This window comes from Sulfitobacter sp. 1A15258 (assembly GCF_043557045.1).
GTDB lineage: Bacteria > Pseudomonadota > Alphaproteobacteria > Rhodobacterales > Rhodobacteraceae > Sulfitobacter > Sulfitobacter faviae.
This window is the reverse complement of sequence record NZ_JBIFFK010000002.1, coordinates 448244-503380: the sequence shown is the minus strand read 5'-3', so window position 1 is coordinate 503380 and position 55137 is coordinate 448244. Positions and strand designations below refer to the sequence as shown.

61 protein-coding genes and 3 pseudogenes (2 of these 64 only partly in view) are annotated in these 55137 nt (G+C 58.4%); 23 read left to right on the top strand and 41 right to left on the bottom strand.

Annotation, left to right across the window (positions count from 1 at the left end; translation table 11 throughout):
- Positions 1–174, bottom strand: partial view of an ABC transporter ATP-binding protein gene (locus ACGYK9_RS06650; RefSeq protein ID WP_067261317.1) — the beginning only. Its footprint begins 912 nt before the window's first position; only the first 174 of its 1086 coding nucleotides appear in the window; it begins with the start codon at positions 172–174; its stop codon lies off the left edge, out of view.
- A gap of 61 nt (positions 175–235) precedes the next feature.
- Positions 236–1297, bottom strand: a complete 1062-nt coding sequence (locus tag ACGYK9_RS06645) for an extracellular solute-binding protein (protein WP_394413273.1) — start codon at positions 1295–1297, stop codon at positions 236–238.
- Positions 1298–1745: 448 nt separating this feature from the next.
- Between ACGYK9_RS06645 and ACGYK9_RS06640 the strand changes: the two genes are divergently transcribed.
- Entirely contained in the window at positions 1746–3725 is a 1980-nt protein-coding gene (locus ACGYK9_RS06640; RefSeq protein ID WP_394413270.1) for a TonB-dependent receptor domain-containing protein, read from the top strand.
- An 84-nt stretch (positions 3726–3809) separates the two neighbouring features.
- Here the strand turns inward: ACGYK9_RS06640 and ACGYK9_RS06635 are convergent, their stop codons facing one another.
- Positions 3810–4097: a DUF2218 domain-containing protein gene (locus ACGYK9_RS06635; protein WP_394413268.1), complete on the bottom strand. Its 288-nt coding sequence runs from the start codon at positions 4095–4097 to the stop codon at positions 3810–3812.
- Between the two features lie 104 nt (positions 4098–4201).
- Here ACGYK9_RS06635 and ACGYK9_RS06630 point away from each other — a divergent pair, with 104 nt between their 5' ends.
- Genes ACGYK9_RS06630 through ACGYK9_RS06615 form a run of 4 tightly spaced genes read left to right on the top strand, consistent with a single transcriptional unit; the run spans position 4202 to position 7727 of the window.
- The gene (locus tag ACGYK9_RS06630) at positions 4202–5092 is read left to right on the top strand and encodes a siderophore ABC transporter substrate-binding protein (protein ID WP_394413265.1); all 891 of its coding nucleotides are present in this window, start codon (positions 4202–4204) and stop codon (positions 5090–5092) included.
- 4 nt (positions 5093–5096) lie between these two features.
- On the top strand, positions 5097–6044 hold the full coding sequence (locus ACGYK9_RS06625) for an ABC transporter permease (protein ID WP_394413262.1): 948 nt from the start codon (positions 5097–5099) through the stop codon (positions 6042–6044).
- The gene (locus ACGYK9_RS06620) at positions 6034–6978 is read left to right on the top strand and encodes an iron chelate uptake ABC transporter family permease subunit (protein WP_394413259.1); all 945 of its coding nucleotides are present in this window, start codon (positions 6034–6036) and stop codon (positions 6976–6978) included. The genes ACGYK9_RS06625 and ACGYK9_RS06620 overlap by 11 nt, the downstream gene beginning before the upstream one ends.
- Entirely contained in the window at positions 6975–7727 is a 753-nt protein-coding gene (locus ACGYK9_RS06615) for an ABC transporter ATP-binding protein (protein WP_394413256.1), read from the top strand. The genes ACGYK9_RS06620 and ACGYK9_RS06615 overlap by 4 nt, the downstream gene beginning before the upstream one ends.
- A gap of 364 nt (positions 7728–8091) precedes the next feature.
- Here the strand turns inward: ACGYK9_RS06615 and ACGYK9_RS06610 are convergent, their stop codons facing one another.
- From ACGYK9_RS06610 to ACGYK9_RS06600, 3 genes are all read right to left on the bottom strand, one after another.
- Positions 8092–10344 carry an AAA family ATPase gene (locus ACGYK9_RS06610; RefSeq protein ID WP_394413253.1) on the bottom strand — a complete coding sequence of 751 codons (2253 nt, stop codon included), beginning with the start codon at positions 10342–10344 and terminating at the stop codon, positions 8092–8094.
- Between the two features lie 74 nt (positions 10345–10418).
- The gene (locus tag ACGYK9_RS06605) at positions 10419–11375 is read right to left on the bottom strand and encodes a hypothetical protein (RefSeq protein ID WP_276155029.1); all 957 of its coding nucleotides are present in this window, start codon (positions 11373–11375) and stop codon (positions 10419–10421) included.
- Positions 11376–11511: 136 nt separating this feature from the next.
- Positions 11512–11967 (bottom strand): hypothetical protein, encoded by a 456-nt coding sequence (locus ACGYK9_RS06600; RefSeq protein ID WP_276155028.1) that lies wholly within the window; start codon positions 11965–11967, stop codon positions 11512–11514.
- A 109-nt stretch (positions 11968–12076) separates the two neighbouring features.
- On the opposite strand from ACGYK9_RS06600, the gene ACGYK9_RS06595 reads away from it, so the two are divergent.
- The 4 genes and pseudogenes from ACGYK9_RS06595 to ACGYK9_RS06580 all read left to right on the top strand — a co-directional run bounded on the left by ACGYK9_RS06595 (position 12077) and on the right by ACGYK9_RS06580 (position 14694).
- Complete coding sequence (locus ACGYK9_RS06595) at positions 12077–12253, top strand: ribbon-helix-helix protein, CopG family (RefSeq protein ID WP_346348373.1); 177 nt, start codon at positions 12077–12079, stop codon at positions 12251–12253.
- A gap of 209 nt (positions 12254–12462) precedes the next feature.
- A pseudogene (locus tag ACGYK9_RS06590) lies at positions 12463–12960 on the top strand (transposase); the annotation flags it as partial.
- Positions 12961–12980: 20 nt separating this feature from the next.
- A complete protein-coding gene (locus tag ACGYK9_RS06585; RefSeq protein ID WP_276155027.1) occupies positions 12981–13163 on the top strand; it encodes a transposase in 183 nt (60 codons plus the stop codon).
- Between the two features lie 352 nt (positions 13164–13515).
- On the top strand, positions 13516–14694 hold the full coding sequence (locus tag ACGYK9_RS06580) for an ABC transporter substrate-binding protein (RefSeq protein ID WP_276155026.1): 1179 nt from the start codon (positions 13516–13518) through the stop codon (positions 14692–14694).
- A gap of 41 nt (positions 14695–14735) precedes the next feature.
- Here ACGYK9_RS06580 and ACGYK9_RS06575 read toward each other — a convergent pair whose 3' ends face one another.
- The 10 genes from ACGYK9_RS06575 to ACGYK9_RS06530 all read right to left on the bottom strand — a co-directional run bounded on the left by ACGYK9_RS06575 (position 14736) and on the right by ACGYK9_RS06530 (position 23761).
- Positions 14736–15218, bottom strand: coding sequence for a TIGR02444 family protein (locus ACGYK9_RS06575; RefSeq protein WP_276155025.1), 483 nt, complete (start codon positions 15216–15218; stop codon positions 14736–14738).
- Positions 15215–15799 (bottom strand): UbiX family flavin prenyltransferase, encoded by a 585-nt coding sequence (locus tag ACGYK9_RS06570; RefSeq protein ID WP_276155024.1) that lies wholly within the window; start codon positions 15797–15799, stop codon positions 15215–15217. Before ACGYK9_RS06570 ends, ACGYK9_RS06575 begins: the two co-directional genes overlap by 4 nt.
- Positions 15796–17130, bottom strand: coding sequence for a UbiD family decarboxylase (locus ACGYK9_RS06565; protein WP_276155023.1), 1335 nt, complete (start codon positions 17128–17130; stop codon positions 15796–15798). Before ACGYK9_RS06565 ends, ACGYK9_RS06570 begins: the two co-directional genes overlap by 4 nt.
- An 18-nt stretch (positions 17131–17148) precedes the next feature.
- Complete coding sequence (locus ACGYK9_RS06560; protein WP_394413245.1) at positions 17149–18546, bottom strand: aldehyde dehydrogenase family protein; 1398 nt, start codon at positions 18544–18546, stop codon at positions 17149–17151.
- A gap of 128 nt (positions 18547–18674) precedes the next feature.
- Positions 18675–19715 (bottom strand): helix-turn-helix transcriptional regulator, encoded by a 1041-nt coding sequence (locus ACGYK9_RS06555; protein ID WP_394422449.1) that lies wholly within the window; start codon positions 19713–19715, stop codon positions 18675–18677.
- Positions 19716–19788: 73 nt separating this feature from the next.
- Positions 19789–20172: a RidA family protein gene (locus tag ACGYK9_RS06550; protein ID WP_276155020.1), complete on the bottom strand. Its 384-nt coding sequence runs from the start codon at positions 20170–20172 to the stop codon at positions 19789–19791.
- A 39-nt stretch (positions 20173–20211) separates the two neighbouring features.
- Positions 20212–21540, bottom strand: a complete 1329-nt coding sequence (locus ACGYK9_RS06545; protein WP_276155019.1) for an NAD(P)/FAD-dependent oxidoreductase — start codon at positions 21538–21540, stop codon at positions 20212–20214.
- 207 nt (positions 21541–21747) lie between these two features.
- Complete coding sequence (locus ACGYK9_RS06540; RefSeq protein WP_067268112.1) at positions 21748–22251, bottom strand: hypothetical protein; 504 nt, start codon at positions 22249–22251, stop codon at positions 21748–21750.
- Between the two features lie 181 nt (positions 22252–22432).
- Entirely contained in the window at positions 22433–23140 is a 708-nt protein-coding gene (locus ACGYK9_RS06535; RefSeq protein ID WP_276155018.1) for a hypothetical protein, read from the bottom strand.
- A gap of 237 nt (positions 23141–23377) precedes the next feature.
- Positions 23378–23761 carry a helix-turn-helix domain-containing protein gene (locus tag ACGYK9_RS06530; RefSeq protein ID WP_276155017.1) on the bottom strand — a complete coding sequence of 128 codons (384 nt, stop codon included), beginning with the start codon at positions 23759–23761 and terminating at the stop codon, positions 23378–23380.
- A 170-nt stretch (positions 23762–23931) separates the two neighbouring features.
- On the opposite strand from ACGYK9_RS06530, the gene ACGYK9_RS06525 reads away from it, so the two are divergent.
- The 4 genes and pseudogenes from ACGYK9_RS06525 to ACGYK9_RS06510 all read left to right on the top strand — a co-directional run bounded on the left by ACGYK9_RS06525 (position 23932) and on the right by ACGYK9_RS06510 (position 25186).
- Positions 23932–24504 carry an NAD(P)H-dependent oxidoreductase gene (locus ACGYK9_RS06525; protein WP_276155016.1) on the top strand — a complete coding sequence of 191 codons (573 nt, stop codon included), beginning with the start codon at positions 23932–23934 and terminating at the stop codon, positions 24502–24504.
- Positions 24491–24613, top strand: coding sequence for a hypothetical protein (locus ACGYK9_RS06520; protein ID WP_276155015.1), 123 nt, complete (start codon positions 24491–24493; stop codon positions 24611–24613). Before ACGYK9_RS06525 ends, ACGYK9_RS06520 begins: the two co-directional genes overlap by 14 nt.
- A 15-nt stretch (positions 24614–24628) precedes the next feature.
- Positions 24629–24721 (top strand): annotated as a pseudogene (locus ACGYK9_RS06515) (glutathione S-transferase); the annotation flags it as partial.
- A 72-nt stretch (positions 24722–24793) separates the two neighbouring features.
- On the top strand, positions 24794–25186 hold the full coding sequence (locus ACGYK9_RS06510) for a glutathione binding-like protein (RefSeq protein ID WP_346348374.1): 393 nt from the start codon (positions 24794–24796) through the stop codon (positions 25184–25186).
- A 149-nt stretch (positions 25187–25335) separates the two neighbouring features.
- Here ACGYK9_RS06510 and ACGYK9_RS06505 read toward each other — a convergent pair whose 3' ends face one another.
- From ACGYK9_RS06505 to ACGYK9_RS06475, 7 genes are all read right to left on the bottom strand, one after another.
- Positions 25336–25968, bottom strand: coding sequence for a tyrosine-type recombinase/integrase (locus tag ACGYK9_RS06505; RefSeq protein WP_394413231.1), 633 nt, complete (start codon positions 25966–25968; stop codon positions 25336–25338).
- A 261-nt stretch (positions 25969–26229) separates the two neighbouring features.
- The gene (locus tag ACGYK9_RS06500; protein ID WP_394413228.1) at positions 26230–27576 is read right to left on the bottom strand and encodes a dihydrolipoyl dehydrogenase family protein; all 1347 of its coding nucleotides are present in this window, start codon (positions 27574–27576) and stop codon (positions 26230–26232) included.
- 45 nt (positions 27577–27621) lie between these two features.
- Entirely contained in the window at positions 27622–27984 is a 363-nt protein-coding gene (locus tag ACGYK9_RS06495) for a hypothetical protein (RefSeq protein WP_394378778.1), read from the bottom strand.
- 4 nt (positions 27985–27988) lie between these two features.
- Positions 27989–29401: a mercury(II) reductase gene (merA, locus tag ACGYK9_RS06490; protein ID WP_394386297.1), complete on the bottom strand. Its 1413-nt coding sequence runs from the start codon at positions 29399–29401 to the stop codon at positions 27989–27991.
- A gap of 12 nt (positions 29402–29413) precedes the next feature.
- Positions 29414–29641: a mercury resistance system transport protein MerF gene (gene merF / locus ACGYK9_RS06485; RefSeq protein WP_292025023.1), complete on the bottom strand. Its 228-nt coding sequence runs from the start codon at positions 29639–29641 to the stop codon at positions 29414–29416.
- On the bottom strand, positions 29638–29934 hold the full coding sequence (locus tag ACGYK9_RS06480; RefSeq protein ID WP_394386295.1) for a heavy-metal-associated domain-containing protein: 297 nt from the start codon (positions 29932–29934) through the stop codon (positions 29638–29640). The genes merF and ACGYK9_RS06480 overlap by 4 nt, the downstream gene beginning before the upstream one ends.
- A 14-nt stretch (positions 29935–29948) precedes the next feature.
- Complete coding sequence (locus tag ACGYK9_RS06475) at positions 29949–30344, bottom strand: mercuric transporter MerT family protein (protein WP_292025026.1); 396 nt, start codon at positions 30342–30344, stop codon at positions 29949–29951.
- Positions 30345–30420: 76 nt separating this feature from the next.
- Here ACGYK9_RS06475 and ACGYK9_RS06470 point away from each other — a divergent pair, with 76 nt between their 5' ends.
- Positions 30421–30855 (top strand): helix-turn-helix domain-containing protein, encoded by a 435-nt coding sequence (locus tag ACGYK9_RS06470; RefSeq protein ID WP_394386293.1) that lies wholly within the window; start codon positions 30421–30423, stop codon positions 30853–30855.
- 572 nt (positions 30856–31427) lie between these two features.
- On the opposite strand, the gene ACGYK9_RS06465 is transcribed toward ACGYK9_RS06470, so the two are convergent.
- The 3 genes from ACGYK9_RS06465 to ACGYK9_RS06455 are packed head-to-tail and all read right to left on the bottom strand — an operon-like array spanning position 31428 to position 34304.
- A complete protein-coding gene (locus tag ACGYK9_RS06465) occupies positions 31428–31994 on the bottom strand; it encodes an AAA family ATPase (protein WP_276154897.1) in 567 nt (188 codons plus the stop codon).
- Positions 31991–33538, bottom strand: a complete 1548-nt coding sequence (locus ACGYK9_RS06460; protein ID WP_276154898.1) for a GNAT family N-acetyltransferase — start codon at positions 33536–33538, stop codon at positions 31991–31993. Before ACGYK9_RS06460 ends, ACGYK9_RS06465 begins: the two co-directional genes overlap by 4 nt.
- Positions 33513–34304: a helix-turn-helix domain-containing protein gene (locus ACGYK9_RS06455; RefSeq protein WP_276154899.1), complete on the bottom strand. Its 792-nt coding sequence runs from the start codon at positions 34302–34304 to the stop codon at positions 33513–33515. The genes ACGYK9_RS06460 and ACGYK9_RS06455 overlap by 26 nt, the downstream gene beginning before the upstream one ends.
- Before the next feature lie 336 nt (positions 34305–34640).
- On the opposite strand from ACGYK9_RS06455, the gene ACGYK9_RS06450 reads away from it, so the two are divergent.
- Entirely contained in the window at positions 34641–35492 is an 852-nt protein-coding gene (locus ACGYK9_RS06450) for a hypothetical protein (protein WP_276154900.1), read from the top strand.
- Positions 35493–35724: 232 nt separating this feature from the next.
- On the opposite strand, the gene ACGYK9_RS06445 is transcribed toward ACGYK9_RS06450, so the two are convergent.
- The 14 genes from ACGYK9_RS06445 to ACGYK9_RS06380 form a co-directional block, all read right to left on the bottom strand.
- Complete coding sequence (locus ACGYK9_RS06445; protein ID WP_276154901.1) at positions 35725–36150, bottom strand: NUDIX hydrolase; 426 nt, start codon at positions 36148–36150, stop codon at positions 35725–35727.
- 266 nt (positions 36151–36416) lie between these two features.
- Positions 36417–37208, bottom strand: a complete 792-nt coding sequence (locus tag ACGYK9_RS06440) for an enoyl-CoA hydratase/isomerase family protein (RefSeq protein ID WP_276154902.1) — start codon at positions 37206–37208, stop codon at positions 36417–36419.
- A gap of 33 nt (positions 37209–37241) precedes the next feature.
- Positions 37242–38399: an acyl-CoA dehydrogenase family protein gene (locus ACGYK9_RS06435; RefSeq protein ID WP_276154903.1), complete on the bottom strand. Its 1158-nt coding sequence runs from the start codon at positions 38397–38399 to the stop codon at positions 37242–37244.
- Positions 38396–39505: a CaiB/BaiF CoA-transferase family protein gene (locus ACGYK9_RS06430; protein ID WP_276154904.1), complete on the bottom strand. Its 1110-nt coding sequence runs from the start codon at positions 39503–39505 to the stop codon at positions 38396–38398. The genes ACGYK9_RS06435 and ACGYK9_RS06430 overlap by 4 nt, the downstream gene beginning before the upstream one ends.
- Positions 39506–39574: 69 nt before the next feature.
- Positions 39575–40720, bottom strand: coding sequence for an ABC transporter substrate-binding protein (locus tag ACGYK9_RS06425; protein ID WP_276154905.1), 1146 nt, complete (start codon positions 40718–40720; stop codon positions 39575–39577).
- Positions 40721–40793: 73 nt separating this feature from the next.
- Positions 40794–42623, bottom strand: coding sequence for a long-chain fatty acid--CoA ligase (locus tag ACGYK9_RS06420; protein ID WP_276154906.1), 1830 nt, complete (start codon positions 42621–42623; stop codon positions 40794–40796).
- Positions 42624–42625: 2 nt separating this feature from the next.
- Positions 42626–43399, bottom strand: a complete 774-nt coding sequence (locus ACGYK9_RS06415) for an ABC transporter ATP-binding protein (protein ID WP_276154907.1) — start codon at positions 43397–43399, stop codon at positions 42626–42628.
- Positions 43396–44160 (bottom strand): ABC transporter ATP-binding protein, encoded by a 765-nt coding sequence (locus tag ACGYK9_RS06410; protein WP_276154908.1) that lies wholly within the window; start codon positions 44158–44160, stop codon positions 43396–43398. The genes ACGYK9_RS06415 and ACGYK9_RS06410 overlap by 4 nt, the downstream gene beginning before the upstream one ends.
- The gene (locus ACGYK9_RS06405) at positions 44157–45233 is read right to left on the bottom strand and encodes a branched-chain amino acid ABC transporter permease (protein ID WP_276154909.1); all 1077 of its coding nucleotides are present in this window, start codon (positions 45231–45233) and stop codon (positions 44157–44159) included. The genes ACGYK9_RS06410 and ACGYK9_RS06405 overlap by 4 nt, the downstream gene beginning before the upstream one ends.
- A gap of 4 nt (positions 45234–45237) precedes the next feature.
- Positions 45238–46110: a branched-chain amino acid ABC transporter permease gene (locus ACGYK9_RS06400; protein WP_276154910.1), complete on the bottom strand. Its 873-nt coding sequence runs from the start codon at positions 46108–46110 to the stop codon at positions 45238–45240.
- Positions 46111–46134: 24 nt separating this feature from the next.
- Positions 46135–46962, bottom strand: a complete 828-nt coding sequence (locus tag ACGYK9_RS06395; RefSeq protein ID WP_276154911.1) for an SDR family NAD(P)-dependent oxidoreductase — start codon at positions 46960–46962, stop codon at positions 46135–46137.
- Positions 46963–46970: 8 nt separating this feature from the next.
- On the bottom strand, positions 46971–47378 hold the full coding sequence (locus ACGYK9_RS06390; RefSeq protein WP_276154912.1) for a MaoC family dehydratase: 408 nt from the start codon (positions 47376–47378) through the stop codon (positions 46971–46973).
- Positions 47379–47398: 20 nt separating this feature from the next.
- Positions 47399–47839, bottom strand: coding sequence for a MaoC family dehydratase N-terminal domain-containing protein (locus ACGYK9_RS06385; RefSeq protein WP_276154913.1), 441 nt, complete (start codon positions 47837–47839; stop codon positions 47399–47401).
- Positions 47840–47852: 13 nt separating this feature from the next.
- A complete protein-coding gene (locus tag ACGYK9_RS06380) occupies positions 47853–49037 on the bottom strand; it encodes a lipid-transfer protein (protein ID WP_276154914.1) in 1185 nt (394 codons plus the stop codon).
- Between the two features lie 162 nt (positions 49038–49199).
- Between ACGYK9_RS06380 and ACGYK9_RS06375 the strand changes: the two genes are divergently transcribed.
- The 8 genes and pseudogenes from ACGYK9_RS06375 (at position 49200) to ACGYK9_RS06340 (ending at position 54339) form a co-directional block, all read left to right on the top strand.
- Entirely contained in the window at positions 49200–49814 is a 615-nt protein-coding gene (locus tag ACGYK9_RS06375) for a TetR/AcrR family transcriptional regulator (RefSeq protein WP_276154915.1), read from the top strand.
- A 789-nt stretch (positions 49815–50603) separates the two neighbouring features.
- A pseudogene (locus tag ACGYK9_RS06370) lies at positions 50604–50654 on the top strand (hypothetical protein); the annotation flags it as partial.
- Between the two features lie 225 nt (positions 50655–50879).
- Positions 50880–51347 (top strand): hypothetical protein, encoded by a 468-nt coding sequence (locus tag ACGYK9_RS06365; RefSeq protein ID WP_276154944.1) that lies wholly within the window; start codon positions 50880–50882, stop codon positions 51345–51347.
- Positions 51348–51914: 567 nt separating this feature from the next.
- A complete protein-coding gene (locus ACGYK9_RS06360; protein WP_276154916.1) occupies positions 51915–52133 on the top strand; it encodes a hypothetical protein in 219 nt (72 codons plus the stop codon).
- Positions 52130–53455 carry a hypothetical protein gene (locus ACGYK9_RS06355; protein WP_276154917.1) on the top strand — a complete coding sequence of 442 codons (1326 nt, stop codon included), beginning with the start codon at positions 52130–52132 and terminating at the stop codon, positions 53453–53455. The genes ACGYK9_RS06360 and ACGYK9_RS06355 overlap by 4 nt, the downstream gene beginning before the upstream one ends.
- The gene (locus tag ACGYK9_RS06350; protein ID WP_276154918.1) at positions 53452–53721 is read left to right on the top strand and encodes a hypothetical protein; all 270 of its coding nucleotides are present in this window, start codon (positions 53452–53454) and stop codon (positions 53719–53721) included. The genes ACGYK9_RS06355 and ACGYK9_RS06350 overlap by 4 nt, the downstream gene beginning before the upstream one ends.
- Positions 53715–53912 carry a hypothetical protein gene (locus ACGYK9_RS06345; RefSeq protein WP_276154919.1) on the top strand — a complete coding sequence of 66 codons (198 nt, stop codon included), beginning with the start codon at positions 53715–53717 and terminating at the stop codon, positions 53910–53912. Before ACGYK9_RS06350 ends, ACGYK9_RS06345 begins: the two co-directional genes overlap by 7 nt.
- A complete protein-coding gene (locus tag ACGYK9_RS06340) occupies positions 53887–54339 on the top strand; it encodes a hypothetical protein (RefSeq protein WP_276154920.1) in 453 nt (150 codons plus the stop codon). The genes ACGYK9_RS06345 and ACGYK9_RS06340 overlap by 26 nt, the downstream gene beginning before the upstream one ends.
- Before the next feature lie 317 nt (positions 54340–54656).
- Here ACGYK9_RS06340 and ACGYK9_RS06335 read toward each other — a convergent pair whose 3' ends face one another.
- Positions 54657–55137, bottom strand: partial view of a DUF6538 domain-containing protein gene (locus tag ACGYK9_RS06335; protein WP_346348372.1) — the end only. The gene runs 1505 nt beyond the window's last position; only the last 481 of its 1986 coding nucleotides appear in the window; its start codon lies beyond the right edge, outside the window; the stop codon is at positions 54657–54659.

Below are 55137 nucleotides of genomic sequence, written 5' to 3'. Positions count from 1 at the left end.
AGAAGTAGGGTCAAGAAACCCCGCGATCATCCGCATGATTGTTGTTTTGCCGCAGCCCGAAGGCCCGAGGATGGAGAAGAAACTGCCGGGCGGCACCGTGAAGGAGACGTTGTTAACAGCGGTGGTATCGCCGAACCGCTTAACGAGGTCGACGCATTCCAGATCTGGGGTCATGTGAATTCCGTATAAAGATGCGACACCCCCGAAATGAGGGTGCCGCTCGTAGGGTCAGTTATCAGTTGGCAGCTTGGACGCGGTCCAGCACTTCGCCTTCGATGGTTTCCAGACCGGCGGGCACCGGCGGATACCATTTGATATTGTCGACGGCTTCTTGCGGGAAGCTGTTCTGATACTTGGCTTTCAGGCTGTCTTCGGCAAACTCATCCGCGCCTGCGGAGGCCGTGAAGTTGCCCGCCGCTGCGGTAATCATCGCCGCGACTTCGGGCTGCATGACGAAGTTGATCCACTCATAGGCCACATCGTCGGCCTGCCCTTTGGCGGGCAGAACGAAGGTGTCGATCCAGCCCAGCGCACCCGAGGCCGGGGCCACGAAGGTGATGTCGGCGTTGTCGTCGTTCAGCTTCCAGCCGCCGGTATCCCATGCCATCGACGCGGTCACTTCGCCCGAGCGCAGCAGGTTCATCAACTCATCGCCGCCGCCCCAGTAGGTTTTGACGTTCTCTTTGCATTCGATCAGCTTCTCTTCGACCTTGCCCATGATCTCAGCATATTTCGCCTCGTCATCGTAGGCGGCAAAGGGGTCTTCACCCATGGCGAAGGCGAAACCGATGAGCGTCGGACGCTTCAGGCGGTAGGACACTTTGCCCGCCACTTCGGGCGCGCAGAGGTCGGTATAATCCTTGACCGTGTCGCCCGCTTCGGCGGTGTTCATCACCAGACCGGAGGTGCCCCAGACGTGCGGCACGCCATAGACATCGCCGTTCACGGTGGTGTTGGCCATGGTCGCGTCGAGCATGGAGGGGATGAAAAGCTCTTTGTTCAGCTTGGAGACGTCGATCGGCTTGTAGATGCCGAATTCCATCTGCGGCCCCATGATGCGGTCTTGCGACGGCTGGGCGAGATCGAAACCACCGCCGCCTGTGGCGCGCAGCTTGGCGATCATCTCTTCGTTGTTGGATTTTGTGACTTCGACCGTATGGCCCGTCTCTTCTTCGAATTTCGCGACCACGTCCTCAGGTGCGTAGCCGCCCCATGTCAAAAGGCGCAGCGTGTCGGCTTGGGCCACGGAGCCGAGCCCCGCCAGCATGGTGCCGGCCAGCAGAATGGTTTTTGTCATGGGAAATCCTCTTTCTAGTGTACTCATTGTCGGCAGAATGCGCGCGTTAGACCAGTTGGTCAATTTATACTTCGGCGCATCGCGGCTCCTTGTGGCCTGAGAATGCAAAAGATTTGTGACAGAGGCAGAAAATGCCGTTTGTTTTGGCAGGGTTGCTTTGGGCGGCTGCGGCCATGGGTCGGGTGGCTGACGAAGCCGCCTGTGCTTTTTGGGCCTGCGGGGGCAAGCCCCCTTCGCAGTCATAGCCGCCCGCTCTTCCCCACTTTCTATGGGGAATACGCGGCCCCGCCCGCGTCCTGCACTCCCTCAAATTTACCCAAAAGACACAGGTCATCCCACGCTCAAACCAAGCCCCTTGAGATTCCTGACGGTTTCTATAAGGAATCGCCGCAAAGCCGTCTGAGGGGTCATTTTCTGGTTCCGGGCATTTTGAGTAAAGGGAACTTTAATGAAGCCGACACATGCATTTGCTTGCCTCGCCGCGGGGATGATTCCCGCCGCAGGCCATGCGCAGAGCAATAACGACGAAGCATTCTTGGGCACCATCGTCCTTGAGATGCCAGCCGTTCCGGGGATGGAAGACGATGACATCTCAATTTCCAGCGAAGGGCTGGCGCTGAGCAATCCCGCCGATCTGTCCGAGCTTTTCGTGGCCGAGCCCACCATTGCGGTCGGCAGTTCGATCCCGATGTCGCAAAAGGTCTATGTGAACGGGATCGAGGAGAACAACCTCGCCATTTCTATCGACGGCGCGCGGCAGAACAACAAGGTGTTCCACCACAACACCACCACGCTGATCGATCCCGCGCTGCTGAAAGCCGCCCGCGTCGACCCCGGCGTGGCTCCGGCCGATGCCGGCCCCGGCGCCTTGGGCGGCGCGCTGGCCTATGAGACCAAAGACGCGAGCGACCTGCTGGCCCCGGGTGAGACCTTTGGCGGGCGCTACAAGCTGGAATACGACAGCAACGGCGACATCTTCTCGAACAGCCTGTCGGTCTATGGCCGCGAGGGCGGGTTTGAATACCTCGGCTTTGCAAAGGTCGCCGATGGCGGGCTGCGCGAAGATGGCAATGGGGACGAGATCATCGGCTCGGGCACCGACCTGCTCAGCGGGCTGGGCAAACTGGCCTATGAGGCGCAAAGCGGCGACCGGGTCGAGCTGTCTTACGAACGGGTGGTCGACGATGAAATCCGGCCCTACCGGGCAAACCTCGGTGCCATCGTCGGGGGCCGCCCGCTTCCCGCAGACCGCCCCTATGATCTGGAACGCACCAATATCGTCCTGAGCTACAGCGACACCACGCCGACGGCGATGTGGAACCCCACCGCGCGGCTGGCCTATAGCGGGACCAAACTGGTCAACGACGAGTCCGAGCTTTCGACCAATTCGATCACCAGCGGTGAGACGGTGAGCCTGAGCGGCGAGTTCTCCAACCGTTTCGCGCTGAGCTGGGGTGAGTTGAACGCAGGTCTCGACTTCTACTCCGACGAAGCCGATCTGGACTATCTCGCCCTGTCCTCCGGCGCGCGTGAGGCGGCGACAGAGAAACTCAGCAACATCGGTCTGTTCGCCCAAGCGCGGATGGAGCCCACAAGCAACGCGCGTCTGTCCTTCGGGGCGCGGGCCGATTTTCAGGATTTCGAGGGCACCGATGGTTCCTCGCAGTCTGAATCGGGCCTCTCGGGTAATATCTCGGGCGAATATGACGTCTCGGACGACCTGACGATCAGCGCGGGCTATTCCCACGTCTGGGGCGGTCTGGAACTGGCCGAGAACTATATCCTCAACCCCGCGTGGGACTATAGCTCCGGCATCGAGGAAGTCACTGCCGACAACCTCTACCTCGCCGCGAATTACACCATGGGCGCATGGGTCGTCGACGGCAAGCTGTTCGCCACCAACATCGACAATGCCCGCGCTGCCAGCTATCGCGCTGGCCCGGCCTTCACGGCGGATGTGCAATCGCGCGGCTTTGAACTGGGTCTTGGCACCGCATGGGAAGATGGTTTCTTCCGCGCTGGCTTTGCCCGTATCGACACCGAGATCAATGGCCGGTCTGCCGATTCCTACTACGGCAACTATCTGACCATGCCGATGGGCGATTTCCTGACCTTCCAAGTGGCGCATCGTTTGAACAACGGCGTTCTCTTGGGTGGCGATGTGCAGGTGGCCTTCGACTTTGACGATACCTATGACGCCGCCACAGGCGGCAGCGGGCCGGAGTTGGACGGCTACACGATCGCCAATGTCTTTGCCGAATACACGCCCAAGCGGATGGACAACCTGACCCTGCGCGCCGAGGTGAACAACCTCTTTGATGAGCAATACAGCAGCCGCGCCACCTATGGCCAAGAGTTCGTGGGCGAAGTGGAGCCGCTGACCGAGCCGGGCCGCTCTATCCGCCTCAGCGCCGAGATCGTCTTCTGATCAAAGGCAAAGCTTGGTCGAGCCCCGGTTCGGCCTTTTACCCGGCGCCCATTGCGGCGCCGGGATTTTCTGTGAAGGGGCGGCCTATTCGACCGTCCAAACCATGTTCTTCTCTGCTTCCCGGAAGGCGAAAGTTTCAAGATGCCGGTCGATGACATTATGCAGCGCAGGCACCATCTCGGGATCGTCGAGCGTCGCCGTGACGGTGAGGCCTTTGCTGTCCGCCGTCATATAGGCCGTGCCCATCTCGAAAGCGGCCCAGCCCTTCTCACTGTCGTAAGATGTCTCGATCTTATGGCCGAAATGTTTGCACAGCTGCTGCAAGTATTTCGAGCCGTTCTCGGTCTGGTAAAATCCTGTGGTCGTCGGCATGGCGCTCTCTCCGGATGCATTTTCTGCCTTAGTCCTAAGCCGGACCTTTGGAATGGTAAACACCGGCCCGGTTTCCCCTCCTCCCTGATGAAAGAGTTACCGCTATGATCAAACCCCTTGCCCTTCTGGCCCTGCTTCTCGCCACACCCACGCTGGCCGAGACCGTGACCGTCGACACCGCTCGCGGCCCTGCCGAAGCGCCGCTTACCCCCGCGACAGTCGCGGTTTACGATCTGGCGGCCTTCGACAGCCTCACCGCGCTTGGCGTTGCGCCGCAGGGTTTGGTGCGCCCGGTCTATCTGTCCTATCTTGAAGAGGCGGCAGAAGGGACCGAGGTCATCGGCTCTCTTTTCGAGCCGGATTACGAAGCGCTTTTCGCCCTGAACCCCGACCTGATCATCGCCGGGGGGCGCAGCACCGAACAGGTACCGGAGCTGGCGCGGATCGCGCCCACCTTGGACATGACCATTTGGCAAGACACCATCGGCGAAGGGCTGGCCCGGCTGGAGGCCTACGGCAAGGTTTTCGACAAAGAGGAAGAGGCCGCAGCCCTGACGGCGGCCTTCGAGGACAAACTCGCCCAGACGAAAGACGCGCTGGCGGGCAAAGGCCGCGCACTGATCGTGATGACCAATGGCCCCAAGATCAGCGCCTATGGGGCCGGCGGGCGCTTTGGCTGGCTGCATGAGGCGCTTGGCCTGCCCGAAGCGGTGCAGGATGTCGAGATGGCCAACCACGGTGAGGCGATCAGCTTTGAGTTCATCCGCGAGGCCAACCCCGACATCCTGCTGGTGATCGACCGGATGGCGGCCATCGGTCAGGAAAGCGAAGGCGCGCGGGCCACGCTCGACAACGCATTGGTGCATGAGACGACCGCATGGGAAACCGGCCAAGTCGTGCATCTAAGCGCCGCGCCCATCTACATCGCAGGCGGCGGCATCCAGTCGATGACTCGCACGCTGGATGAGATCAACGCCGCTCTGACGGAGCAGTAAACCCGTGGCGCTTGCCCTTGCCTGTCTCCTCGTGATCCTGTCGGTCGCCTCGCTTTTCGTCGGGGTGATCGACCTGTCTTGGGCGGCGCTCTGGTCTGATCCGGCGGCCTTGGAACTGCTGGTGGTCAGCCGCGCGCCGCGCACCATCGCCGTGGTGATCTCGGGCGGGGCCTTGGCGGTGAGCGGGGCCATCATGCAGATGCTGGTGCGCAACCGTTTCGTCGAACCGATGACCGCGGGCACGGGCCAAGGCGCGGCGCTTGGCATCCTTTTGGTCACCCTCTTCGCGCCGGGGGCCTCCATCTTCGTCAAGATGGTCCTCGCCTCCCTCACCGCCCTTGCGGCGGGCGCGGGGTTTCTGGCCATCGTGCAACGCCTGCCCCCGACCCAGCCCCTGCTGGTGGCGCTGGTGGGGCTGATCTACGGCGGCATCCTTGGGGCGGCGGTCACCTTCATCGCCTATCAGGCGGACCTGCTGCAATATGTCGAGATCTGGATGAACGGTGAGTTCTCCGGCGTGTTGCAGGGCCGGTATGAACTGCTTTGGCTGGTGGCGCTGGTGGCGGCGCTGACCTATCTCGCCGCCGATCAATTCGCGATCATCGGCATGGGCCGCACGGCCAGCATCAACCTTGGCCTGAACTACGGGCAGACGATGGTGCTCGGGCTGCTGGCCATTTCCATCGTCACCGCCCTAACCGTAGTGACAGTGGGTCTGATCCCCTTTGTCGGGCTGGTCGTGCCCAATATCGTGGCCCGGCTGGCAGGCGACAACCTACGGCGGAGCCTGCCGCTCACCGCGATGACCGGCGCGGGCCTCGTGCTGCTGTGCGACATTCTCGGGCGGCTGATCCGCTATCCTTATGAGATCCCCGTGGGCACGGTATTCGGCGTGGTGGGCGCCCTGCTGTTCCTGTGGTTGCTGCATGGGCCGAAACGCCATGTATCCTAAGCGTCTTTGGTGGCTTCTGGCGCTGCTGGGCCTTTGCATCGCGCTCTATCTCGGGCTCGGCGCGCGGGGGAACTGGGGCTTTGTCCTATCGTTTCGCGCCAATAAACTGATCGCCCTGCTGCTGGTCGCCGTCTCGGTCTCGACCGCCACGGTGCTGTTCCAGACCATCACCCGCAATCACATTCTGACCCCTTCGGTCATGGGGTTCGATGCGCTCTATCTGCTGACGCTGACGGTGCTGATCTTCGTGCTCGGCGGCCAGACTTTTACCCAACTGCCCGAAATCGCGCAGTTTCTGGTGAACAGCCTCCTGCTGATGGGGGCCGCACTGGCGCTTTTCGGCACGCTCTTGCGCCGCGGCGGGCATGATCTTTTTCGCATGATCCTGACGGGCATCATCTTTGCCGGGCTGTTCCGGTCGGTCTCAAGCTTTCTGCAACGGGTCATCGACCCCAATGAATTCATGGTCGTGCAGGCCAACGCCTTTGCCCGTTTTGGCCGGGTCGATACCCCGCTTCTCACCCTCACCGCCCTCTTGACCGGCGGCGCGCTGATCGCCGCTTGGCGGATGCGCCACCGGCTCGACGTGCTGTCGCTGGGCGATGAAAGCGCCGTCAACCTCGGCGAAGACCCGAAGCGCGGCATGTTCCAAGTGCTGGTCCTCGTGTCGATCCTTGTCTCGGTCTCGACCGCGCTGGTGGGGCCGATGGCCTTTCTCGGCCTCTTGGTGGTCAGCGTGGCGCGACAGATCACCCCGGTGATGTTTCATAGCGTCATGCTACCCTCGGCGGGACTGGTATCGGCCATCACGCTGGTCGGCGGGCAGATGGTGCTGGAGCGCGCCCTGCGCTCTTCGACCCCGCTTGTCGTCATCGTCGATGTGCTTGGCGGCCTTATCTTTCTAATCCTGCTGCTGCGGAGGAAACCCAGATGATCACCATCCGTGACCTGAACCACGATCGGGACGGCAAGCCGACCCTGCGCGAGATCGATCTTACCTTGCAGAGCGGCGGGATCACGGCGCTGATCGGCCCCAACGGCGCGGGGAAATCGACGCTTCTGTCGCTGATCGCCCGGCTGATCCCGCTTCAGCACGGGCAGATCATGGTCGATGACCTGCAAATCGGCGCCTGCGCGAACGACGCATTGGCCCGACGCTTGGCCATCCTGCCCCAAACCAGCGATGCGGCCCCCCTGCTGACGGTCCGCGAGTTGGTGAGCTTTGGCCGCTACCCCTACCACAAGGGCCGCCCGACCGCAGAGGACCGCGAAAAGGTAGAGGCGGCACTGGCGACCTTCAACCTTGCCCCCCTCGCCGAGCGCCGCCTCGACACGCTGTCAGGCGGTCAACGCCAGCGCGCGCAGGTGGCCATGACCTTCGCGCAGGAGACCGATTATATCCTGCTCGACGAGCCGCTTAACAACCTCGACATCGCGGCCTCGCGCGGCCTGATGCACACATTACAAGACCTCGCCCGCTCCCATGGCCGGACCATCGTGATCGTGCTGCACGATATCAATTACGCCGCCGCCTATGCCGATCAAATCGTGGCGATGAAGGACGGACGGATCACGCATCACGGTGCAGCGCGAGAGGTCGTGACGGATGCGATGCTTTCGGAGGTTTACGGGACTTCGGCCCGGGTGCATCGTATTGGGGATACGGTTGTGGTGGCTGTTTGAGGGGGGGGGGTGTATGGGGCAATTGGCTAAGGTCGCATCCCATTTTTGCGCTACAGGAGAAGAGCGTTCCATCCCCTCCTGAGAACGAGAAAAGCCGCCTACTGAGGCGGCTTTATCTAATTGATCTCTAGGAGAGATTGGCTCCGGCGGTAGGGATCGGAGCTAATTTCAGAGCGGGTCATTCAAGCTATTGCTATTACTCACTTTTCAAACCATCGAAGCATACTCATTCTTATATATGTGCAACCGACTGTGCAACCATTTGTGAAATTTTTCAAGCCGTGGATAAATCGCCCGAAAGCCGGGGTGCGTAGCTACGTCCGTAGCTGTACGGAAGGTTTACAGCCACGTTGACGCGCACCGGTCAACAACCGAATTTCGGCGGTTTTCCTTCGCCGCCGCCCAGAAGCTCTGAAATACGGGCAACTGATAACTCGCGCTCTTCGACCATCGTTTCAGCGATTCTGAGAACATCATCCCGGTGGGTCTCAATAATCTTTCGGGCGATCTGATCTGCAGTTCGCAGTGCGTCGTCTACCTTCGCGGTTGCGACTTGGGGCGTCCCATACCGCAGGGTGACATCAATCGGAATGTGAGCGAGTTGATTACCAAGGCCCCATTCGAAGAAGGCCTGCCCGGCGAGGCGAGTTGCTTCCGCCAGATCTGATGTGGGACCGAGGCCAGCCCCGTGGGATGGGCTTCCCAAGATGACTTGTTCGGCAGCACGCCCAGCCATCAGCGTCGCAATTCGCTGCCAGACAGTTGTTTGACATTCCACGGGGCGCTTAGGGAAATCCACGTATCCACCAACGTTCGTCAACTCGGCTTTTCTTGCTGGCGGCATGTCAAGGTGATGGGCAACAACGATATGTCCAGCCTCGTGGACTGCGGTTCGCCAAAGCACATCCGGATTAAGAGGCGGTGCGATCTCCGATGCAGCCTCCTGCAGGTGCCGATCCTGCAATTCTACAGCCTCTGACCGAGCTAATCCGCGCGCTAGGCGGACCGTCGCCGCAATCTGAGCTCCAGACGCCCCCATCAACTGATCCGCGAGCGGCGCAAGGTCAAACTGGTTTGCGTCCATTCCGCTAGCATTCGCGAGAATGCGGGTGATCGCGGTGCGCTCGGGATGGCCGATCTCTAAATGCATGTCGAAGCGGCCAGGGCGCGTGATTGCTGAATCAATCATCTCTCGATAGTTTGTGGCCCCCATCACTACCACACCGGGCGTGTCGTTGAGCACTGACAGATGTTCGAGCAGCCCGTTGACCACGCCGACGATGTAGTCGCTTCGGCGCCCGGGCGCATCACGGCGCGTGAAGGAATCCAACTCATCAAGGAAGAAGACAGAGGGTGCATTCCGGATTGCCTCGTCCACTTTCTCCGAAAGTGCGCGAAGCATGTCGCCCTGATGGCCATGACGCTGGCAATCGGAGTAGCTTGTTGAGATCAGAGGCACCTCAAGCGACCCTGCCAGTGCCGAGGCAAGCAGCGTCTTGCCGTTGCCCGGGGGGCCAAAAAGGAGGATTGACGCGGATACCTCCGACCACGGCAGGTTTCCGGAGCGCCACGCTCCGACGTCTGCGACCAATCGACTGATTGGGGCGCGTGCGGCGTTGTTCAGCACGACATCTTCAAGGGTTCTTCCGGTAGGTTTCCGGATGCGGGCCGCTGCGTCTGCGAGAGCTTTTGCGACAGTGAGGGTCGTCGGTTCGCGAAACGCACCCTCGATGACTGCGAGCGGCAAAGCGGCAAGAGAAGCGGTATCTGGAAGCAGCGCGTGGAGGTTTTCAGTGGCAACCTCGCCAGTCGTTGAGTGCGTGACCCGGAGGACCTCAATCCAGATTTCGGCTGATAGCGGCGGGAGCTGAAGGTCGCTTTGACACATTGCGCGTCCGGCGGGTGGAAGAGAGGCAGAGCCCTGTGTGAGAACGATGACTTTCATGCTCTTGCGCACCGCAGAAGCAATGCCATTCTCAAAATGCTCTTCTCGCTTTATGGTCTCGCTTCTCGAGCCCGTCAGCGCCTCCTGTTGAACAACGATTTCGAAGCCGCGCCACCGACTATCTAAATGATGATCCAAGTCCGACAGCCACTCCAAGATCCGTTCGATCTCGCGCCGCACGGCTTTGAGATCTTGAAATGATGCGACGGCAAGCTGGGTGAAGGACCGCGACTTCGTAAAGACCTCGATATCTTTGTCGCTTTCGAGCAAGGCCGCGAAGCGCGCTGCATAAAGTAATGAGGCCATGGGGGGCTGGGGCAAAGGGCTGGCGTGATGAGTGTCGAGTTCTTCGGCCCACGGATCAAAGCCCTCCGCAATGGCTTCTGAGATTTCACTGTCGGTCATTCCGCAGGCCGCTGGTTCCGCAGAATAGAGAGCGTCGAAGCGCGACTGGAGCGGTTTGAGCATCGCGTCAAAACTGGGCGGTACGCCAGTACCAACGGCGAGGTCGCAGGTCCCCTCGTCAAAATCAGCTGGTGAGCCGCTGATGACGCGGGTCTCTGCGACACGGTCGCGATGCCAAAGTGCAATGCGACGCAAGAGAGGGCGCATGATCGAGAGAACATGCGGAGAGAGCGCGCTGGCGCGCGGGTTCAATGATGATTGTACCATGAGGGAAGGTTCCAGAAGCGATGGGAGGGAGGGCACCGCGCAGAGCGCGGCTTTGCTAAGGTATCAGCTGGCGGTCAGAATGGAGGCTTGTCTGAGCTTGGATCCCAACCTGCAACGACGGCGTCGAAAAGGTCGGAGATAAAGGCCTCCGCACTTTGGTCATAGATTTCACTGATAGTGCGAAGGTACGGTTCGAAATTTTCAGATGGCACGACCAGATCAGGCCAAGATCCTGAGATGAAGGAGTGCAGGGCTTTTTCGAAGCGCATAGCCTGGTGCCCCGTCGGCACGGGAACATCGCGAATGACGGTACCGCGCGTGACCAATGGGTCGTACTGAACCTGCCGCGTCCGGAATTCCGGATTGCTGCTATACCCCAGTTTGACCACCGAAAATTCCGGAAGGTGCAATCGAAGCAGGTAGATTTTGCTTGGCTTGGATGTCCAGCTCTCACCACAGCCCGCGCAGTCAACGTCGCCGTGTCGCATGTTGGCAAGTGTCACATCTTGCTGGTGGCCGCATGCGTGTTCGTAGCGACGGTAGCTAGGATGCTTGCGCTCCGCTTTGCCGATCAACTGCCAGTCTTGCGCTTCTGCCTCTGCCGCATGCCGTGCTTGCATGCAAACACCGCAACGCAGCTCGTGTCCGCCAGCTGCGGCCTTCTCAACGCGTCCATGCTGGCGACGAACTGTGTGGCCGCAAGGTAATCTGTACCAGCCGTATTTTCGATTTCCTTCCGGATCGGGGCCAAGGAGACGGGCACCATAGTCCATGGCGGTATTTTCCCGATCCATGCGGGTACAGTTCGGGCAGTCTGTACTGCAATCGCAAACGACGTTGTAACGCTTCAAAGTTGTCGATCCGCAAGTCTTGCATCCGAGAACGAGGTGCAGTCGGCTGACAGCCCGACCGACGATGATAAAACCTTTAGCGAGCGCGGCTTCCTGCCAATGGGCATGAATGGGCCCATGGTGAATCCGTCGAAACTCACCGTCAATCGGAAAGGCGTAGGTGGTATTGGTGATAGGCATTCAATTCTCCAATCGGATCCGACACGCACCGAAGGGCGGTGCGTTCGCTCAGTGGGCTGTCAGAAAGGAAGCTGCCGCAGTTTTCCCGCGCGAGACGCAGCAAAATGATTGATGCGGCAACAGATTTCGCTTCGGATCAGCGTAGGCTCATGACGATCAAGTTGGCGCTGTAGGCCTTTAGGAGGCAAAACGCTTCCTCCAGCAGGTCGGTCAGCCCGGGGTCCGCCTTCTTATGCTTCTTCGCCATCGACAGAATGTTTGCCGCATGGAGGTTGACGGAAGTCGCTTTCGGGGTCTGTTCCGGAATGGTCGCAAGCATCCGTGCCGCGGCTGCTTTCAGATCGGGATGAGCCTCTCGCATATCCTGGATGGTGTGGAGCGACTGAACGCAGGTTGCCCATGCCGATGCAGCGGCATTACCAAGCTGCATGCGGTTCGAAGCGTCAGAAGGTACCGCGAAATACTCCCAGTCAGCCCGCAGCGCCTTAAAGAGAAGATCCAGGGTATTCCGGAATTCCGGACGGTCAGGGGTAGTCAGGTCATCGAAGGGTTCAGCCCCTTTCGGTGCCGTGGTAGTGTGTACGTTAGCCATGATGATCTCCTTGTGATCTAATGGTTAGCGTGAGCGGAGGAGTTGCAGCTTCTCCGCTTACGTGCTTCTATGTGATATCAAGAAATCACTCCTGTCAATAGGCAATATCATGAAATCACGCGGACGCCCGAAAGTAGACACTCAGCCGGTAATGGTTAGAATGCCGACGGAACTTATCGAAGCCATAGATGAGGCACGTAGGGTAGAAGTGGATCTGCCGAGCAGGCCTGAGTTAATTAGGCGGATTGTGGAACAATGGGCTGCGCGGCGAAGGTGGGATCAATAGAACCCGTTCTTCATCCTAAGCGCTATCCGTTCATTACTTAAAAAAACCCACCTTTTCGAAGTGCCAAGAAACTCTATTTGAGAGTAGCGAAAAGAGAGGTTTGGCCAAGCCGCTCGACCTCAACCAAGGGCGTATTTTGTTGAAAAACTCTTCCTTGATCGCGGCCTGAACTGCTGATTCAATCCCTTTATTCGGGGGGAGTATTGGCGATGATGGGACCACGACAGGAGGCGCAACCGGCGTTGTTCTACGAGTTCTCGCTGGAGGATCATGTTCCCCAAGATCACCTGCTTCGATCCATTGATCGGTTCGTCGACCTGAGCAGCATCCGCGCCCACCTTGCGGATTTCTACAGCCATACCGGCCGCCCGTCGGTCGATCCCGAGCTGCTGATCCGGATGTTGCTGGTCGGCTATTGCTTCGGCATTCGTTCTGAGCGACGGCTCTGCGAAGAGGTGCATCTGAACCTCGCGTATCGCTGGTTCTGCCGCCTCGATCTGAGCGACCGGGTCCCGGATCACTCGACGTTTTCCAAGAACCGGCATGGGCGTTTTCGCGACAGCGAACTGCTGCGCCACCTGTTTGAGACGACTGTCGCGCGCTGCATCGCCGAAGGTCTGGTCAGCGGCCAGCGAATGGCGATTGACGCCAGCCTGATCGAAGCCGATGCGAACAAGCAGAACTCCACGCCGAAGGAAGACTGGGACGCAACGAATATCAGATTGCGATGAAGCTCAGGAAAAAGGTCGAAATGCTCTTTGCCCACCTCAAACGCATTCTCGGGCTGGGACGACTGCGATTACGCGGCCCATGCGGTGCAAATGACGAATTCCTCCTCGCCGCCACCGCCCAAAACCTCCGCAAACTGGCTAAGATTTTTCCTGCACCGCAGCAAACGCGCAAAGCCTGATAGGAAAGGCGCTCGCGCGCTCTTCAAAGCGCAGCTTTCTGCGAAAGCAACACGCTGTTTTTCCACAGAATCGGCGGAAACCGGACTTTCGCCGCGGCGCGCACAATTTGCCAAAAAACGGGGAAGAAGCCTCCATTAGAAATGCCGAGGTGATGGCTCTGGAATTATCGATCCCAAGGTAACTCTGATCCAAGATGTTAGGCCCTTATTCGCAAATTTGACGACCGTTCAAAGAAGCCAGAGGGCTTACGAAATTAACTGGTGACTTTAGTCTTCCTTATCGGGCTCGATACATTAGCCCTGATCGCCATCTTAACCGATGCCTTATAAGAGACAGTTGGAGGACACTTACATGAAATATGTTGCACCCGCAGTCGTCATCGCCGCGCTCGCGATGCCCGCTCTTGCCGAAGAAGTCAAGATCGGCGTGATGTTGGGCTTTACCGGGCCGGTAGAGTCAATGACGCCGCAAATGGCCGCAGCGGCAGAAATGGCCATGAAAGAGGCAAGCGAAACAGAGCTTTTTCTAAACGGTAGCACGCTTACTCCGGTCCGGGGTGACAGCACTTGCATCGACGCAAGCGCGGCAACCGCAGCTGCGGAACGCCTGGTCACATCAGATCGCGTTAAGGGCATTGTCGGTGCGGCCTGTTCCGGCGTTACTACGGCGATCTTGCAAGGTGTGGCACGTCCCAACGGCATCGCTATGGTGTCACCCGCTTCCACGTCACCGGCCCTGTCGACGGTAGAGGATGACGGATTGTTCTTTCGCACATCGCCTGCTGATACGCGGCAAGGAGAGATCATGTCGGAAATCCTCACGGATCGGGGTGTGAAATCTGTCGCGGTGACCTTTACCAACAATGACTATGGCAAGGGTCTGTCGGATGCTTTCAAGACCGCTTTCGAAGATGCAGGCGGCGAAGTTACAATAACCGCATCGCATGAGGATGGAAAATCAGACTATTCGGGAGAGGTCGGTGCGCTGGCTTCTGCGGGGGGCGAAGTATTGGTTGTCGTGGGCTATATCGACCGGGGTGGCGCGGCGATCACCCAGCAAGCGCTGGACAGCGGTGCCTTCAACCGCTTTCATTTCGCGGACGCCATGATCGGTGACGCGCTGGAAGAACAATTCGGTACTGGTATCGATGGATCCACCGGCCAGTTTTCGGGTACAGACAGCCCGGGCGTCAACATGCTTGTGGAAATGGTCGGTAATGAATTTGACGGCACATCCGCCTATACGCCCGAAACCTATGACGCGGCGGCGTTGATGATTCTGGCGATGCAGGCGGCTGGGTCTACGGATGCATCCGAGTATAAATCGCACTTCTTTGATGTGGCAAACGCACCGGGCGAAAAAATCTATCCCGGGGAATTGGACAAGGCGCTGAAGATCCTGAGCGAAGGCGGCGAGATTGATTATGAAGGCGGCTCGGCGGTCGAACTGATCGGCTCCGGCGAAAGCGCCGGGAACTTCCGCGAGATCGAGATCATCGACGGCAAGGCCGAGACGGTGAAATTTCGCTAAAAGCGACAGTGTGAAAACCCCGGCCTGCCGGGGTTTTCAGTCTAAAGGCAAAGTGCAGCCAATCGGTTCAGCGCATCGCCTTCCATTGCCAGTACGGGCATCAGACGTTGCGCATTTTGGATCATATCGGCGTGAGTGTTCACACCCGCTTCAGTCGCCAGATCCCGTGCCATACGAAAAAGTATCGCCTGTTCGATCTGTTCGGTTTGCACCTCCAGCTCTTTGATCGCTTGTCTGACCGGGTCTTCGGGATTTCCAGGCGGGGGGCGTCGCGCGATCCGCGCGCGGCGCAGGGGTTTCACCACTGTTTCATGCCAATCGACGACAGCATCCAACGCCACAAGGCTTTTGGTGATGCGGCCTCTCTCATGCCCAAGCCAGAAGGCAAAAAGCAATAGATTGACATCGATGCCGGTGCGGTCTTGCAAGTCCAGACAAGCTGTTGCCACGCTGGGCCGGGAGTAGCGGTCTAGCGAGAACTGCCAGAACGGATTGTCCAGTGCCGGATCGTCAAAGAAGCTCATGCCGGCGGTGCGGATTTGCCCAAGCCCGCCCAACGTTGGATCGGCGCGCGGATGCCGAACTGGTCCAGCGTCCGTCCCACGGTGAAGGACACCATGTCGTCCAACGTATCGGGCTTCGCATAGAACGCGGGCACTGGCGGCGCGATAATCGCGCCCATCTCGGCGGCCGCCGTCATGCTGCGCAGATGTCCCAGATGCAGCGGCGTTTCGCGCACCATCAACAGCAACGGGCGACGTTCCTTGAGCGTGACATCCGCCGCACGGGTCAGCAAGGTCGACGTGACGCCGGTCACGATTTCCGACAGCGTCCGCACCGAACAAGGCGTGATCATCATACCGTCTGCCGGAAACGAGCCGCTGGCGATGGTGGCGCCGACATTGCCGATGGCGTGCAACTGATCGCACAGCGGTTCCAAATCGCGGATCCCGATGTCCAGTTCATCACGCAGAGTCAGTTCCGCTGAACGGCTGGCAACCACATGGCTTTCCACCCCCGCCGCGCGCAGCATCTCCAGCGCACGGATGCCATAGATCGCGCCACTGGCCCCGGAAAATCCGACAATAATACGTTTTCCGCTCATGGTTTCAGATATTGCGTGAGATCGATAGCGGCCACCCCCGGTACGGATTTGCGGGCAAATTCCGCTTCGCGGCCCCAAGGCATTGTCGCATCGATAGTCAGGCGGCCCCAGTGGTCTTTCTTCTCGTCACGGTAAAAGCCGGGGAAGTCATGCAGAACCTGTGCGCGGGTGTCGGCGCGTCCGCGTGTCATATAGGCCCACATCACATCATCCAGATTATAGATGTCGACATCGGAATCCACCGCGATCACGACTTTGTTGTAATCCAGATGCGAGCCAAGTGCTGCAAGGATCGCGTGTTTGCCGTGACCTTCATACTGCTTGTCGATCTTGATGATCGAGATCATCACATTCGGCTTGCAGCTGACGTCCAGCACCCCCGGCACCATGCGAGACACATGGCCATAGACCTTGGCCGCAATCACCGCTTCCAGCGGGCGCAGATCTTCGTTCGATCCGCAAAGCAGTCCGTGCAGCACGGCATCACGGCGGCGCTCAACATGGGTGACTTCAAAGACGTGGTTATCACCAACTTCAACATAGAACCCCATGAATTCGCCGAACGGGCCTTCGGGGCGGCGTTCGTTGGGCAAGAACCGGCCCTCGACGACGATGTCCACGCTTGCAGGCACCTCAAGGCCGATTGTTTTGCACTTGCGCATGGCGATTTTTTCGCCCCGGATCTGTGCGGCCATTGCCAATTCGCTGGCGTCGATGGGCAGCGAGGCACAGGCACCCAGAAACAGCTCCGGCGGGCAGGATAGCAGCAGCGCGGCCTCCAATGGCTCGCCCTTTGCCTCGGCCCGCTTCTGGTACTGGGTCAGGTCATGCGGCCCGCCCAGACGCACCCGCAGTTCGTCATCGCTGATCTGCTGGGAGCGGTGAAATGACAGGTTCGGGACGCCGGTGTCCGGATCGTTTGCCAGATAAACGGCCGAGGTAAAATAAGCGCCACCGTCCCTGCCGTGCCACGTCAGCGCAGGCAGATCGCTCAGCTTGCAAGTGATGAATTCGCCATCGACATCCGCCTTGGCTGGCACATAGACTGTCTCGTCCTTGGCACCCAGGCAGGCTTCGGTCAGTTCGATCCACCTTGCGCAGAAGGATTGGCCCGGCGCCGCACCGACCATCCGCAGCAACCTTTCATGGCTGCCATAGATGTTCGACACGACAGGGATGTCAGAGCCGGCAACATCATGGAACATCACCACTTCGTTGCTGCTATCCTGAAGTGCCTTGGTTACGGCGGCCAGTTCGAATTCGGGATTAACCTGCCGTTCCACGTGCTTCAGATCACCGTGTTCTTCAAGGTTCTTGAGTAGATGTTGCATATCGATCCTCCCCCCGGTTCAGGCAGCGGTCTTTTGTGAGCGAATGACAAGCGCCTTCTTGCGCATGAACCGCATGAACCCGCCGGGACCATAACGGCTGCCACCAAGCCCCGATGCGCCGAATGCTGTTTTCTCGGCCTGCGAAACACCGCCCATGGTGTCGAAATCGTTGATCCAGATGCCTCCGGCGTTTAGCTGTTCGCCCACGCGAATGGCCTCGTCTTCGTCACCGATCACGGTGGCGCTGAGGCCATAAATGGTCTCATTGGCAAGGCGCACGGCCTCGGACGTGTCATTGAACCGCATGATTGGCACAATCGGACCAAAGGTTTCGTCCTGCATGATTTTCATCGTGTGATCGACGTCGATCAAAACAGTCGGTTCGCACCACAATCCGCCATTGGAATTGATGATCTTGCCGCCGGTCAGGATTTTGGCCCCCTTGGCAACCGCATCATCCAATTGATCCTGAAGGATTGCGGCCTGTTTGTGGAAAATGACCGGGCCAAGCGGACCGGAATCCGCCGCATCGGTGTTCATTTTCTGCTTTTGCATTTCTTCCACGACGGCCTCGGTCAGTCGGTCTGCAAGGTCAGCATCAACGTAAACCCGTTCAATCGCACAACACAGTTGTCCGCTGTTTTCTACCGCACCGCGCACGATGATCTCGGCGGCGTTGTCCACATCGGCGTTCACAAGAACGATTGCCGCATCGTTGCCCCCCAACTCAAGGAAGGCAGTTTTGAACTGATCCGCGGCACGCTTTTGCACAATCTGGCCCGTGGGCACACTGCCGGTAAATACCAGTGTGTCGGTCAGATCAATCACGTCACCCCCGACCTCGGCACCACCTTCCACAAGAACAAGCACATCGCGCAGGGCGTCCACTTCGGCTATGGCGGTACGGAAGGTGGGGATGAAACGCGGCGTGACCTCGCTTGGCTTGATCATCACGGCAGAACCGGCAAGCAACGCGGTAATGGCGTCAATCATGCACAGGATCAGCGGATAATTCCACGGTGAGATGATCCCCACCAGCACATGCGGCACATATTGCTGCTGGAACCTCAGGCTGGCATCGGACCCGGATTGCCCGGTGATTTGCGCCATTGAATCCGCCGCCGTCGCACAGCGCATCTGCGTGATGCCCTTCAACCCTTCCAACTCGGCAACCGACATATCATAGCGTCCGGTGTCGTCCGTCAGTTTGCCAATGATCTCATCGCGGTGCTTTTCAACGGCGTCACAAAGCGCAAGCATTGCATCGCACCGCGCGGCCAGAGAAAGCTGTACCCAGTTCTCTTGGGCTTTGCGCATTTTGGCTGCAATAGTTTCCAGCTCCTCCCGGCTTTGCGGCTGAACGTCGTAGTCGACCTCGCCAGTGCGGGGATTGGTAACTTCTATTTTCTTGCGCATGTCGGGCACCTCATTGTCATTGAACGTGAACACGGCCGATAATCTCTGGCCGACGATTACGCACAACATAGCAGATCTCCGCCCCAGCTGGCGAAGGCGTTGACTATTGCATTAGGACGTTTGTCTTTTCATTTCGGAAACCCACCGTCTCTTCGGAGTATTTGATGTGCAGATTTTGGCGGGACGCCGAAGTAGGATTTGAACGCCGACGAAAAGCTGGCCTGACGTTCATAGCCCACGGCACGTCCGATTGCCCCAACTGGTTCGTCGCGCCGTTGCAACAGCGCGAGCGCGTGTTCCATGCGGATGTCGGTTCGGTATTTGTGAATGGTCGTCCCGTTCACAAGCCGAAAACCGCTTTTCAGCTTGGTCGTGTTGGTGCCGAATTCCTTGGCCAACCTGGTCAGCGTCAGATGTTCACCAAGGTCCTCGTGCAGCCGGGACCGGAGTTCGGCCATCATGCGAACGTCCGCGGTCGACAAATCCTGCACCGGATTTTCCTTTTCTGTCGCCGCATCTATGCAGTCCACGGATTCTCCTACCAGTTGCAGGACAAGCCCGGTCAGCGTCACCATATCGCGCTGGTTCGTTACCTGGAAGTTGATCATGCGCCGCAAGGTCATGAGACTGTCCGCAGAAAGCGTTGTCTCGATCATCGTGGAGATTCCGGCAGGCGGCGACGTCAGCGCCTGACCCGCCGCGCGGCTGAACGGGAAGTCTGTATATTCAGTCAGGAACGCCGGTGTGACATAAAGCGACATCTTGAGGTGTTCGCCGGGTCCGCTCCAGACGGTATAGTCAACGTCTTCGGTCTGACGACAGCAAAACAGATCACCACTTTGGAAACTGCTTTCCGGATCTTGCTGCCCAATCATACCAACTGCAACCGGCCCTTCAAGCATATAGTGAAATTCAACGAAACCTTCGCCTTTGACCGTCTCGATGCGGGGTTCACGTACATTTGCGCGTGTCGTCACGAATAAAAGCTCCCACCCCAATCGCATGAAATGCCAGCGAAACCTGCTATCTTGATCCTCAATGCCTACGTTTGTGCAATGGCTGTCCATCAAACGGTTGGTCAGCGTTGGCCAACCACTGCCCTCCTGTTCAACGGTCCTGAACACCTGAAGCAGTGAGTTACTGCCATCGCCGAGGATATCCCGAAACAAGCCCGAAGGCTTGGTATCTGGAACGGAAGGGTATTCGCTCGGTGGGATCATCCCATAAGTATTAAGCCCGCTGTCAGCCTTTGGCTATAGATGCGGTCACTTCGATTTCCACCTTTGCACCGGGACGCGGGATCTGGCAGACAATCAGCGTGTTCGTGGGCCGGATGTCACGAAACACTTCTCCCAGAACGGATGCCACCGCGCCCAGATCGGCGCCATCGGTCAGATAAACGCGGGCCTGGACCACATTTCGAATACTGGCACCCGCCTGCACCAGCGTGTCGTCAATCGCACTGAGGGCATTGCGTGCCTGCTCCGCCACATCATCAGGCAGATCACCAGTATCGGGATCGTCACCCAAGGTGCCGGAAACATAGATGCGGTCCACGTCAATTACTGCGCGGGCAAACCCGGCAAAGTCTTCTGCGGGCGCTCCTGAGAAGATACGGTTTTCCATAGGGTCTTGTCCTTTCGGGGCTAAGGGTGTGGCGGCCTGTCAAGTCCAGTCGCGCACAAGATTGCCTGAGGCGGCATGTCCGCTGGCGACGGCCCCGTTAAGCAGGGCCTGATAGAGGTAGTCGCCACAGAAATAGACGCGCTGTGGCGCGCTGTTGCGGCGCTCCCGGAAGGCACGCAGAGCGGTGCAATACCCCGGTTGGAACATCGGCAGCATCCGTTCAATCCATTGGTTGTGACGTTCAATGCAATGCGTTTCCAGTTCCGGGCAGATCGCGGCCATGCGCTCTGCAATCATCTGATCCAACTGACCTGTCCGCCCCTCGTTGCGCGCGCGGGCAACGGCGTCGGGCGAAAGCTGCGCATACAGTTGGGTCTTTTCGCCTGCGGGGGATGCCTGAAACAGGGAGACGCCCCGTGCCGCGTCCCTTGAATAGAACTGCATGGATTCTTCCTTTTTGCAGTCCAAAAGGTAGTGGACCGCCCCGTAAGAGCTATACCGGACCTGAGAGAAAAACCGGCTGTCCTCATCTGCAAGGGACGGCATGACCGCGGGAACCAGATCGCCTGGCAGCGCACAGATGACATAGGCTGCGGTAAGGGTTTCGGTTTCGCCCCCTCTTTGAATCTGGATCTCGCAGGGGTTTCCGGGGGTGATACGCGTGACCCTCGCGTTTGTCTGTATATCAAGGCCGGAGGCAATGGCATCCGGCAGGGCCTGCATATCAGGCTTCAACGACATCACAGATGTTCCAAAAAGATTCGGAATCGTGCTGAGGTAAAATGCGGCCGATACGTCGTCCGGCAGCCAGTTTCGCGCACCGATGAATATCGGGTCCACCAGTCGCGACAGCGCATTTTCTCCGAGGGTTTGAAGAATATAATCTGACAGCGCAATATCGTCCGCCTCGCGCACGCTGGTAGCATCGTCAGGATCCGCTCGGCGGCGCAGTTTCCAGAGCTGAACGGCATGCCTCACCAGCCGGTATCGTTCCTTGAATGTGAGGCCCGGTGTAAACAGGCTTGCTGGCCCGGGCATAAGATGGACGTCCCAGCATGCATCCCGTCCGATGGTCTTGGCGGTCAATTGCCGCGCGTGGGACAGATTATCCGCAAGCCCCAACTCTTCGAGCAAGGCAGAAAACGGTTTGCTACATGAATACAAAAGGCGTGCGCCCCTGTTGAACGCCAGATCGCCCACCTGCTGTGTCCCGACACGCCCACCAACATGGTCTGTTTCCTCAAGGACACAAACGCGATAGCCGCGTTTGGAAAGATCCCGCGCGGCGCTTAGGCCGGCGACACCTGCACCTACGATGACAACACATTTGTCCGGCATTTCAAGATCATCCGCTGAATTCAGAACCATGTCATGATGGCCAAGAAAAAGTCGGCTGCCAACGCTACGGTTTTCACAAATCAGTCCGCTTCTATTCGCTGAAAGAAGTTCTTTGCATGGATGCAGGCTGTTTCGTGCTGCACTGCGGCACGAAACAGCCCTGTTAACGACAGCTTCGGGCCGGCCTAGGCGATCGCACCCCAGTTGCGAAATTGGCTTCGGGCGGTTGGCATGTCGCTAGCTATGCGCCTCCGCCAGATGCCATGCCTCTCGATAAGGATTGAGCCAACCAAGGGGGCGGCCAATCTCTAGTCCCATCTTGCTGTAGTCAGGCAAAAAGCGTCTCATATTGCTATCGTTGCGCTGTTGCCCGCGCTTTCCAGGTGTCGCGAGCCAAAGAGCGTGAGACTCCTTCACGGCGGCGGCGACCTCCGCACTCGGCACGATGAAACAATTTGGTGGGTCGACCAGCGAGCTCCCGAAGTCGAGGAAGGCATAAAGCAGGTTTTCAGACACAATGTCTTCATGCTTCTTGCCCATGTGCCAGCCGCCATCGCTGCCTTTGTCAACGCGCGTCTTGACCTGAATTGCACATAGCTTCTCTCCAATGTCATCGGTGACAATGAGGTCCGCGTTTGGGACCCCGACTGGAGCCAGTGCGGCAATCAAGCCGCGCCGCAGAAACTGACACATGACGTAGTGCTCACCGGCTGCGCCCAGAAGCATAGTTGCGGAAGGCATACGAAAACTCCCCGGGTGTTCTACTCGGCACATTCCTTCAGCCCACGGCCAACCGCAAGACATGGGCATGGCTTACGGAAAGGTGGCAGGCTTTGAATGACCGCTTTGGCTGGCCGCGTTGCAGCACCCAGACCTTGTCTGAAGGTCGGCTTCGGGCCGTTCAAGATCAGGCATAGCAAGGCTATCCGGCTCTGTGCAGATTTACTTTCAAGTCAGCCCATTTCTGGCAGAACTCATCAATCCGGGCCTCGATCTCTTCGCTGGGGTTCAGCACAAAGAATGTCCTTGGACTGTAAGCGGTCGCCCGCACTGCCAAGCCTGGCATCCCGACTTCGCCCAGCCAATAATCGACCTCAGCGTCATGGCCGCCTCGCCGCCGGGTATTGTGATGGTAGATTACGGCGCATCGACCTTTGGCCACCTCCTGCACTTCGGCGAGGGGCATCTGCTTTCCGAACTTCGCCCGCCCCTTTCGCCAATCGGCGTCATCGATGATACCATTATCCGGGTCTGCGAATACGAGATCGCATGTAGATAGTCTTTCCCTCACACGCTTGAACCAAGCGGTGCGCCAGCTGCGGCGTTCACGAGGTGCTATCATACTGCTGTCTACGCTCTCTTCAGAAGAAATCACACCCTCCAGCATCGGCAGTAGCGAGCTGATCGAGCGCGCGTCCCTCGTAATGTTACGAAGATGGCTGAACAGGACCGGGTCCAAGTGTTCGTAGTGTTGTGGTTGATCGAGATAGGTGATGTGCCGCCCATCCCCATTGTGGCTCTCGTTTGGGTACCGGTACCACACCACGCCCAATTTCCGACCCGGGGATAGGGATCTCAGCAGCCCGAGCTTTACAAAGTCTCCAACATCTCCGGCATAGCGGTCTTGCACTTGGAGTAACCTATTCCCTCTTTGTCCACGATTCACCACCAAGTCATTATCGCATTACAGGCCTGTGGGCCACCAACTCACATGGACAGCTGTACAAGATCAGATAAATATTCTCCGTTGAGAGCTTTCGAGGGCGGGTCCAGTTTTGCATGTCCAACGAATGGCCGCTTCGACAGGCCGCACCGCAGCATCGGGCTGGTTCGATCAGCGGCAGCTCTAGGCCGGTCATCATGCCATCTACAGGCCATCACTTTCGGTGGTCAAACTCTTCTGCAGGCCCTCGCTCCACTTGCGCAGTTCGTCCAGGAAACCCAAGGCCGTGCGCCCCAAGTCGGTGATTTCGTAAACCACGGTGATCGGAGCAGTGTCGCAGACTTCGCGCCTAACCAGCCCCTGGTTTTCGAGTTGCCGCAAGCGTTCCGTGATCATCTTCTTGGATGCGCCGCCGATCATCCGGGCGAGGCCGTTGAACCGCACTGGCCCATCTTTGACGTGCCAAAGGATAGAGCCAGTCCATTTCCCTCCGATGATCCGCATGCCACGCTCGATCGCGCAGGGCTCAGTGCAGGCATTTGCCGCGCTCCGTCGGCCAGCACCGTCTATTTCGATCTTCGCATCCATCGTTTTGCGCTCCGCTGACCTATTCCGGCTTAGGTTACAAAAAGTATACTGGTTGTTTTTGCTGCCCACCACGTTCATCTCATCCCGGACCCCGCCTATGTCAAGCGGGCGCAGCAACGATGGAACAGACGACATGAGCAAGATCTACATTCTGAACGGCGCGCAACCCTATGAATTTGCCCCCCGGTGAACTCAACGAAACGCTGGTAGAGCGCGCCAAGGCCACATTTGCGGCGCAGGGACACGAGGTCCGCCTGACTACGGTGGCAGCCGGTTACGATGTGCAGACCGAGGTGGACAGCCACCTCTGGGCGGACGTGGTCGTCCTGCAGTTCCCGGTGAACTGGATGGGCGTGCCGTGGTCGTTCAAGAAATACATGGATGAGGTCTACACGGTCGGCATGGGCGGGCAGCTCAGCAACGGCGACGGGCGTAGCGCTGCCGCACCGAAAGCGAATTACGGCATGGGCGGCAAGCTGGCAGGAACCCGTTACATGATCTCGGCAACGCTGAACGCCCCGGCTGAGGCCTTCGACGACCCGGCAGAGCCGTTCTTCGAGGGCATGTCCCTGGACGACCTCCTGCGCCCGGTCCATCTGAACGCCAAGTTCTTCGGCATGGCGCCGCTGCCGACTTTCGGGGCTTTCGACGTGATGAAGAACCCCGACGTAACCACAGATCTTGCCCGGTTCGACGACCATCTGGCAATGACCTTCGGGGAGTTTGCTAATGACGCGGCCTGACATTGTCCTCTACACCGCCAACACAATGAACGGCTGGAAGCCTTTGATCTTCCTGCACGAAGCGCAGATCGACTATGAGCTGGTGCCGATAGATTTCGGCAAGAAGTAGCAGAAGGCGCCGGATTATCTGCGCCTGAATCCGAACGGGCGCATTCCGACCATCGTGGATCGCGGCGCGGATGACTTCGCCGTGTTCGAGAGCGGCGCGATCCTGTGTTATCTCGCCGAGAAATACGACCGCTTCCTCAGCCACGATCTCAAGGAGCGCTCGGAGACGCTGCAATGGCTTATGTTCCAGATGGGCGGGATCGGCCCGATGATGGGCCAGGCAATGTTCTTCCAGCGGATCGCCAAGCCGAATGGCGACGAGGTGCCCTATGCCGTTAACCGCTACGTGACCGAGAGCCGCCGCCTGCTGGAAGTGCTGGATACGCGGCTTGCCCGGCGCGACTGGCTGGTCGGTGATGCGATGTCCATCGCGGATATCGCGACCTACCCCTGGGCGCGCAGCTACTTCTGGGCCACGGTGAGCGTCGACGGATTGCCGAACCTGCAAGCGTGGTTCGACCGCATTGACGCCATGCCGCGGGTCCAGGAGGCGCTGCCGCAGCCGCGACCGTCGGCTTTCGGTCAGGGCGATTCGGAGGCTGCGGCCGCAGAGAACGCAGCGCGGTTCCGCTGAACAGCTGACGCGCTGTCTCACGGAGAGGTCAAGTCAGCGCGTCATTTCCCTTCTAAGAGCAGTGGTTCGGATCAATGTCCGCTTGATGGTGCTGCGAAGCAGTGTTCTGAAGGTCGGGAATGGGCCGTCTGTGGCGACGGCCCAGCGGTTTAGATTTCGATAGCTTCGGCGATCACCAGCGCATCTTCAAGCTCGACGCCGAGGTACCTGACAGTGCTGTCCATCTTGGCGTGACCCAACAACAGTTGGACCGCCCTTAGGTTGCCTGTTTTCTTGTAAATCTGCGTGACTTTCGTTCGCCGCATCGAGTGCGTGCCATAGGCGCTTGCCTCCAGACCAATGGATGTCACCCAGTCACGCACAATGCGCGCGTACTGGCGGGTAGAGATGTGAAGCCGTTCGTGAAAACGCCCAGGCCAGAGGTATTCGGATCCGACCATCAGCGGCTCCCGCATCCATCTTGCCAGCGATGCACGGGTGCCTTCGGAGATTTCGAAGCGCACAGGTTTCTGGGTCTTGCTCTGAAGAACCGACGCGCGTTCCTTGATTTGGCCGGATGCCATAACATCGACCACCCTCATTTTCACCAGATCGCAGCCGCGCAGCTTGCTGTCGATGGCAAGATTGAAGAGGGCCAGATCACGGTGGTTCTCGGCCAATTCCAGCCGCACCCTGATCGCCCAGACGTGTTTGGGCTTGAGCGGCCTTTTCTGGCCGACGATCCGGCCTTTGTTCAAGGCTGGGCGTAAGGCGCGGATGGCCGGTAAGTTTGATGTTTCCATGATGGATCCTCCGATCCACCACGCCCTCCCACATCGACAACCCGACGTTGACAAGACATCATACCATATGATGCTGCGCCGCATCCGAGGTCGGCTTTGAGCCCAAACTGACCGCGTTGGTCGTAGGAGGCTTCGCAGTGGCAGCATGGGCGTGCTTGTCGTGATCGGGCCCGTAGCGGCCCTTCGCATATGAAGCCGGGAAGGTCTGGTTCCGGGGTGTTACTAACAAGTGGGAGCGCGCAACGGAACGCCGCTGCACTTTTAGAACATTGACCCGATGTCGGACGCCCCCGTCGGGTAGGCGGCGGGCATCGCTTTCACCTGCGCCGCCGTCAGCCCCAGCTTGATCGCCAGCGAGAAGACGTTGATCAGCTCGGCATACTCCGGGCCGAACATGTGGGCTCCGAGGATCTTGCCATCCTTGCCGGTGATGATCTTCGCACCGGCATGTGTTTCACCGATGCGCTTCTGCGAGAACCAGCCCGACGTGTCGGTGAAGCTCACCTCCACATCACCCAACTCTCGCGCCTCTTCCTCAAGCAGGCCGACCCGCGCCAGCTCGGGTATGGTGAACACCACGCTCGGCACTCCGGTGTAGTCGGGTTCAGTCCGCTTGTCCTTCAGCATGTTGGAGGCGGCGATCTTACCTTCGAAGACGGCGACCGGGGTCAGCGGCTTTCCTGGCGAGGCGGCAGCATCTCCGGCGGCATAGATGCGTGGGTTCGATGGAGATTGCAGCCAAGCCGCAACCTTCACGCCACCGTGCTCGGTTTCGATACCGGCAGCCGCAAGGTCAAGATGATCGATGTCCGGCACCCTACCTGCACCGTGAACGACGAGATCGGCTTCGATGGAATGGTTCTGCCCGGCCTTGCGGTAGAGCACGCGGTGCGCCCCATCCGTATCCCCAATCCGCTCCATTTCGGCCTCAGCCATGATCTCAATCCCGGCTTCGCGGCTCCGTTCGAGCAACATCTCTACGAGGTCGGGGTCAAACATCTTCAACTGGCGTGCGCCGCGGTCGAGGATTGTCACCTCAGCTCCCGCCCGCGCAGCGATATGGGCGAATTCGAAGGAGATGTAGCCGCCACCGACAAAGACGATCCGGCGCGGCAGTTCGGCGAGGTTCAGGAAATCGGTGCTGTCGATCAGTCGCTCGGCACCGGAAAATTCCAGCGGCCTCGGCTTTGCGCCCGTAGCAATCAGTGCGCGGCGAAAGGCGATCTCGCCGTGGCCGTCGATCTCGATCCGGTCCTTGGCGGTGAAGCGCGCGCGACCATGTAGCGTTTTCACCCCGGCCTCTGTCAGCCCACTTTCCATGCTCTCGGGCACCGGGTCGGTGAAGCTCTCCTTGTGCTTCATCAGCGATGGCCAATCGATCTTGGTCTCTCCTGCGACGCCCTTGCCTTCGAGCAGCCGCACGGCCTCCACCGCCTCGGCGCCGGCGCGCAGCATCTTCTTCGGGTCGCAGCCACGGAGTGCGCAGGTGCCGCCATAAGGTAGCTCGTCGACGATGGCGACGGACCAACCCGCCTGGCTGCATTTTTTCGCGGCATTGATCCCGGCCATGCCGGCGCCGATGACGATCAGGTCGAGTGTCTCGGTCATATGTGCTCCTCGTTCATGCTTGTCAGTCTGGGGCCGCTCACGCGTTCAACGATAGCGACCCATCAATCGTTCACTCAGCCCCCAGATCGCCATAGTGCCTCCACCCGTCGCAATGCCGAGCCAACGCCAGCCGTCCTCTCCGAGCGGCACCAGCCCCGTGCCATGGCCCAGCACAGGGAGCGTCATCGCCAGCAGGAAGGGCCCGGTGTAGCGGCAATGGACCCGGCCACAACGCCGGGCATTGAACAGGCAGGCACTTCCCATCCACGCCAATGCAAGCAACCAGATCCCCATCTTGGGTCCATCGGGCAGTGGAATCGCCAGCACCATGGCACCTATCGGCAGCCACCAGGCGAGAGCGGCGTCGAGGGTCGAACCGAGGAGGTCGCGTTTCGATCTGCCGCTCATGCCTTCACCCTGCGCAGCAGCTGAGCGCGGCCACGTCCTTCTCGAAGGTCTGGGCCGCAAGCTTCAGCCCTTCCACCGTCGTGAGATAGGGCATGATGGTATCGCCCAACTCGTCGTAGGTGAGCTCGGCTTTCAGCGCCATCGCTGCGGTCTGGATGCTGTCTGCGCCCTCGGGGGCGAGGATCTGCGCCCCCAGCAGGCGTTTGCTTCCTGCCTCGGCCACCAGCTTGATCAGCCCGCGCGTGTCGCGGGCGGCAAGCGCGCGCGGAACGGCGTCGAGCGGCAGGACCGAGGTGAGGACCTCGCGCCCCGCGGCGCGGGCCTGTGCCTCGCTCAGTCCCACGCCCGCCACCTGCGGATCGGAGAACACGACCCAGGGCATCGTGCTGTTGTCGTAGCTGCGTGCCTCTCCCGCCACCGCGTTCCGGGCGGCGAGCTTGGCGCCGTAGGCTGCCATGTAAACGAACTGGTCACGGCCGATGACGTCGCCTGCGGCCCAGACACTGGGGTTGGAAGTGCGCATCTGCGCGTCCACCACGATGCCGCCGCGCGCGTCTGTCTCGATCCCGGCTGCGCCGAGGTTCAAGCCATCACTGTTCGGCACCCGCCCGGTGGCAAGCACCAGTCGCTCGGCGATGAAGTTCTCACCTACGTTGCCGCTCAGACGTAGGCCGTCGCCATCGCGCACCACGCTCTCGTAGCCGGCGACCCGCGCCAAGCGAATACCCTCGGAAGCGAGGTAGCCCTCCAGTGCTTCGGAGATCTCGGGTTCGGCCTCCGGCAACACGCCGCGGCGGCTGACCAGGGTCACCGCGACACCGGCACGGGCGAAGAGCTGCGCAAGCTCCACGCCGATATAGCCAGCACCGAGGACCAACATCGAGGCGGGCAGAACGGTGAGTTCCAGCGCCGACGTGCTGTCGAGGGCGCCGATATCCTCAATGCCGGGGATCGCGGGCACGTGGGGACGCGATCCGGTTGCGATAATGATTTTCGCTGCCGGGAACGCCACCCCGTCTACGGTGAGATTGCCTTGGTCGTCGAACAGGGCGCGACCTTCGATGTAGTCCACGTTCTCGTGCCGAGGCAGCACGTCGGCGTATTTTGCCGCGCGCAACTCCTCCACGAGCGCCTGCTTTTGCGCGACAGTCGCAGTCCAATCAGTCACGCTGGCTTCGGCACTGATGCCGTTGAACCGATTGGCGGCGCGGGCGTGGTGAAGACCCTCCACGGCGCGGATCAGGGCCTTGGAGGGCACGCAGCCCACGTTCACGCAGGTCCCGCCAATCGTCCCATCGCCGACCAGAGCGACACGTGCCCCAGCTTCTGCGGCGGTAATGGCGGCAGAAAATCCGGCCGAACCAGCGCCGATCACAGCGAGATCGTAACCGCCCTTGGGAGTGCAGCAATCTTTCATATCATTCTCTCTTCAATTCGTGCGTTGGCGCCGCCAGAGCGCGAAAATGGTGATGCCGATGAACACTGCCAGCGCCGGCAGGAGCACGAAGTCGAGCCAGCCCAGCAGGGCCGAAAGCCCGACCGCGCCCAGCAGGACCACAAGGACCGGGGTGAAGCAGCACAGCGCCACCAGGACGGTGCCGATCAGCCCGTATTTCAGCAAGCGGTCGTCCTTGGGGTGTTCCTGGCGCTCGCTCACGAGCCGTCTTCCGCGGCCAGTGTTGCGCCATAGCCCACGCCGGTGACGGCGGCGATAAGCCGGGCCGGGCCGGTCACGGCGTCATCATAGTGCAGGACGTAAACGCCATCCTCGGCCTCGCCCTCGAGGAATTCCGCGATCTCTACAGTCTCGACGCGCTTGAGCGCCGTGGCGACGATATAGCTGCACGAGGGGCAGGTTAGACCAGTGACGTGCAGGCGGGTCTCGGCTTCGGCTGCAAAGATCGCGGTCGGCGAGATCCAGAGGATGGCAGCGAGTAACATTTGTCTCATGATGGGCTCCGATATCAGAAGGTTAGGATGCGCGGCGCGACATAGGGAAAGACCAAGGCCAGGAGCACCACGGCCAGCGCACCCCAAAGCAGTCCGCGCATCAGGCCGCGATCCACCGGGCGTGCGCAGACCCCGGTGCCACAGTCCTCAGCAGACACAGGTCGGTAAGCCTTCCAGAATCCATAGCCGAGCGCCGCCAAGGCGAAGGAGAGGGTTACCCACTTGTAGGCGTAGAGCGCTGTGAGTTGGCCGATGAAGACCCCGGTGACGCCAAGGCTAACCAGGACCAGCGGCAGGATGCAGCAAGAGGTCATCGCCAGCGCCCCGAGCACCCCGGCGCCAGTGGCTGTCCATCCGGTCCTGTCAGGCCTATCTTCCGTCTGAGGTTCTGCCCCGTTCGTCTCCACCATCATCTTGTCGCCCTGTTGTCGTTCGATAACTGACAAGATAGGGTCTGTAGTAGCTACAGGATCAAGGAGAAATCTCATGCCTGACGATTACGCCCTCGCGAGCGACCTGAAGCGTTCCGATCTCGCCAAGCTGACAGGCTGTAACCTCGAGACGATCCGCTACTACGAAAATGTCGGCCTGATGCCTGATCCGCCGCGCACCGCGTCAGGTCATCGCCGCTACGGACCGGCGCATGTGGAGCGGCTGCACTTCGTGATGCGCGCACGGGATCTTGGCTTTACCATGGAAGAGATCCGCGGGCTGCTGTCTCTGGTCGATCGCGGCAGTCACACCTGCGCCGAGGTCGAGCGGATGGGGCGCCACCATCTCGAGGTAGTGCGCGACAAGATCCGCGACCTCAAGGCGATCGAGACCGTGCTCGCTCAGACAATCGCACGCTGCACCGGGTCCGACACACCAGATTGCCCCTTGCTCGACGTCCTTAGTGCGGGACAGACCAAGTCAGAGTAATCAGAAAGCTCGGTGGAATAGCTGTCATACACGCGAATTGCAGCGAATGGCCGTTGTCCGCCCGACATTCAGTGGTGATCGCAGACGTGGCGAATAGCGAGCACGTGCGGCGAACGGCAGAAAGGTCCCGCACTGCCGACCTTCAGCCTCCGAAATGCTGCGAGATCGACGAACGACCGGTTTGGTGAAGCTGCATCGCGGCGAGCAGCCAGGGACTGAACGGCAGGTTTGGGCCGGCCGCACCAAGCGCGCCATGCTGCCACTGCGAAGCCTCCAACGGCTTACGCGGTCAGTTTGGGGCTCCTTCCTGCCATTCATTGCTGTTGGAAATGGCACCGGCGTTGAGGTGGCAGGTGAAGGACGGCAATGCGGACTTTCCTGCCGTTCGCTGCCGCTGCTCAGATTGCGCTGCGATTGCGAGGGCCTTTGGAATGAAAAGGCGGAAACCGGACCTTAGCTGCGAGTGCTCAATGTAATTTAGGAATCTTCCAGAGCCGCCGTTCGTCACCCCCAGATTTCATGCAAAATAGAACTCTTACCTGCAAGGAGGCCCACTTTCTGCGAACACTCGATTACTTTAGTCCAGCAAAACTGTTATTGTTCTTTAGAGCCAGAAGATCGGCGGCCAAAGATTGATCGCCATGGCTCAAGGCACAAAAATCTATCTGAAGACTTCTCGCGATGTATCGAGCGTGTTCCCGAGACGCCTCCTGATGATGCGCAAGCGTTTCGACATCCCATGCGGGGCGAGAACGGGAAGTGTCCTCAGATCGATTCTTGAAGATGCGTACTGGATCTGCCTCCAAGTGCAACATCGACGAAACATCAATGGCTTCGAAAACGGTACTTGATATGCGCGCAAGGCCTGAATTGTTATCGATTACAACATGGCCATCCATGACAATCAGATTGGCGTTGGGATCCTTTTCGAGCGCAAACCCTTGAATTAAAAGCCGCTGATTTTCCTCAAGATCAGCATGACGCAGGCTATCGCGAGCATCTGAACCTTTTTCGCGGGCTGCCGCAATGAGCGTGCCACCAGTCAGATGTTGAAATTCCCGCGTTGCAGAGAGCTTTCGAAGAAAGGTGGTCTTACCGACTCCCGAGATCCCAGTTAGTGCCACGACACGCTTTTTCATACGTCGAAAACCAAGTCGGCCCGAGCGATGAGCCCTTCGGCCAGCTCATGCGACAATCTATATATTGACTGCTGAGGATGCCCTTTAATGACGCCCATTGTCTTGAGTTCATCGATGGAAATGGCCGGCTCAATGTAAGACACAAGAAGATAGTTTATGACCTTAACTGGTTTTCCCTTTTCCTTTACCTTTCGTTCCCACTCCTCCAGCTCTTCCTCACTGTATACAGATCTTCCCCCGGTCAGATGCATGAGTTCTCGCTTTGATCCCGCAAGCGTCATGCTCTCCAAAATCCCGAGTGCCGTGATAGCCTGAGATGGCGGGTTTATTGATACGCCCTTGTAGAAAAACAGGACTGAGCCTGGCGGTCCGAGATTGGATTGTGCTTGGCATAGATACACCTTCCGGATGGTATTTCCCGGCCTTGTGATGCCGTCGGCTCGCGATGCTCCCGAGAACAAATCAGGTTGTCGAGGTTTCCAGAGGTCCGGGAAGAGCGTGTCGTGGTAGTCCTCCTTGATGGGAATGCCGAAACCCGGCGTATCGGTATCAAACACAAACCGCGGGTAGTGCTTCCGAGCTTGTTCAAATGGACTTATGTCCGACTGTCGCTTAAGTGGTTTATCAGAAAAGTCTCGTTCGTAGATATATTCGCCATTGGTGTTATTGCCCGCATTCCGGAACCCGTAGTACTCGAGTAACTCCATTAAAGGTTCTTGGTCTTCATACGTCGTTAGGTATGCGAGCTCGTAACCATTGTGTTGGGCGTACCACAGCACCTGCTTGAGCAGCAGCTCCCCAAGCTTCACACCACGATTTTCAGGCGCGACTTTGAAGGTGCAAACTTTGAGGATCTTATCAGCCTTCGTAACTGCGTCGGTATCGTCTGCGTCTTCATCTTTGCGAACAATCAGGCCTGCCAGTTGGTCGTTGTCGTAGACGACCCAGCATGATCGACGCTGTTTTACACATTTCTCGCGCCACCAGTCATCGAACTCCGGATAGCCATCCCTGAGACTGTCGAAAAACCTGTCGTCTCCATCAATCTCATGCGCTTCTACTTCGCCGACGTGGCGAATGGGCACGTCTTTCGGTTCATAGGTCTGGACAAGAAGATCTGTCGCATCGCTCACGAACAAGACGCGTCGAGCGAGATCTGGGGACCGGTTTTGCGCGCGTTGATGTAGCCCTTTATCTTCGGTGACGAGAAAGTCCGCTACGCCCTTCTCAAGGGTATGCAATAGCGTTGCATCGACCACATCGTTCGGTTTTTTTAACGCACCGAAATCTGCGGCAAGCTTGGCTTCAGTTAATCCGCGCTGTTTCCTCAGCAGCCGGTATTTTTCGATCTTGCTGAGGGAAATCGTCCGGCGCGCGACATCCTTGTCCCGCGCGATATCGTCCTTGGCAGCCTCGTGTACGAAGATGTCGACCTTGTGGGTCAATGCGAGAGCGTGAAACCTTGAATAAGCCGCTTCAACTTTGTGATTATCTTCGAGCCCGATCAGAATGTTCGTATCAATGAGATACGATTGCTGGTTCATCTTGCAGGGCCTTTCTCAAATCACGCTTTGCATACAAAAATGACTGCGGTGGTTCGAAGCCGAACTTCTCCCGGAGCTCATGTAGGGGCAGCGGACGAGAAAACGACTTAACGTCGCCGAACACGAGGGCATATCCGTGGTCCAAGCCCTCAAAATACTTATCGAACAAAGGTTTTTCAATAAATGCGGTGCTTTCAAACTCTTCCCATATTTGCTCGACAGGAAGCTTTAAGACCTCACTAATTGACGCCGTCCCAACCATGGCTTTCACGGGCGATGTCGAGTATATATATGCCAATGTCCCATTTGGTGCAGACACTGGGAAGCGACGCCGCAACTCTACCGTTTTGCGGCCTTCCAGGATTTTCTCTGAATAGACCGGCTTGATTGAAAGAACGACGTCGCGTTGTGTTTTGAACGGTTCGTCACCAAGCAATGGCAGCACGAGTTGATCTTCACTCCCTTGCTCAACATCAAACCCACCGTCCAGACGCGCTGAAATAGGTGCGTCTACGGGAAAGTGTGCATTCAGGCGAAGAGAAGCGCCGAGCGCTTCGACATAGCGCTGAACCGTGCTGAGATAGATCTCACCACCTTTTTCGATCTTTGAAATGGCTGCTTGTTGGACATCCAGCCGATCTGCAATCTGTTTTTGAGTCAACCCGGCAAGAAGGCGCAGGCGCCGCAATTCGGGGCCCACCGAAGCCGAGCCTCGCGCGTTTGGAATGGCCTTGGCTTCGACAATCTTTCCTGTGAGTTTGCCCATATATCACCTCTTTTTTGGCCATTGCGTAGCTGGTACGGGCATTCCTTGCAAGGAATAGTTGAAGCGGATGCGAATAATTCGAATCGTAACGTCCGGAGAGCTGACCTCGGGCTGCTTCCTGATTGGGCGCCCGCTCCGAATGGTCGCTATGCGGGCTGTGGCTGCGGCATCAAGACCAGATACCCAAAGGCAGCTGAGAGCCGGGAGACGTCTTGATCGCAAAGGGCGCAGAGGTGACCCAAATTTCCGCGCCGGCAGCGACCAGGGTAGACGCCGGTGATGTTGCGCCGCTACCTCCACTTGATAGGATAGCCCGGACCATCGGAGCACCAAAGTTTGGATATTGAAAGCCCAATACCGCGCGCAGATCTTCTGGCGATGATCTCTGACCAGATTCCGGAGGTCTATCCGGATTACGGCATCAAGAGAACCGAAGCTCTCGGAGCACGGGTGCTGGAGGATCTCTATATCTTGGCGAGATGCGCGGTCAGCAAGTGCCGTGTGACTTACACCGATGCGATCAACCTTCGGGGCTATGGAAATAGGCAAAACGGCAGATGGTTGGATGACGTCTACAGCTTTGCAATTTCTCCTTTGGGATTCCCAGATCTCACTATGTTGGTGGTGAACGCAGCCACCGGGCAGCCCAGTGAGGACGCTTTTGAGGCACGCCGAAGCAAGCTCAGTGAGATCCAGATCTCAGAAGTCCCCCGTGAGCAGAATCGGTGCATTTGGTTCGATGCCTATGAGGCAGTTCTCGGCCCCCTGGAGCCCATTCCAACGGAATATCACTATGCGCGATCGGTAATGCCAGAGCCGCCACTGGAGGCCGAGATACGTAGGGCAGTCTCTAACGCAATCCAACGTGTAAATGGCGTCGGCAAGATGACCGTAAAGGTCGGCAAGGAGTACGTGGGCTCTGGGAACTACTCGGAGCTTTGTCTTTTGACGAGCCAACTTCTGAAAGAGCAGGAAAGTCGCTGCGCCTTGACCGGCCAGCCTTTCGAGACGCGCTCGGCCGCGGAGGGGGGCGTCCAAGATGATCGAATGTCACTCGATCGGATCGACAACTCCCTCGGCTACTGCGATGGGAACGTCCAGCTCGTGACGCAATTCGCAAACCGCGCACGTGGGCAAATGTCGATCCAAGAAGCCCGGCGCCGACTCGTTCAGTATGCGGAGCCTTGATTGCTCACATGTCTGAATTGTCACCAGCGGCAGGTTTGGGAAAGCTGTAATGCAGCGAGGTCCATCCCCTCGAATGACCGCTTAGGGCCGTTCACCGCACAGCAGGCGATGCTGCAACTGCGAATAGCTTAAACCTCAGCACGATCAATAAGGGCTCGTCCCTGCCATAAGCTGCATCGAGCACTGAAGCCTGCTTTGCGGACAAAGCTGCCGCACGGCGATCACGTCCGTCTCAATCTGAGCGACAGCGTGCAAGCACCTCTGGTAGATTTTTTACAGCATCGATTGGCAGGTCGGTCGCGGAGACGTAGGAAAACCATTTCGCCTCGACAGCATCATCTCCGGCCGTCGCGCGACCAGAGACATAGAAACATTCGACCGGCGTCAAACGATAGCGATAAGTTCGAGAGCCATCCGACGCGTGGGATACTTCTTCAAACTCTGGAAACGCTTTCAGAGCCGCAACGTAGATGCCCGTTTCTTCAAGAGTCTCGCGCACAGCGCCCTCAAACGCGTTCTCATCGTCGTGGAGTTTTCCACCGGGCAGCCCCCATAGGCCGTCGTCTGGAGACAATTTCCTGCGCACAAGCAGCACTTTTCCTTGGTGGCGAACGATAGCAATGCAGCCGCGCACTGCTGGGCAATTGGTCTCTCTCATTCGTTACAATTAGCCTCCGACAGCACAAATTTTCAAGGTACAACGCGGCCGGAAAGGGCTCAAACCTGTCATTCGTTGCAGGCCTCACCAAGGTCGGCTTTGGGCCGAATTGATATGATTCCAGAAAGCCGAAGAGTTGGTTAATGTATATCCCAAGCCCTTGGAAAAGATACGAGAATGGCAAAGCGCCTGAACACGGATATTCAGTTCAAGTTCAGCGAATGTCATACTGTGGAGAAAGCTGTGCTCGCGATTGCCTGGAGGAATCAAGTGACACCTCCTGCGCTACGGATTTTACCAAGACGGCGTTGAAATGTGGGGGCCAACATGGCATTGCCTAGCTGTTTTTTTTCCTGCTCTAGCTGATCGACCAAAGCACTTTCTGAAGCGCTACGTAATAGCTGTTTGGTGCCAGCCAGGACCTGTACTGGTAGGCTTGCCAAACGCTCGACGAATTGCTTGGTCACATCGTTCAATGTGCCTGACGGAGAAATCTTTGTCACCAATCCAGTTTGATGTGCGGTTTTAACGTCAAACCCGTCCTCAGCTAGCAATAAGCGCAGCGCATTGCGCGCGCCAACCGCGCGGGTCAGCCCGAGAGAGCCGCCACCGTCTGGCGTTAACCCAATTGCGGCATAGGCGGGCACGAACTTTGTACCCTCTTCTGCGATGCAGAAATCCCCCATCGATATCATTGACAGACCCGCCCCCGCGACTACGCCATGTACCGCGAAAACGATGATCTTGTCGCTGGCATCAAGCTGCGCAAGAAACTCGTGCAACGGGTTGAGAATGTTGTCCAGCGCCATCTCGGTGCGTCCGACGAACTGTGAGATATAGACGAGATCCCCGCCTGCACAGAACCCTCGTCCCTCACCCGAAAACACGATAACTTTGACTGCTGTGTTCTCAAACACGGGTCGGCAGGCGTCGCGCAATGCCACGACCATATCTGCGCCCATGGCGTTCAGATTGTCCGGCGAGGATAGCGTGACGTAACAGATCTCGCCCTCCATCTCGGTGCGGATCAGCTCCGCCGCGCTTTCCGTCTTGTTCATGTCGTGTCCTTTCCTGCCCTGCGCCTCCACTGCTCAGCTCGCGACCAGCGAGCGTGCGATCAGCTCCTTCATAATCTCGTTGCTGCCGCCGTAGATCTTCTGCACGCGAGCATCGGCAAACATCTGGGCGATGGGATATTCGGTCATGTAGCCATAGCCGCCATGCAATTGCAGACATTCGTCCACCACGTCGCATTGCATCTGCGTGACCCACCATTTCGCCATAGAGGCCGTGGTTGCATCCAGCCCTCCGTTGATATGGCGCTCGATGCAGTTGTCCACGAAAACGCGCGCCACATGAGCAATGGTCTTGGCCTCGGCCAGCTTGAAACGGGTGTTCTGCATCTCCAGCAGCGACTTGCCAAAAACCTTGCGCTCGGTTGTGTAGCGCACTGTTTCCTCCAGCGCGGTTTCCATCACCGCCGCACCGCCAACGGCCAGCGCCAGACGTTCTTGCGGCAGGGCCACCATGAGCTGTTTAAAGCCTTGACCCTCCTCGCCACCCAGCAGGTTTTCCGGGCCGACGCGCACATTGTCAAAGAACAACTCGGACGTATCTTGACTTTTCAATCCGATCTTGTCGAGGTTGCGTCCACGCGCAAAGCCCTTTTTGTTCTCGGTCTCGACTACTATCAGCGAGATGCCTTTGCCCCCTTTGCTTGGATCGGTCTTGGCGACGACGATCACCAGATCGGCGTGCTGTCCGTTCGAGATAAAGGTCTTCGAGCCGTTGATGACATATTCATTGCCATCCATCAGCGCCGTGGTCTTGATGGACTGCAGGTCCGATCCTGTGCCGGGTTCGGTCATCGCGATTGCACAGACCGCATCGCCCGAAGCCATACGCGGCAACCAACGTTTCTTTTGCTCTTCGGTACCGTAATCCAGAATGTAATGCGCACAGATGGTGCTGTGGACCGCATTTGCAAAGCCGGACACTCCCCGCCCGCGGTGCTGTTCCTCAAGGATCACCGCCTCGTGGCGAAAGTCGCCGCCCGCGCCGCCGTATTCCTCGGGGACCGAAGCGCACAGGATGCCAGCCTCCCCCGCCCTGTTCCAGAAGTCGCGATCAACCTGACCCTGCTCTTGCCAGCGGGCTTCATGCGGCTCCATCTCGGTATCGTAGAATTTGCGCACCGCATCGCGCAGCATCTGCAGTTCGTCATCCATCCAGGAAGGTCTATAAGTCATGGGTTTTTCTCTTTCCAACTGTCTGTCGTATCGCCCAGCATGGCGATAATGTCCTTGGTATGTTCACCGCGCGCAGGAGGGCTCGCAGGGGTTTGCGCCTGCCCGTCAAAGCGAGGCGCGGGAGCGGCTTGCAGTGGGCCCTCGCCGTGCCAAATGCCGCGCGCTTTACTAAGCGGGTCGTTTAGCGCCTCATCCGGGCTGAGAATAGGGGCGGCGCAGGCGTCACTGCCTGCAAACAGATCGGCCCAGTGATCGCGCGGCTCTGTGGCGAACAGATTGACCAGCCGTGCCGTGGCCTGCGTCCAGCTTTCGGGCTTGAACTGTACGGCAAAATCAGGGTCATCCGTCAGCCCCAGCAGGTCGAGGAAGATACTGTAGAATTTGGGCTCCAGACATTGCACACTGAAAAAGCCACCATCGGCGCAAACGTAGCTGCGGCTCCAATGTGGCCCGTCCAGCAGGCTTGCACCACGGTCGGAGTTTTGCGGCCCGCTCTGGCGCAGGGCCATCAGCAAATTCATCATATGCGCCGAGCCATCGACTATGGCTGCGTCCACCACCGTGCCCTTGCCCGTGCTGCGCGCGTTCAGGATCCCCGCCAGCATGCCAATGCTCAGGTATAGTGCGCCACCGCCGATATCCCCCACCAAAGTAGGCGGTGCCACAGGCGGCTGCCCCGGAAGCGAGGCATACCACAATGCGCCAGACAGGCCGATATAATTCATGTCATGCCCGGCCATGGCAGACATCGGTCCGTCCTGCCCCCAGCCGGTCATGCGCCCGTACACCAGCTTGGGGTTGACAGCATGACATGCATCAGGCCCCAGTCCAAGCTTTTCCATCACGCCGGGGCGGAACCCCTCGACCAACCCATCTGCAGTGGCGATCAACTTTTTCAGCGTCGCCACATCGTCTTGATCCTTGAGATCCAGTTCGATGGACCGCTTGCCGCGATCAATGATCGGCGCGTCGGGCAGGATCGGCAGGCCGGGGCCGCCTTTGCGATGCACGACGATGACATCCGCGCCAAGATCGGCCAGGTGCATGGCCGAGAACGGTGCGGGGCCAATTCCCTCGATCTCGATGATACGTATTCCGCTGAGCATGGTCTTGTCCTCTTGATGACCGGCGCGGGGACGATGCCGCGCGCCGGTAGATGAGTGAGCTTGATAAGATCAGTAGGGCAGGTTTTCTTCAACCACGACCCAATCGCCACCCTGGCTCTGCACCAGCACGAAACCGTCGCCGCCCGCGTGCTTGTCCGGACCGAACGACAGGGTCGGACCCCCAAAGATATCGTTGTATTCGGTGATCTGCTCGATACCTGCGATCAGGCCGTCAACCGTCAGGTCGCGCCCTGCGTATTCCAGCGCGATCAACATCAGGTCCGCCGCAACGTAGCCCATCTGGGCTTGCAGGGTTGCAGCTTCACCGTAGGCTGCCTCATACGCTTTGGCAAAGGCTCGCAGATCTTCGTCCAAGCTGTCCAAATCGACTTCGCTGCCGTCCAGATTGGTCGACAGAACCGAAGAGGCCACATACATGCCCTCTGTCAGCTTCCCGTCACCGGCCGCCGCGACGATGGGCGTATAGGGCACCATCGAGCCAAGCATCGGTTTGTCCCAGCCCAACTGGCGCAAGGTTGCGTAGAGCGTGATCGAATCCTTGATCGCAGAGCCCATGGCCAAGACTTCACAATCGGTGTTCTTGATGGCCGTCGCCACACCGGCAAAGTCTGTTTCGGTGACTTTGTGCGACCCTTTGTAGACAACCTCCAGATCGTTTTGTTCGACAGCAATCGCCACGCCTGCGTTGATCTCTTCGCCGAATTCATTGGCCACGGATTGCACACAGACCTTTTTTGCGCCGCCTTCTGCAAAATGGCGAAGCCCCGCAATCACGCCATCACGGTAGCTGGCGAATTGGCTGAAGTGCAGTCTGTTAAAAGGTTCCGTCATGGAGGCCGCACCTGTCAATGGAAACAGGTTGGGGATACCCTTGCTGTCAAGGATCTTCATGGACGCCAAGGTCTGGGACGTGCCCGCCCCCATCAGCATTGCAAAGATACCGTCGCGTTGGACCAGTTTGTTGGTGGCACGCGCCGCCATTGGAACTTCGTATTTGGTGTCCTCGACGAAGAGTTCGATCTTGCGGCCATGCACGCCGCCGGCTTCGTTGGCTTCATCAACGCGCAGCCGGACGCCGTTGGTCGCGAATACGCCCCAAGTCGCAAGCGGGCCGGACAGGTCGGTTTGAACACCGATTTTCACGGTGTCGTCCGTGACGCCTTGCTGGGCAAGGGCCGTGGTGCCCAGTGCCATCAGCGTGGCGGCTGTATAGGTTAGCAGTTTGTTGGTCATGGTAATCCTCCCATATGCCGCACGATTGCGGCGGTTAGTACATTTCAGAAATCAGGTTCTCGTATTTGGTTTCGACGAACTTGCGCTTCAGCTTCATGGTGGGCGTCATTTCGTCGTCTTCCGCTGTAAGCAACACATTGATAAGGCGGAATTTCTTCACCTGCTCGACGCTGGAAAACTTTTTGTTCGCGCGATTGATCTCGGCCTCGATCAGTCCGATGATATCGGGGTGCGCACACAGCGAGCGATAATCAGTGAACGGGATATTGTGGGTCTGTGCATAGTTCTCGACGTTCTCCTGATCAATCATGATCAGACAGGTCAGATACTTGCGCTTGTCACCGACCACCACCGCGTCAGAAATGAAAGGCGAGAATTTCAATTCGTTCTCGACCTGGCTGGGCGTGATGTTCTTGCCGCCTGCCGTGATGATGATGTCCTTCAGCCGGTCGGTGATCCGCCAGGCGCCGTCATCGTCGATCTTACCGACGTCGCCGGTGTGAATCCATCCATCCACCAGCGCACTTTGGGTCGCATCGGGATTGTTGAGGTAGCCCGAAAACATCGAGGGGCCGCGCATGAGAATCTCGTTTTGGTCGCTCAGTTTCAATTCGACCCCCGGCACCGCAAACCCGATGGTCCCTGGATTGGGCTCATCGGAATTTGTGATGGCCGCAAGCCCGGTTTCGGTCTGGCCGTAAACTTCCGCTACGGGCAGGCCAAGCGCGAAAAACCAGCGCAGCAGATCCGACGAGATGGGCGCGGCACCAGACAACAGGAAGGTCGAGCGATCAAGGCCCAGGAGCTGCTTGAGATTGCGAAACACCAGCCAATCCGCGACCTTGAACTGCGCCTCCAAAAGGGGCGGAACCCGGCGGTTCTGCAACAGATAGTCGGCACGCTTGCGCCCGATCCCAAGCGCAATCTCATACCCTTTCTTGCCGATCCAGGTTGCCTCGGACATCAGGGTATTGATGCGCGAATAGAACTTTTCCCAGATCCGCGGCACCGCAAACAGAACAGTCGGCGACAGCTCTCGTATGTTTTCGAACACCGTTTCAGAGCTTTCGGCAAAGTTGATCCGGGTGCCGTGGCCCAGGTTCATGCACAGCGAAATCAACCGTTCAGCCGCGTGGCACAGCGGCAGATAGGTCAGGATATCGTCGTTGCCGGTGATCGGAAAGGTGTCTGGCGCGGCGGACATCTGGAACAGCAGATAGCGGTCGGGGATCAGCGCCCCCTTGGGCGCGCCGGTGGTGCCAGAGGTATAGATCAGCACCGCAGTGTCATCGTTTTTGCCGCCGTCAATCGCCTTGTCGATCGCATCCGGGTTCGCCTTGCGATACGCCGCACCCGCCTCATAGAGGTTTTCGATGGGTTCGACCATGGGATCACTGAATCCGCGAAGCCCTTTCCAATCAATCACATAAACCCGCAAGACGGACGGAACGTCGTCCCGGACCGACAGATATTTGTCCAGCTGCTCTTCGTTTTCAACGATCAGCACGCGGGTCTGGGAATCGTTCAAAAGATGGCGCAGCTGGCCTTCCTGATAGGTTGGATAAACCCCGTTGATTGTCAGGGCGGCGGCATGGGCGCCCATATCGACAAAGGCCCATTCCTTGTTGTTCTCTGACAGGATCGACACCACATCGCCGGGCTTCAGTCCGAGTGACATAAAGCCACCCGCGCAATCATAGGCAAAGCGTTCGTAATCCGCCCAGGTATAAGCCCGCCAGATGCCGTAGTCCTTTTCGCGCATGGCGATACGGTCGCGCCACTGCTGTGCGCGCGCGCGAAACAGCTTGGCCAGTGTGTCGTGCCCGTCGATAGAGACGAAATCGGATGTGATAACGGCGTCCATGACTACCTCCAGGTCTTTCGTTTTTTCCAGCGCTTTTCGCCGCGCACGCCTACATCGGACTGTCCGAGGTAGAATTCCTTGATGTCATCGGAGTCGAGAAGTTCATGCGTGGGCGCGTCCATCACGACCCGGCCGACCTCCATGATGAAACCATGTTCAGCGACGTTCAATGCCGCTTGCGCGTTCTGCTCAACCAACACGATGGTCACCCCCTGCTCGGCGTTGATGCGCCGCACGATGTCGAAAATGGTCTTGGTCAGCAGCGGTGACAGTCCCAAAGACGGCTCATCGAGGATCATCAGGCGCGGCTGGCCCATAAAAGCCCGCCCGATGGCCAGCATCTGCTGTTGCCCACCCGAGAGAAAACCCGCCATGTCGCGGCGCTTGGTCTTGAGATCGGGGAAATAGGAATAGATTGTTTCAAAGTCGCGGGCGATGCCGTCGCGGTCCCTTCGCCCCCACGCCCCCAGCTTGAGATTTTCATCGACCGTCATGAAGGGGAACACTTCGCGCCCCTCCGGGACATGGCCGATGCCCTTCGATGCAACCACGTCCGGTGCGCGATTTTGCACTTCTTCGCCGTCGATAAGGACCTTGCCCTTGCGGCAGTCAATCGCGCCGGAAATGGTTTTAAGCAGCGTCGTCTTGCCCGCGCCATTGGCGCCAAGGATGGTGACGATGCTGCCCGCCTCAACCTTGAGGCTGACACCGGCAATGGCCATGATCGGCCCGTAAAAGGTTTCAATGTTTCGCAGTTCAAGCAGCGGAGTGGTCATGCGTCTGTCCCCAGATATGCGGCCTGTACGGTGGGGTTCGATTGAACGTCGGCGACATTGCCGACGGCCAGAACCTCGCCGCCCGCAATGGCCAGAACCCGGTCGGCAATGCGGCCCACCAAATTCATGTCATGCTCGACCATCACGATGGTTACGCCCAGCTCTTCCTTGATGTCCTTCAGCCAGAACGACATATCCGCCGTTTCTTCGGGGTTCAGCCCCGATGCGGGTTCGTCCAGCAACAACATTTTAGGATCAGCACAGAGCGCACGCGCGAGTTCGACGTTCTTGCGCGCGCCATAGGACAGGTCGGCGACCTTTTCATAGCGATGATGCTGCATGTCCAGCAGATCAAGAATATCCTCGACCTTGCGCCGGTGTTCATGCTCTTCGCGGCGCACGCGCGGGGTGAAAAAGAACTCTGACAGTGCGCCCGTGCGCACCTTGGACGCACGCCCGGCCAGCAGGTTATCGAGCACCGTCGCATTCTCGAACAGCTCGATGTTCTGGAACGTGCGGGCGATGCCTGCGCTGACCACCTCATGTGCCTCGCAGTCCAGCAACTCTTGACCCTGAAACCGGATCGAGCCGGATCTGGGCGTATAGACCCGGCTGATCGCATTGAAGATCGTGCTCTTGCCGGCGCCATTCGGGCCGATAACAGCGTAGATTTCGCCGGGCTCTACTGAAAAGCTGACATCGTTGATCGCCTTGACGCCCCCGAAGGCCACGACCAGATTGTTGACTTCCAGTTCGCTCATCTGAACCGCTCCGTTTTAAGATAACGTTTCTGGCGCGTGAACGTGGCCCGTTTGTAATAAGGAAAGGTCTCCAGAAACAGCCGCAGTTTACGCCAGCGGCCATACAGGCCTTCCGGCTCGAACATGATGAAGCCCGAGATGATGGCGCCGAACAACAATTGTTCCAGCCCGGCGGCCTGCGCGATGAAGGTCGGCAGCACGTTTTGCAGCAGATTGATCAGGTTGGGCAGGATTGACACGAAAACCGCACCAAAGATTGCGCCCGTGATCGTGCCCAGACCACCGACGATGACCATCAAGAGCAGCTTCAACGATTCATTCACGCCGAAGGATTCAGGCGACAGATAAAACACCAGGTGCGACAGCAATCCGCCCGCCAGGCCCGTCAGCATGGCGCTGATAAAGAAGGCCTTGATCCGGGTGCGCGCAATGTTCAGACCCAGCGATCGCGCCGAGGTTTCGGAATCGCGTACCGCAACAAAAGCCCGTCCTGTGGGGGAACGCATCAGGTTGGCCACGCCCCAGATGCAGAACACGACAAGCGCAAGGATCAGATAGTATTGCAGCGGACCGGCGCTGACTTCCCAGCCAAAGGCCGTCATGGGCGGGACGGATAGGCCCATATGCCCGCCTGTGACATGTTCCCAGGCGCCGATGCCGGTTTCTACGACAATTGCAAAGGCAAGCGTGGCAATGGCCATGTAGAACCCGTGCATCTTGCTTGCGGCACGCCCAAGCGCCGCACCGATCAGACCCGCAGCCAAAGCGCCGGCTGGCAAAGTGATGAAGAACGGCAAGCCGTAACCCAGCAACACCGAATTGGTGTAGGCACCGATCCCCAGGAAGGCGCCGTGACCAAAGCTGACCATTCCGGTAAATCCGACCAGTACCATCAATCCCAGACCGGCAATGATGTAGACCAGAAACATCGTGAGTTCCGAAAGGAAGTATCCACCCACGATCAGCGGCGCAATCAGCGCGAGAACGAGCGCCAGCAAAACGCGAACACGCTCGCCCCGGTCCACAAGGTAGTTGATGTCCTGATCGTAGTTGGTTTTGAAAAGCACCTGCATATCATCAGACCTTCTTCTGGAAGGTTTGCGAGATCAGACCTTCGGGGCGGATGAAAAGTACGGCCAGCATGATGATATAGGCATATGTGCCCTTGAATGCCGGAAAGTAGAAATCGAGGAACGGTTCTGCGATCCCGATGATCAGGCAGCCGAGAACCGCGCCGGGGATCGAGCCGAAGCCGCCCACAACCGCCCCCGCCAGCGCCTTGATGCCGAAAATGCTCATACCCGTATCGACCTGCGTCACAGGCGCCATCATGACGCCCGCAACTGCGGCAACCATCGCGCCGATCGCCCAGACCACGGCAATCAGTCGTTTTACGGGAATGCGCGAATAATACGCCGCCAACTGGTTTTGCGAGGCCGCCTGAATCGCCAGTCCTGTGCGGGTACGCGAGAAAAAGGCGTAGAGCAGCAGGGATATCACTATGGTGCCGACGATGATCGCGATCCGGTCCATCCCGATCACCACACCGCCAAAGGCAATATCATTGGTAAAGGGCACGCTCAGTGAAAGGGGCGTCCACCCCCAGATCATCCCCGCCAGCGCCCGCAGCATCATCGCGATTGCAACGGTCAGGATAAAGATTGTGGCCTGTGCCTGCCCCACCAGACGCCGCATCACGACGGCGTCCAGCAGATATCCGAACACCCCGAGCGACAGGATGCCGAGGGCAGAGCCAAGCCAGAACCCCAGCCCCCAGATTTCCGAAAAGGTGAGCACCATGAACGCCCCGAGCATCATCAATTCGCCATGGGCGAAATTGACGATCTCTGTCGCGCGGTAGATGAACACGAACCCGATGGCAATCAATGCATAGCCGCAGCCCTGCGAAATGCCGATCAGCAACAATTGTATGGCGTCTGAAAATTCCACGCTGCCCCCTCCCCGGAGTGTAACTTAGCCGAGCGTCATGCCTCCACCCACGGTCAGAACCTGACCGGAGATGTAGTTGGATTCTGGCGAGCACATCAGATAAACACCATCCGCTGCCTCTTCGGGCGTGCCGGCGCGGCCCATCGGAATCGCGGCCTCGAAACCGGCGATCACCTTCTTGGGGACGCCCACGGCGATCTCGTTACCCTCGACGGTCAGTTTCCTTTTCTCGTCCGTGCCTTCGGTGAGGCGGGTCGTGATAAAGCCGAACGCGACGCAGTTGACGTTGACGTTATAACGCCCCCATTCCTTGGATAGGGTCTTGGTCATACCCAGAACGGCCGCCTTGGCCGACGAATAGTTCGCCTGCCCGGCATTGCCGCCAAGACCTGCGATGGACGAGATGTTGACCACCTTGCGATAGGTGACCTTGCCCTCTGCGGCCTCTGCCTTGGCCGCGGGAATAAACACATTGGAGGCCGCGCGCAGAATTCGGAAAGGCGCCTTGACATGCACATCCATAATCGCGTCGAACTGCTTGTCGCTCATCTTGCCGATCATCGCATCCCAAGTATAACCTGCGTTGTTGACGATAATATCGACACCGCCAAAGGCATCAACGCCGGTCTGGATGAAAGCCTCGGCAAAGCCCTCCTCGGTCACACTGCCGACATGGGCAACCGCGTTGCCGCCAGCCGCCTTGATGGTTTCGACTACCTCTGCCGCCGGTTCATCATCAAGGTCATTGATGACGACGTTTGCGCCTTCCGCAGCCAGCTTTAATGCAACAGCGCGCCCGATGCCTCGTCCCGAGCCGGTGACGAAGGCGGTTTTTCCGTTCAGTTTCGACATGATAATCCTTAGTTTTTCGCAGGCAGAGCGACAACAGCCGCCCCCGCCAGTTTGACTTCGCCCGCATCATTCGCGGCCGTGAGCGCCAGCTTGACAAGAGTCTCGCCGCCATCTTCCCACTTTTCGGTGATCTTACCCGAACAATTGATCTTCTCGCCCAGGTGTGTGATCGCGCTGAACCGGCAGGAGAATTGACGGATCGCAGTTTGCGGGACCCAGTCAGTCAGCAAACGGCCAAGATAGGCCATTGGCAACATGCCTTGCGCAAACACATCGTCCATGCCGGCCTTTTTGGCGAAATCGATATCAATATGGATCGGATTGTGATCGCCGGACGCGCCGGCAAAAAGCGCCAGCGTTGTGCGGGTGATCGGTTTGGTGGTATATCCGGGGATCGCGTCGCCGACCTCGGCCATGTGAAGTGTCTCTGCCATACTCAGTTCCTCACCACAATCGTGCGGGTCATATCGGCAACATGTTCACCGCGCTGGTTTGTCGCTTTGAATTTCTGCACGACGAAATCCATCGCACCGTTTTTCTTGTCGTAAATGTCGGCGATGCGCGATTGCATCGTGATGGAATCACCGGCGCAGATCGGCTGATGATATTCGAACTCCTGTTCGCCATGCAGGATACGCGCGATATCGACGCCGAGCATCTCGAGGAACCCCATCGGATTGTCCTGCTCCAGATCGATCGAAAACAGAAAAGTCGGCGCAGCGGGCAGGCTGGAATAACCTGCGGCTTTTGCGGCATCTTCGTCCAGATAAATCGGATTTTCCTGCCCCGTGGCACGGGCAAAAAACTTGAGCCGCCCCTTTTCGATCTCTACCGTGAACGGCTCGAAGCTGTGGCCGATGTGTGATTTGTCAATCATCCCTGCCTCCCCTTTAAGTTGCTTGATACATGGTCATGACGCAGGCACCGCCAAGACCAAGGTTATGTTGCAGCGCCGTGCGCGCGCCCTCGACTTGCCGCTCATCCGCGGTGCCCCGCAGCTGGTGCGTCAGCTCGTAACACTGCGCCAGGCCGGTCGCGCCCAACGGGTGCCCCTTGGACAGCAAACCGCCCGACGGGTTGGTCACGACCTTGCCGCCATAGGTGTTGTCGCCATCCGCGATGAACTTTTGCGCGCCGCCCTCAGGACACAGGCCCAGCCCCTCATAGGTGATCAATTCGTTATGAGCGAAACAATCATGCAGCTCGACGACGTCCATGTCCTCGGCCCCAAGACCGGTCTGCTCGTAAAGCTGCTTGGCCCCGGCGGCGGTCATGTCATAGCCGACCACCTGCATCATGTTGCCCGCCTCGAACGTGCTGGGCGTGTCGGTGGTCATCACCTGCCCTGCGATCTTCACATCCGTGCGCAGCCCGTGCTTCTTGGCAAATGCTTCCGATACGATCACCGCTGCCGCCGCGCCGCAGGTCGGCGGGCAGGCCATCAGGCGTGTCATCACGCCGGGCCAGATCACTTGCGCATCCAGCACGTCTTGTTCTGTCATCTCGTTGCGAAACAGCGCCAGCGGGTTGTTGACCGCATGACGGCTCGCCTTGGCGCGCACGCGGGCGAAATCGCGCAGCTCGGTTCCGTATTTGTCCATATGCGCCTTGCCCGCCCCGCCAAAGTAGCGCAGCGCAAGCGGCAATTCGTCATGACCGACCAGTTCGGCCGTCTTTTCATCAAAGGATTCAAACGGGCTGGTGCGATCATCCCAATGGCTGGACAGCGCGCCGCGCTGCATCTGCTCAAAGCCGACGGCCAGCGCGCAATCCACCGCGCCGGATTCCACGGCTTGACGCGCGAGATAAAGCGCCGACGAGCCGGTAGAGCAGTTGTTGTTGACGTTGACGACTGGAATGCCAGTCATGCCGACCTCGTAAAGCACCTTTTGACCGCAGGTGCTGTCACCATAAACGTAACCCGCATAGGCCTGCTGGATCGCATCGTACTCGATTCCCGCATCCGAAAGGGCGTCGCGCACAGCGGCTGCACCAAATACCGGGTATGGATCATGAACTCCCGGCTTACTGAACTTCGTCATTCCAACGCCGGCGACATAAACTTTCTGGGCCATCTGTGCATCATCCTCTGAGTTCGAAATTACACCCTCCGGTTACCATTCCCCACTAAAGGTTACCTGTCAACAAATTTCTGTAACTGAAGAGTGTAAAGATTTACAATTTGGTTAAAGCGTGAAATATCCTCATGTAGAAAAAGGGTTTTGTAGGCTGAGTACATGAGTAGCGATCAATGGCAGAACGTGGTTGAAAGCCGCGAGACACTGAAGCGGAAAAAGCGCCAAGCAGTTATCGAGGCGGGCGCCCGTCTCTTCAACGAGAACGGATTCGAAAAAACCTCGCTTGATGATCTGGCCAAATCTCTGGGAATTACAAAGCGCACCATATATTATTATGTTCAAAGTAAAGATGAGATTCTGATGGAGGCAATTCGTCAGAGCATGCACATACTTGAACGTATTGCTCTGACAGCTGATAACGACACGCGTAGCTTTATCCTTAAGATTGAAATCATTATCGATGAATATGCTCGCTGGATAACGACCGATTTTGGAGCTTGCCTCGTGCTGACACGTGAAAACATGCTCATAGACGAGGTTCGTCTTGAACTCCGAGCTAGGAAGAACCAGCTGGATTGGTCAATTCGTAATGCGGTAATCGAGGGGATAGCTGCAGGCGAGATCCGTGAAACCTGCGATCCCCGTTTAACTTCCGCAGCGATCTTTGGTGCTCTTAATTGGGTACCCTTCTGGAACCGCGGACCAAAATTCACACCGGCATCAGAAATATCCGATCAATTTAAGCAATCCTTCGTTCAGGGATTGCGGCGCTAATATATAGCAAGACTGCCGTCTCTTTTTGAATTGAAATGCCCTCACTTGAGTGGGCGACCTTTTGGGGGTGAATTATCCTGTTTCAGGAAGACGACGGGATGAATGGAAAGCGCAACGCTCATATGGCACCCCGGTATCACGCTGTAGCCGGTTTCAGCCGGCTCAGCTCGACCAACCAGCTTTGCCACCCCCTCGACATCGTGCAGGCGCGCCACGGGGAAACGGGACAGTAGCCATTCTGCCTGCACCTCGAAATAACGAAGACATCGCAGCGGTCCGCTGGGCATCAGGCGGACTTCAGGATTACCTATCAGCGAGACGCGCGCATCGGCAACCGCCGCCCGATGCTTCTTGCTGCCCGAGTTAACCTTGCACGTGGTTGCCAGAGCTTTCTTATATGATTTTCGGTAGAAACGCTGGAAACGTACCTTCGCGAGGATAAAAACATGAATTTTTTCGCATAATACGAAGAAAACACGACCTGGTCGTGCGGGGTCGCGGCAGCACGAAGGCCCTTACCAACCTGGGCCTCATTTTTGTTGGCCTGCGCTGTGTCAATATGGCGGTAGGCTGAGGCGAGAGCCGCCTTGGTGATCTCTCGCACTTCGCCCGCGTTCATCTTGAAGGTGCCAAGGCCAAGCGCCAGAAACCCTATAGGGTTTTGCGTGAATAGACCGGTTTGCAAAGGGTCAATGCGTTTTATGCACGAATTACCCCGGACACGGGATCTCGCGCCTTTGCGGCGGTGGACGAGGGCGACGGGTTTGCCAAGACCGGGATGCGGCCGGGGTGGCGCCTTCGACCCTGTCGCGCACGGTGACGCAGCTGGAGGCAATCTTAGGCATCACCCTGCTACGCCGCTCGGCCGGGGCGATCGAACTGACCCCGGAGGGGGCGGCAGCTGTTGGAGGCGGCGCAGGAGATCCTGCGCTAGACCGAGGCGCTCTCGGACATCGCCCAAGGCAGCCGCACCCCGCGCGAGCAGCTGAAAGTGAACGCGCGAGTGCCCTTCGTGCTGCGTCATCGCGCCGCGCCTATGAGGCGTCTCAAGCGCGTTTCCCGCAGGTGTCTGAAACGCTGGACATGATCGACCGCCCGGTGGACCTGATCGACAACCACGCTGATCTGGCGATCCGGTTCGATTTGCTGAAGGACAGCGATGTGCTGCACCGCAGGCTGGGGCGAACGGCATGGAAGCTCTGCACCGAACCCGCCTATCTGGAGCGGGCGAGTTGGCCCGCACGTCCTGCGGATTTCGCGGCGCTGTCACAGGTCGGCTTTCCCGCGCCCGTGCAAGCCGAGAACGGCGAGGCGGTCCGCGCGCTGGTGATGGGCGGCATGGGGGTGGTCCGGTTTTCCGACTACATGGTCGCCGACGACGTCGCGGCAAGACTGCTGGTGGAGCTGTTCCCCGGCCAACTCGACACGGCCCCGTTCGACATCACTGCGCTAGACCTTACCCGCGCCTCCGGCCCGCGGCGCCTTGCCGTGTTTCCCGATTGTCTGCGCGAGTTGCTGCCAGGAAGGGCGTGAGCGGGCCTTGCTGATCGTGCTGCTGGTGGTGGCCTGCACGATACCTGCCAATCAGGAAGATCCATGCAGGTCTTGCCGCGTGGTTCAGCTAATTGGGCAGAACTCGCGTGAAGTACGCCAAATAGTTTAGTGCTTCGTTCCGATATTCGGGGCCCAGGGATGTGCCGTCGCATTTTTCTGCTGCCTCTTGATCCGGTCAGGAACCGCCATAGTGCGAGTTCCAAGCTTCTAAAAACATTACGTTTCCGCGTCTCTTGTACGTTCGACCCGGTCATCCTGAACCGTGGTTATCCACAACAGATACGTCTGTCGCCCTTTTCCGCGAAGGAGCTCGGCGGGATCTTGGTCTTGCTAGTTTAACGATCAGCATCCGCAGCAGATCAAGAATCCGCAACCGGGCCAACTATGGACAAAGCACAGATGAAACGCCGAGCTCAGACCGATGAAAAAACCCACCCCCGAAAGGTGTCCCTTACGGACCCGGAGTGGGAGGAAATCAAGCTACGAGCCGACAGGAAGGGCGTATCGCGGTCAAGGTACATCGCTGAGCGGACATTGGGTGCTGCCATGTCCACCAGCGCCAGTGAGGATATTCTGGACTTGCTCTTTGCATATCGCGAAACGGATCGCGCATTGGACACTTTGCTAGAAACCGTCTCTGCCTCACCCAGTGAGATCGATATCTTGCATGTGGTACAAAGGCTGGACCGGCTTAACGAAAACCTCTGGCGAGGCCTCCAGTTTGCTGCCGGAGAAAACTGGACAGACGGGAGCGACCCGCTGTGAAGCTGCTCTGGTCGCCTCATTCTACCGGACCTGCAGCTCGCGTGGTCGGCTACCTGATGTCCGAAAGCCATGCAGCTCATATCGCGGGAGAGAGAAAAGTTTTGCCGAGGGACCCGACACCGGAGCTCATCGCGGGGGACGGGCGCCTGGTCGCCGCATGTATTGAAGCGTTGGAGACCATTCATCGCTACAGCTGCGCCACATTGTCGTTTGCTCCTGACGAAATCGATATGACCGCATGGCGGGCAGGCGACCGCGAGCTGAGGCGGAAAATCGATGCGGCTTTAGCCCTCTGGGCGGAAGTAGCTTGGACGGGCATTTCACCGGAAGCGCGCCCGCCAATGCTGGTCGGCACACACCTTCATACCGGACGCCTTGAGGTCAATATTCTGGTGCCACGAGCAGTTTTTCGAAGAATCAGTGGGAAGGTTGTGCCAAGGGCCTGGAACCCACATCCACCAACTACCGAAAGCCGCAGGATCTGGGCTGCGTATCAAGATACGGTCAACCATCACAATGGATGGTACGACCCTGCGGATCCTCATAAAGCGGCCGCGATCAGTGGTCCCTCCTGGGTGCTCAAACGGGCGGCTGCCTTGGATCGCTGGGCGGACTGCCTCTTCACACCTGATGGCGACTTCGCTGGCGAAGGCGCTGATCGCGTGGCTGCCGAGGATCCGAGGGTGCAAATCATGCTCGCGGCCCGCATTCTGGCACGGTGCGGTGTCGGTAGCCGGAAAGCGCTCTTGTCCGGGCTTAAGCCCGTCTTGTCCGATCTCGGATGGCGTATCGCTCATCGCCCTTCTGATACCATCGCCATGTGTTCGGAGCGGGAGGGACGAGATCAGCAGCTGATCCTGCGTGGAACACTTTGCCATCGGATCCCACCTACACCGGACCCCGCAATGGCCCAGGCGCGACGGCGCATCCTTTCGCTTGCCCTAGGGGACCTGACAGAGGCAATGGACAGGCGGGCGGATGATGCACGCCGCGTCCTCCACCGTGCTTTTTGTCGGCCACCGACTTCGGCAAATCCTATGGGCATCCTGCGCGCATGTAGACCTGTCCCTCTTTCCATCCGAGACCGGCTCGCGAAGCGTATCAGAGATTTGCTCGATCGAATCGCTGCACTGGTTCAGCCGGCCCAAGTCATGGATGCCTTGACCCGTTGGGCTGGACGCCCCGGCGATGGCTTCGGCGCAGCCCGCGAGCAACTTTCACGGTTGGAGAACATGCCGCCTATCAACATGCCTGACAGCCAAAACCCACACCAAACACATTCTCCATCGGCCGAACACAAAACGGAGACACCAACGCCATGACAGAAACTGAGATCCTTTACCGCGACCTGCGCCGCCTCCTTGATGCGATCGAGACGCTGCTGGAGCGCGGTGCGTCACCGATCGCCGCGCCGATTGAACAGATGCTTGCAGACCTTCATGCGATTCAGATCAGTCTCGAGGTCTGTGCCACCGCTATGTACAGGACCGCCGAGGCGGTCCAGGCGCTCGCAGACCGCCCCGATCCGACGGACGAAATCGCTCGGATCCATCGCAGGTTTGACCAGATGGATGTTCCGAAATGCTGAGGCTGGGTTCGACACCCGTGAATACCGCAGGTGTCGCCCGTATGCTCTACCTTTCTTGGAACCCAGACGTGCAGGAATGGCTCAAAATTGTGGATAACCGCTTCGGTGCGCTGTCGCTGCGCATAGGTGTAACCTGCGACAACAAAAAAAATGGGATCGATTACGATGAGCCGGAAGGCCAAACACACTAACCGAGAACTGGACGACTGCATCGTTGATTTCGTCGACAGAGCAGGTCGCAAGCCGACATATTTGGAAATCAAGGAGATGTGCCCGCTTGGAGTTTCCAATGACAGGATTTCGTCGGCGCTGAGCCGAGCAGAAGATTGTGGCTACGTCGCTGGTACGGCAGGAGGAGGCAATACTAAGGAAGTTCCTACGGCCCCGCTCGGAGTTTTCCGGGCAGTTTTCGACGAACTCTGTAAGGAGGTCGAAACACTGCAGCGAAAGGCTCGGAAGCTTGAAGCCGAGAACAGCAAGCTTCGCGCTACACAGGAACGCATTCTCGCTCGGCGCTCTGCAGATATCGCCAAGGCTGTGGAAGAAGTGCGGGAGGAAGCTGAAGGACATCTCAACGCCATGGCGCGTGCATTCCTTAAGGCAAAGCCCGGAGACTGATCGCGCTCACCCAGAACGGAAATAGGCGCTGACGATCAAGGAAATTGGCCCGTCCCACCGGCAGCACACCCTCTACCGCGAGATGCTGCAGAAGCTTCAAAAAGCCAGTCTTGCTGCCGTTCTGATCACTGACGAAGCTCGACTGGAAAGCTGTTCTAGTGAAGCCATCGCTTAGGCTATCTCGCCCGTGCCATCGTCAGAACACCGTCTGCAGTGGATATATTTCGGATGTCCGGTTAGCGCCCAAGTTGCCGACCGCCCGTTCGAACTCGAACCTATCTTTGGTGAGGCGCCCCGGCACTAGAGTTTGAGCGGAGTCAGAACACTCGGGGCAAAAGGTCGATCGCCGCTCTCTTCAGGTCGAACGGCATCCCATTCACATCCCCATACACCTCCTCGTTTAGGTCCGCACCGGCATGCCCAAGAAGATCGAGACGGACGTCCTTCAGGACCTCTGGTCGCGTCTTCAGAGCTTGATTGAAACTGTGGCGCAGGCTGTGACCATCGAGACCTTTCGGATTGCCACCCAACTGACCCTCGCGGATCTTCCTCCAGTTGTATCTCAGGGCGGACATGAATTTTTTCTTTACGCTGGTCGGGCGAAGTTCCGGAAACAACAACCTCTCCCCTTTGGCCATCATCCTGCCGCGGTAATCCAGCAAACCGAGTTCAAGCAGGTGCTCATGGATCGGGATCAGTCGCTCGCTGTGCGCGTTTTTAATGCGGCGTTCCTCATGAGTGCGAATATCAAGACCGTACTGGCCATCGACCTCGACGATGGCATTCACGGTCAGTCCG

Coding starts and splice junctions, on each gene's coding strand:
- ACGYK9_RS06645 (WP_394413273.1), bottom strand. CDS start 1,297: ATGACAAAAACCATTCTGCTGGCCGGCACCATGCTGGCGGGGCTCGGC.
- ACGYK9_RS06640 (WP_394413270.1), top strand. CDS start 1,746: ATGAAGCCGACACATGCATTTGCTTGCCTCGCCGCGGGGATGATTCCC.
- ACGYK9_RS06635 (WP_394413268.1), bottom strand. CDS start 4,097: ATGCCGACGACCACAGGATTTTACCAGACCGAGAACGGCTCGAAATAC.
- ACGYK9_RS06630 (WP_394413265.1), top strand. CDS start 4,202: ATGATCAAACCCCTTGCCCTTCTGGCCCTGCTTCTCGCCACACCCACG.
- ACGYK9_RS06620 (WP_394413259.1), top strand. CDS start 6,034: ATGTATCCTAAGCGTCTTTGGTGGCTTCTGGCGCTGCTGGGCCTTTGC.
- ACGYK9_RS06615 (WP_394413256.1), top strand. CDS start 6,975: ATGATCACCATCCGTGACCTGAACCACGATCGGGACGGCAAGCCGACC.
- ACGYK9_RS06610 (WP_394413253.1), bottom strand. CDS start 10,344: ATGGTACAATCATCATTGAACCCGCGCGCCAGCGCGCTCTCTCCGCAT.
- ACGYK9_RS06605 (WP_276155029.1), bottom strand. CDS start 11,375: ATGCCTATCACCAATACCACCTACGCCTTTCCGATTGACGGTGAGTTT.
- ACGYK9_RS06600 (WP_276155028.1), bottom strand. CDS start 11,967: ATGGCTAACGTACACACTACCACGGCACCGAAAGGGGCTGAACCCTTC.
- ACGYK9_RS06595 (WP_346348373.1), top strand. CDS start 12,077: ATGAAATCACGCGGACGCCCGAAAGTAGACACTCAGCCGGTAATGGTT.
- ACGYK9_RS06585 (WP_276155027.1), top strand. CDS start 12,981: ATGAAGCTCAGGAAAAAGGTCGAAATGCTCTTTGCCCACCTCAAACGC.
- ACGYK9_RS06580 (WP_276155026.1), top strand. CDS start 13,516: ATGAAATATGTTGCACCCGCAGTCGTCATCGCCGCGCTCGCGATGCCC.
- ACGYK9_RS06575 (WP_276155025.1), bottom strand. CDS start 15,218: ATGAGCTTCTTTGACGATCCGGCACTGGACAATCCGTTCTGGCAGTTC.
- ACGYK9_RS06570 (WP_276155024.1), bottom strand. CDS start 15,799: ATGAGCGGAAAACGTATTATTGTCGGATTTTCCGGGGCCAGTGGCGCG.
- ACGYK9_RS06565 (WP_276155023.1), bottom strand. CDS start 17,130: ATGCAACATCTACTCAAGAACCTTGAAGAACACGGTGATCTGAAGCAC.
- ACGYK9_RS06560 (WP_394413245.1), bottom strand. CDS start 18,546: ATGCGCAAGAAAATAGAAGTTACCAATCCCCGCACTGGCGAGGTCGAC.
- ACGYK9_RS06550 (WP_276155020.1), bottom strand. CDS start 20,172: ATGGAAAACCGTATCTTCTCAGGAGCGCCCGCAGAAGACTTTGCCGGG.
- ACGYK9_RS06545 (WP_276155019.1), bottom strand. CDS start 21,540: ATGGTTCTGAATTCAGCGGATGATCTTGAAATGCCGGACAAATGTGTT.
- ACGYK9_RS06540 (WP_067268112.1), bottom strand. CDS start 22,251: ATGCCTTCCGCAACTATGCTTCTGGGCGCAGCCGGTGAGCACTACGTC.
- ACGYK9_RS06530 (WP_276155017.1), bottom strand. CDS start 23,761: ATGGATGCGAAGATCGAAATAGACGGTGCTGGCCGACGGAGCGCGGCA.
- ACGYK9_RS06525 (WP_276155016.1), top strand. CDS start 23,932: ATGAATTTGCCCCCCGGTGAACTCAACGAAACGCTGGTAGAGCGCGCC.
- ACGYK9_RS06520 (WP_276155015.1), top strand. CDS start 24,491: ATGACGCGGCCTGACATTGTCCTCTACACCGCCAACACAATGAACGGC.
- ACGYK9_RS06510 (WP_346348374.1), top strand. CDS start 24,794: ATGTTCCAGATGGGCGGGATCGGCCCGATGATGGGCCAGGCAATGTTC.
- ACGYK9_RS06505 (WP_394413231.1), bottom strand. CDS start 25,968: ATGGAAACATCAAACTTACCGGCCATCCGCGCCTTACGCCCAGCCTTG.
- ACGYK9_RS06500 (WP_394413228.1), bottom strand. CDS start 27,576: ATGACCGAGACACTCGACCTGATCGTCATCGGCGCCGGCATGGCCGGG.
- ACGYK9_RS06495 (WP_394378778.1), bottom strand. CDS start 27,984: ATGAGCGGCAGATCGAAACGCGACCTCCTCGGTTCGACCCTCGACGCC.
- merA (WP_394386297.1), bottom strand. CDS start 29,401: ATGAAAGATTGCTGCACTCCCAAGGGCGGTTACGATCTCGCTGTGATC.
- ACGYK9_RS06480 (WP_394386295.1), bottom strand. CDS start 29,934: ATGAGACAAATGTTACTCGCTGCCATCCTCTGGATCTCGCCGACCGCG.
- ACGYK9_RS06475 (WP_292025026.1), bottom strand. CDS start 30,344: ATGGTGGAGACGAACGGGGCAGAACCTCAGACGGAAGATAGGCCTGAC.
- ACGYK9_RS06470 (WP_394386293.1), top strand. CDS start 30,421: ATGCCTGACGATTACGCCCTCGCGAGCGACCTGAAGCGTTCCGATCTC.
- ACGYK9_RS06465 (WP_276154897.1), bottom strand. CDS start 31,994: ATGAAAAAGCGTGTCGTGGCACTAACTGGGATCTCGGGAGTCGGTAAG.
- ACGYK9_RS06460 (WP_276154898.1), bottom strand. CDS start 33,538: ATGAACCAGCAATCGTATCTCATTGATACGAACATTCTGATCGGGCTC.
- ACGYK9_RS06455 (WP_276154899.1), bottom strand. CDS start 34,304: ATGGGCAAACTCACAGGAAAGATTGTCGAAGCCAAGGCCATTCCAAAC.
- ACGYK9_RS06445 (WP_276154901.1), bottom strand. CDS start 36,150: ATGAGAGAGACCAATTGCCCAGCAGTGCGCGGCTGCATTGCTATCGTT.
- ACGYK9_RS06440 (WP_276154902.1), bottom strand. CDS start 37,208: ATGAACAAGACGGAAAGCGCGGCGGAGCTGATCCGCACCGAGATGGAG.
- ACGYK9_RS06435 (WP_276154903.1), bottom strand. CDS start 38,399: ATGACTTATAGACCTTCCTGGATGGATGACGAACTGCAGATGCTGCGC.
- ACGYK9_RS06430 (WP_276154904.1), bottom strand. CDS start 39,505: ATGCTCAGCGGAATACGTATCATCGAGATCGAGGGAATTGGCCCCGCA.
- ACGYK9_RS06425 (WP_276154905.1), bottom strand. CDS start 40,720: ATGGCACTGGGCACCACGGCCCTTGCCCAGCAAGGCGTCACGGACGAC.
- ACGYK9_RS06420 (WP_276154906.1), bottom strand. CDS start 42,623: ATGGACGCCGTTATCACATCCGATTTCGTCTCTATCGACGGGCACGAC.
- ACGYK9_RS06415 (WP_276154907.1), bottom strand. CDS start 43,399: ATGACCACTCCGCTGCTTGAACTGCGAAACATTGAAACCTTTTACGGG.
- ACGYK9_RS06410 (WP_276154908.1), bottom strand. CDS start 44,160: ATGAGCGAACTGGAAGTCAACAATCTGGTCGTGGCCTTCGGGGGCGTC.
- ACGYK9_RS06405 (WP_276154909.1), bottom strand. CDS start 45,233: ATGCAGGTGCTTTTCAAAACCAACTACGATCAGGACATCAACTACCTT.
- ACGYK9_RS06395 (WP_276154911.1), bottom strand. CDS start 46,962: ATGTCGAAACTGAACGGAAAAACCGCCTTCGTCACCGGCTCGGGACGA.
- ACGYK9_RS06390 (WP_276154912.1), bottom strand. CDS start 47,378: ATGGCCGAGGTCGGCGACGCGATCCCCGGATATACCACCAAACCGATC.
- ACGYK9_RS06385 (WP_276154913.1), bottom strand. CDS start 47,839: ATGATTGACAAATCACACATCGGCCACAGCTTCGAGCCGTTCACGGTA.
- ACGYK9_RS06380 (WP_276154914.1), bottom strand. CDS start 49,037: ATGGCCCAGAAAGTTTATGTCGCCGGCGTTGGAATGACGAAGTTCAGT.
- ACGYK9_RS06375 (WP_276154915.1), top strand. CDS start 49,200: ATGAGTAGCGATCAATGGCAGAACGTGGTTGAAAGCCGCGAGACACTG.
- ACGYK9_RS06360 (WP_276154916.1), top strand. CDS start 51,915: ATGTCCACCAGCGCCAGTGAGGATATTCTGGACTTGCTCTTTGCATAT.
- ACGYK9_RS06350 (WP_276154918.1), top strand. CDS start 53,452: ATGACAGAAACTGAGATCCTTTACCGCGACCTGCGCCGCCTCCTTGAT.
- ACGYK9_RS06345 (WP_276154919.1), top strand. CDS start 53,715: ATGCTGAGGCTGGGTTCGACACCCGTGAATACCGCAGGTGTCGCCCGT.
- ACGYK9_RS06340 (WP_276154920.1), top strand. CDS start 53,887: ATGAGCCGGAAGGCCAAACACACTAACCGAGAACTGGACGACTGCATC.